Raw genomic sequence first — 57,671 nt, 5'->3', positions numbered from 1 at the left:
CGCCTGCTGCCGGTCGCCCGATGTTCAGGTGGACAGGTGCCAGGTGCCCGGCGGGCCGTCGAGGCGGAGATGGAGGTGAGAGACCTCCTCGGCCTCGTCGGGGTCGTGGGTGACCCAGACGGTGACGACGTCCTGGTCGGCGAGCAGGGCGATGAGGTCGGCCCGCAGCGCGGTGGCCAGGGGACGGTCGAGGGCGGAGAAGGGCTCGTCCACCAGCAGCAGGGTCGGTTGCGTGGACAGTGCCCGGGCGATGGCCACCCGCTGGCGCATGCCGCCGGAGAGGCGGGCCGGCGGGAGGTGACCCGCCGAGGCGAGTCCCACTCGCTCGAGCCACTGGACGGCCGTCAGGTCCGGCGTCGGGCCGCCGACCACCAGGGAGATGTTGCGGTGCGCCGAGTACCAGGGCATGAGCCTCGGCTCCTGAAAGACCTGGGACAGTCGCCCCGCGGGTCGGGAGACGGTGCCGGCGTCGGTGTCGGACAGTCCCGAGATCGCCCGCAGCAGCGTCGTCTTGCCCGCGCCGGAGGCGCCGGTGACTGCCAGGGTCTGCCCGGGGCGGACCGTCACGGACAGGTCCTCCACCAGGGTCAGGCCCCGGCGGATCATCGTCACGTGCTCGAGCCTGAGGTCGCCGCGGCCCTCATCGTGCTGAGCCGGCGGGCCCTCGAGGACCCGGGTTCCTGCCTCGGTGCCCGTCATGAGGCCGGAACCTCACGGTCGGTGGCGTCTCCGGCCTCCTCGGCCGCTTCGGAGCCCAGATCCGTCACGGTGTGCTCATCGTGGTTCCCATTGTGCTTGTCAGTGGGGGAGCCGGGCTTGCGCGCGACCATGCCGATGGCCCGCAGGGCCTCACCCTGAAGGCGGAAGCTCTGCCTCATGGCGTTGACCCTCTCGCGCGCGCCCGGGGTACTCCGCATGGCGCGCCAGAAGCGCAGGGCGCCCAGGACGCCCTCGTCCTCGACGATGCGTGAGGGCTCGAGCAGACTCATGGAGGCGGTTCCGTTCCAGGTCACCTCGAGCCCGGCCTCGCGCAGCAGCTCCTCCCAGGCCGGCTCGGTCAGGGGACGGGCCCCGACCTTGATCGTGCGGGAGATGCTTCTGCGGATCTCCTCGAGCTCCTCGGGGGAGCGGTCGGCGCGCAGGGCCAGCTCATGGATCGCGTAGCGGCCGCCCGGCGCCAGGATGCGGGCGACCTCCGCGATGATCTCGCGCTTGTGGTCGTCGGACTGGATCGTCAGCATCGCCTCGCCGACGACGAGGTCCGCGCTGGCGTCGGGCAGGCCGGTGTCGGCGGCGTCGGCCACGACGTACTCGGCCTCGGTCTGCCGGCCGTGGGCGGCGAGGACGTCGGCGACCTGCTCGCGACCCTCGGGGTTGGGGTCCACGCCCTTGTAGGAGGCGGGGCGGGCGGCCAGGAGGATCTCGGCGGTTCTGCCGACACCGGGGCCCAGCTCGACGACGCGATCGGCCGACGTCGGCTCGGCGGCCTCCAGCAGGCGCCGGGTCAGGCCGATTCCTCCCGGACGCAGGACCCTCTTACCGAGCGTGGCCAGCAGCCAGTGCCCCTGCATGCGCTGCGCCTCGGGACCTTGACGGGTTCCGCGCTCCGAGGAGGGGCCGGCGGGCGATGAGGCCGGTGCGTCCTGGGGCTTCGGGGGCTGGTTCGCGCTCACGGTTCGTCCTCCTCGGTCGCGCGCCGCCGAGGCGTGCGGACGGCGTTCACGCAAATACGTAACGAAACCCTATCGTATATGTTTGTTATAACAAGACTGTGTGAGGTGTGTCTACTCCGGGAGCGCTCTCCGTGTGGTTCTCGGTGGCATACGTCGGGTGATGGGCTGTGGGCGACGGCGGCGGAGGGCGGTTCTCGGGGCGGGGCTGGTGGCGTGGTGGCCGCGGGGTCGCAGTGAGTCGGTGGTGAGCCCGTGCCGGGGCTGCTGTGGATCGGTCGCTGGTTGCGTGACGGCTGCGTTCCTGCGCGGGTATCTCCACCTGCGCCGTGGGCGAAAAGGGCGCCATGGCGGGCATAGCGGATGGCTGGGCCGCGTTAGCGTTGGCGATACCGAACATGAGAGGACTGACGTGAGCGAGCTCTATACACCCGCTGCGGTCGCCCCGCCCCAGGCAGCCGACGCCAACGGTGCAGGCTTGGGGCTGACCGACTCCATCTACAACCGCCTCCTCAAGGAGCGCATCATCTGGCTCGGTTCCGAGGTGCGTGACGACAATGCCAATGCCATCTGCGCCCAGATGCTGCTGCTGGCCGCCGAGGATCCTGAGCGGGACATCTACCTCTACATCAACAGCCCCGGCGGTTCGGTCACCGCCGGTATGGCCATCTACGACACCATGCAGTACGTCCAGCCCGACGTCGCCACCGTGGCCACGGGGCTCGCCGCCTCCATGGGGCAGCACCTGCTGTCGGCCGGCGCCAAGGGCAAGCGCTACCTCACCCCCCACGCCCGGGTGCTCATGCACCAGCCCTCCGGCGGCGCCGGGGGGTCGGCCACGGACATCCGCATCAATGCCGACCTCATCATCAAGATGAAGCAGGAGCTCGCGGAGATCACGGCGGCCAACACCGGTCACACGGTGGAGGAGATCATCGCCGACTCCGACCGGGACCACTGGTTCTCGGCCCAGGAGGCCCTCGAGTACGGCTTCGTCGACCACATCGTGCGCTCCAGCCGGGAGATCGGCAAGCAGAACGGAGACAACTGACATGTCCTCGACCCGTCCCTACTTCGAGGCCGTCGCCCGCCAGGCCGGCGCCATGCCGCAGGCCCGCTACGTGCTGCCCCAGTTCGAGGAGCGCACCGCCTACGGCTTCAAGCGCCAGGACCCCTACGCCAAGCTCTTCGAGGACCGCATCGTCTTCATGGGCGTCCAGGTCGACGACGCCTCGGCCGACGACATCATGGCCCAGCTCCTGGTCCTGGAGTCCCAGGACCCCGACGGCCTCATCACCATGTACATCAACAGTCCCGGCGGCTCCTTCACGGCGCTGACGGCCATCTACGACACCATGCAGTACATCAAGCCGCAGGTGCAGACCGTCTGCCTGGGGCAGGCCGCCTCCGCCGCCGCCGTGCTGCTGGCCGCCGGCAGCCCGGGCAAGCGCCTGGCCCTGCCCAACGCACGTGTCCTCATCCACCAGCCCGCCATGGAGGGGATGCAGGGGCAGGCCAGCGACATCGAGATCGTCGCCGACGAGATCGACCGCATGCGCTCCTGGCTGGAGGACACACTGGCCTCACACACCGGTCAGGACCGCGAGAAGATCCACGCCGACCTCGAGCGGGACAAGATCCTCACGGCCGCGGCCGCCAAGGACTACGGGATCGTGGACCAGGTGCTCACCTCACGCAAGACGCCGGCCTCTCCCCACTCCTCCTGAGACTCGACCGGGGCAGTGTCACGGTGGTGACAACTGCATTGAGACTGCGCGCGGCGCTCCCGCCGGCTTCCGGCGGGAGCGCCGACCGTGCAGCCGGTGAAAATCGAATGCGCAAACGCTGGCAGCGCGGTGCTCAACATGGCATATTGCGGACTGGACACGCCGCCATGTCTTGGGGGCACCTGCCGGCTCAGCCCGTAGGCTGGCGCAGGGCCCGCCCGGGCACGGGGACCGATGACGAATCTGGAGGAAACTGTGGCACGTAACGCTGAGAGTGTGGATCTGCTCAAGTGCTCCTTCTGCGGGAAGAGCCAGAAGCAGGTCAAGAAGCTCATCGCCGGGCCCGGTGTCTATATCTGCGACGAGTGCATCGAGCTGTGCAACGAGATCGTCGATGAGGAGCTGGGCGAGTCCGGCGCCGGCGTGCCTCTCGAGCTGCCCAAGCCTCAGGAGATCTTCGACTTCCTCAACCAGTACGTCATCGGCCAGGAGGCCGCCAAGCGCGCCATGAGCGTGGCGGTCTACAACCACTACAAGCGCGTCCAGGTCAAGGAGCGCTCCGTGGCCGAGGGCGACGGCCTGGAGCTGGGCAAGTCCAACATCCTCCTGCTGGGGCCGACCGGAACCGGCAAGACCCACCTGGCCCGCACCCTGGCCCGCCTCCTCGACGTCCCCTTCGCCATCGTCGACGCCACCGCCCTGACCGAGGCCGGTTACGTGGGCGAGGACGTGGAGAACATCCTCCTCAAGCTCATTCAGGCCGCCGACGGCGACGTCAAGCGCGCCGAGAAGGGCATCATCTACATCGACGAGATCGACAAGATCGGTCGCAAGGCGGAGAACCCCTCCATCACCCGCGACGTCTCGGGCGAGGGGGTCCAGCAGGCGCTGCTCAAGATCATCGAGGGCACGACGGCCTCCGTGCCCCCGGGCGGCGGGCGCAAGCACCCGCACCAGGAGTTCCTGGAGATCGACACCACCAACATCCTCTTCATCGCCGCCGGCGCCTTCGCCGGGATCGAGGAGATCGTGCGCCAGCGTCAGCGCAAGGAGTCCGGTGCCCAGATGGTGGGCTTCGGCGCGCAGCTGGGCGGCAGCACGGGCTCGCAGGACGTCTTCACCTCGCCGGTGCGCCCCGAGGACCTGCACAAGTTCGGGCTCATTCCCGAGTTCATCGGGCGTCTGCCCGTCATCGCCACCGTCCAGGACCTGGGGGTGCGCGAGCTCGTGCGTGTCATGACCGAGCCCAAGAACGCCCTGGTGTCTCAGTACCAGTACCTCTTCAGCCTCGACGGCGTCGAGCTCGAGCTGACCGACGCCGCCATCGAGGCGGTGGCCTCTCTCGCCCTGGAGCGCAAGACCGGGGCCCGCGGACTGACCTCCATCGTGGAGGAGGTCCTGGGGCAGGCCATGTTCGAGGTGCCCTCGCTGCCCGAGGTCGGACGCGTCGTCGTCGACGCCGATGCGGTCAGGGGCACCGGGAAGCCGCGCTACCAGGCGGGCTCGGGCACGCTGCGCTCGACTGCCAAGGCGGGGGAGCGGAGCCGGACCGCATGAGCGCGGGGCAGGCCGGCGTCCCCCCGCAGCTGGCCCTCTACCGCGCCACCATCGACAACCTGGACGCTGCTCTCGTTCACCTGCTGGCCGAGCGCTTCCGCTGCACCCAGCAGGTGGGCCTGCTCAAGGCCCAGCTGGACCTGCCACCGGCCGATCCCGGGCGCGAGCGTCAGCAGGTGGCGCGCCTGCGGGCGCTGGCCGAGGAGTCCGGACTCGACCCGGTCTTCGCCGAGAAGTTCTTCGCCTTCATCGTCGCCGAGGTCATTCAGCACCACGAGGAGATCCGCGACGGGCACGAGGCGGAGCGCGCCCGGCGTGCGCAGCTGCCGGAACCGACGGACGCAGTTACCTAGGGTGTTCAGCCCTTCGACGGCGTGGCGGAGGCACTCGGCGTCAGCGGCGTGCGCGTGTAGAGCGCGTCGATCTCAGCCGCGAAGCGCTTCTCCGCCTCGGCGCGGCGCACCTTGAGCGAGGGCGTGAGCAGACCGTTGGCCACCGTGAAGTCCGTGGGCAGAACCTCGAAGGTGCGGATCGACTCGGCCCGCGAGACCGCCTCATTGGTCCTGGCCACCGCTCTTTCCAGGGCGGCGCGCACCCGCGGGTCCTGAGCGGCGTCGACGACGGTCATCTCCTCCAGGCCGTGGGAGCTGAGCCACAGCGGCAGCATCTCCGCGTCCAGGGTCACGAGTGCTCCGACGCAGGGGCGGTTCTCACCCACCACGAGCACCTGACTGACCAGCGGGTGCCCGCGCAACCGGTCCTCCAGGGGCGCCGGGGCGACGTTCTTGCCGCCGGCGGTGACGATGAGCTCCTTCTTGCGCCCGGTGATGCGCAGGAACCCCTCGGCGCCCTGGAAGGAGCCGATGTCACCGGTGCGAAGCCAGCCGTCGGCGGTGAAGGACTCGGCGGTGGCCTCGGGGTTGTTGTGGTAGCCGGCGAAGGTGCCGATGCCCCGAACCAGGATCTCCCCGTCATCGCCCAGGCGGACCGCGCAACCGGGAAGCGGCGTGCCGACGGTCCCGATCCGGGTGGCGCCGGGCAGGTTGACCGAGCACGGCCCCATGGTCTCGGTCAGGCCGTAGCCCTCCAGGACGGTCACTCCGGCACCGCGGTAGAAGTGGCCCAGGCGCTCGCCCAGCGGTCCGCCTCCGGAGATCACGTGGGTCACCTGCCCACCCAGGACGGAGCGCAGGGTGGAGAAGACGAGTCGGTCGAAGGCGGCGCGCTGGGCCCTCAGCCTGCGCGATGGTCCCTCGGGGGTGTCCAGGGCGCGCGAGTAGGCGATCGCGGTCTTGGCGGCCATACGGAAGACCTTCTGCTTGGCGCCGCTGGCCTTGGCGTCCGCGGCGTTGTAGATCTTCTCGAAGACGCGCGGCACGGCCAGGACCGCGGTGGGGCGGAAGGAGCCCAGGTCGTTCACAAGGTTGCGCACGTCGGGCACGTGCCCCAGCACGCCGGCGCGCGAGCACACGATCGCGATCTCCACGAATCGGCCCAGGACGTGGGCCAGCGGCAGGAACAGCAGGAAGCGGACCTCGGCCCCGCCCAGGACCTCGGGCACGTGCGGGCAGACGTTGACGCACAGGTGCACCAGGTTGCCGTGACTGAGTTCGACGCCCTTGGGGCGGCCCGTGGTGCCCGAGGTGTAGACGATCGTGGCCAGGGACTGCGAGGTCAGGGCCGCGGTGCGCCGGTCGAGCTCGCCGGCATCCACTTCCCGGCCGGCCTCGATGAGCCCCAGGACGTCCTCGCGCTCGACGCACAGGACCTGCAGATCCGCCAGCTCGGGCACGGCCGAGGCCAGCGCGCCGACCATCGAGGCCATGGCCTCGTTCTCCACGACGATGAGCCGCACCCCGGCGTCGGTGAGGATCCACTGGGCCTGCTCGGCCGAGGAGGTCTCGTAGACGGGGACCACCACCAGGCCCGCCTCCCAGGCGGCGAAGTCCAGCAGCGTCCACTCGTACGACGTGTGTGACATGATGCCGACGGCGTCGCCGGGTTCGAGCCCCCTGGCCACCAGTCCCGCGGCCACCTCACGGACCTGGGCGCGGAAGGCGCCGGCGCTCATCTCGCGCCAGCGTCGTCCCAGCGGGGACGTGCGGGCGATGAGTCCGCCGTCGGGATTGCGGCGCACGCGCTCGGCCAGTGCCCATGGCGTCGTCATGCCGTCATGAACCGGGACCAGGAGCTCGGTGGCGTGTTCCCCGGACGGGGCGGGGGAGGCGGCGTCGGCCGGGGTGGTGGGGGCGTCGGTCATGGCTGCAAGTATGCCCGCCCCGGCCGGTTGATGACGTCTACTCCTGCGGTCCCTTGCGCGTGGAGCCGTAGATGTCCGCGATGACGTCGGCGTGGGCCTCCATGACCGGACCGCGCTTGACCTTCAGCGACGGGGTGAGCAGGCCGTTGGCCTCGGTGAAGTCGGTGGTCAGCACCCGGAAGGTGCGGATCGACTCGGCCCGTGAGACCGCGCGGTTCGTGCGCGCCACGGCCCGGTCCAGGGCGGCGAGCACCTGCGGGTGGGTGGAGGCCTCGACGACGTCCATGGCCGGCAGCCCGTGGTTGCGCAGCCACTGGGGAAGCATCTCCTTGTCCAGCGTGATGAGCGCGGCGATGAAGGGCTCCCCGTCCCCGACGACGAGCACCTGGCTGATGAGCGGGTGGCCGCGCAGCCGGTCCTCGAGCTGGGTGGGGGCGACGTTCTTGCCGCCGGCGGTGACGATGAGCTCCTTCTTGCGTCCGGTGATGCGCAGGTAGCCGTCGTCGTCGAGGGCCCCGATGTCGCCGGTGCGGAACCAGCCGTCGGCGGTGAAGGACTCGGCGGTGGCCTCGGGGTTGTTGTGGTAGGTGGAGAACACGCCCAGGCCCCGGACCTGGATCTCGTCGTCCTCGCCGATGCGGATCTCGTTGCCGCACACGGGAGGGCCGACGGTGCCGATCTTGTTGAGCCAGTCGGCGTTGACGCTGACCGGGCCGATCGTCTCGGTCAGGCCGTACCCCTCCAGGATGACCAGCCCCAGGCCGCGGTAGAAGTGGCCCAGGCGCTGTCCCAGCGGGCCTCCGCCGGAGATGATGAACCGGGCGTTGGGTCCCATGAGGGCGCGGATCCTGCGGAAGACCAGACGATCGGCCACCGCGTGGGCCCGCCGCAGACGGCGGGACGGGCCCTCGGGGGTGTCCAGGGCGCGGGAGTAGGCGATGGCGACCTTGGCGGCCCAGCGGAACAGCTTGAGCCTCGCCCCGCCGCCGGCCTTGGCGTCGGCGGCGTTGTAGATCTTCTCCAGGACACGGGGCACGGCCAGGACGTAGGAGGGGGCGAAGGACTGCAGGTCCGGCAGGAGCGTCTTGACGTCGGGGGTGTGTCCCAGCACGCCCTCCCCGGCCAGGGACAGCAGCTGGAGGCAGCGGGCGTAGACGTGGGCCAGCGGCAGGAACAGCAGCAGGCGCACGTTGCCGCCCCACAGGACTCCGGGCAGGTAGCGCACCCCGTGGTAGGGGATGCCGACGGCGTTGCGGTGAGTGAGCTCCACGCCCTTGGGGCGGCCGGTCGTGCCGGAGGTGTAGATGATGGAGTAGACGTCGTCGATCCCCAGGGCGTTGGAGCGCTGGTCGACCTGGGAGGGGCTGACGCCCGAGCCGGCCTGGATGACTGTGGTGATGGCGTCGGAGTCCAGTGCGAGGACCTCCACCGCGTGCCCGACGCCGGCGACGGCGCCGCGCACGAGCTCGGCCAGCGTGCCGGACTCGGTGAAGACCAGGCGCACGTCGGAGTCGGTGACGATCCACTCGACCTGCTCGGCCGAGCTCGTCTCGTAGATGGGCACCGAGACCAGACCCGCACGGGCGATGGCCATGTCCAGCAGGAACCAGTCGTAGGAGGTGTGGGCCATGATGCCGACGGCGCTGCCGGCCTGAAGCCCCATGCCGATGAGACCCGCGGCCACGTGGGCCACCTCCTCGCCGAAGACTCGGGCGGAGACCTCCTGCCAGTCGCCTGAGACTGAGGACTTACGGGCCACGAGCGGCTTGTCTCCGCTGCGGGCGATGCGGTCGGCGAGCAGCCACGGAACCGACCAGTGCGCCTCCGGCTGGAAGGGGATCCCGGTGCCGGAGACCCCGTCGGTCATGTGGCCGGGGTAGCGCGGTGGCCTGGTGCTGGTGCCATGGGGCGAGGAGGGCTGAGAGGTCACGCCCTCATTGTGTCAGGCGGCTCGAGAGGGGGCGCTCCGTTGAGGTGAGAGAACGAGGGGGTGCCTGTGGAGGTTTTCACAGGCGGCGCCGGGTGGTCTCGTGGAGATCACAGGGAATCGGCGTCGGGCCCGCCGCGGCGAGGATGAGCCTGCTTCCCGGTGGACCGGAGAAAACGAATGCGAAACGGTTTGACCGTTCGGTTACGGATGTGTAACGTGGGTCTCATGCCCTAGTCGACGCGCGTCGACGATGTGGGTCCTTCCGGAACGGAGCCGTTGGGCTTCGACGCAGTTTCAAGGAGGAAACACGCATGACACCCCTACCCCGTCGTCAGTTCATCCAGGGCTCGGCCCTGGCGGCGGCGCTGGCCTCCATCGCGGCCTGCTCCACCTCCAGCGGGAACGACGACGGCCCCGTCACCTTTGAAGGCACCGGACCGATCACCTGGGTCCAGGGCAAGGACAACTCGGCCGGCAAGGTCCAGGCCAGGATCGATGAGTGGAACAAGGCGAACCCCGGTGAGGAGGTCAAGCTCATCGAGCTCTCCGCCGAGGCCGATCAGCAGCGCACCGCCTTCGTCAACGCCGCCCGAATCAACTCCAACGCCTACGACGTCATCTCACTGGACAACGTCTGGGTCTCCGAGTTCGCCGCCAACCGGTGGGTCGTCGAGCTGCCCGAGGACGAGCTGAGGAACGACGACATCCTCGAGCCCGTGTGGAAGACGGGCCTCTACAAGGACAAGCTCTTCGCGGTCCCCTTCGTCACCGACGCCCCGATGATGTTCTACCGCAAGGACTTCCTGGCCGAGGCCGGCGTTGAGGTTCCCACGACCTGGGACGGGGTCAAGGCCGCCATCGACGCGGTGCGGGCCCTGCCCGGTCACGAGAGCATCGGCGGCTTCGGCGGGCAGTTCGCCAAGTACGAGGGACTGACCTGCTGCGCCTCGGAGTTCATCCACACCGCCGGCGGCGGCTTCTACGACTCCGACAACCAGGTGATCGTGGACTCCGCCGAGTCGGTCGCCGGTCTGCAGTGGCTCATCGACGGCTTCTCCCAGGGCTACATCCCCAAGGAGTCCCTGGAGTGGAAGGAGGAGGACGGCCGTAACGCCTTCGAGAAGGGCGACCTGCTCTTCTACCGCCAGTGGCCCTACCAGTACGCCAACAACAAGGACTCCCTGGGCACGGAGAAGTTCGACGTCGCCGCCCTGCCGAGCATCGACGGCAAGGACTTCGTCCCCACCCTGGGCGGACACAACTGCGCCATCACCCAGGGATCGAAGAACAAGGCCACCGCGCTGAGGTTCGTCAAGTGGTGGATCAGCGAGGAGTCCCAGCGCTACCAGCTGCAGACCCAGACGCTCGCCCCGATTCTCGGGGCCCTCTACGACGACCCCGAGCTCCTCAAGGACTTCCCCTACCTGCCGATCCTCAAGCAGAGCCTTGAGCACGCCAAGAGCCGTCCCCAGGCCGTCTACTACGGCGACGTCACCGCGAAGATCCAGGACAACATCTACCCCGCGATCCAGCAGCCGGGAAGCCGCTCCTCCCAGGACGTCATCACAGCCCTGAGCAACGACCTGAAGAAGCTGGAGGGCTGACCCCAGCAACGGCTGCTGCCGCGGGCAGCGCCTCTGAGACAAACCGGTCATGTCAACAAGGACAGTCAAAAGGACGGTCAAAGGACACTCATGAGTACAACGACGCACTCCGAACAAGTCGTCAACCGCCAGTCCAAGAGCTCCAAGGCGCAGGCCCGTCTGGCCTGGCTGCTCATCTCGCCGACGGTGCTGGTGCTGACCATCGTCATTCTCATCCCCATCGCCCAGTCCCTCTATCAGTCGCTCTTCGGGCGGCCCCGCCTGCAGGACGACGGCTTCTTCTCCACCACCGAGCCCTTCGTGGGCCTGAAGAACTACACCGACATCTTCTCCAGCGCGGGGGAGAGGTTCTGGGTCGCCTTCTACAACACGACTCTCTTCGGCGTGGTCACCGTGGTCCTGGAGACGATCCTCGGCGTGGCCATGGCGCTCATCATGCACAAGGCCATGAAGGGGCGCGGCATCGTGCGCGCCTCCATCCTCGTGCCCTGGGCGATCCCCACCGCGGTCTCCGCGATCCTGTGGGGCTGGATCTTCAACCAGAACGGTGTCGCCAACGCGATCCTGGGCCAGCACGTCATGTGGGCCTCGGGGGACCTGAGCGCCAAGGCGGCCATCATCATCGCCGACGTGTGGAAGACGGCCCCCTACATCGGGCTGCTCACCCTGGCCGGGCTCCAGCTCATCCCCGACGAGGTCTACGAGGCGGCCAAGATCGACGGCGCGAGCGCCTGGAAGCGCTTCACCTCCATCACGCTGCCGCTGGTCAAGCCCGCGCTCGTGGTGGCCGTGGTCTTCCGCGCCCTGGACGCCCTGCGCATGTTCGATCTGCCCTACATCCTCATCGGCCCCAGGAAGGGCAGCGTGGAGACCCTCTCGATGCTCGTCCAGGACGAGAGCTCCAACTCCCGCTACGGCAGCGCCGCGGCCTACGCCCTCATCCTGTTCCTCTACGTCTTCGTCTTCGCCGTCGCCTTCCTGAAGATCACCAACACCGACCTCAGCGGCAACGATGAGGCTCGGCGCAAGCGCAATGAGCGCAAGCTGCCGGTCAGTGCCTTCTTCAAGCGCTCCGGCTCCTCCACCCCGGCCTCCCAGACGGCTACTGAAAGGAGCCAGCAGGCATGAGCACCTCCACCGCCGCACCGGTCAACAGGACCAAGAGGGACTGGGGAAGCGTCTTCTCCACCGTCGGTATCGTCCTCATCGTCATCTACTGCCTGGCGCCCTTCTACTGGATGCTGGTCTCCTCGCTGCGCCCCGACAGCGAGATCTTCGAGAACAGCTGGTGGCCCCGCAACCCCTCGCTGGAGAACTACAAGGCGGTCTTCTCCTCGAAGAACGACTTCGCCAACGGCCTCATCAACTCCCTCATCGTCTCCATCGTCGTGACGATCGTGGCGCTGGCCGTGGCCACCTTCACCGCCTATGCCCTGGCCCGCCTCGACTTCCGCGGCAAGGGCCTGCTGATGCTCCTCATCATCGCCACCTCGATGTTCCCGCTCGTGGCCATCATCGTGCCGCTGCTGAAGAACTTCGCCGCCTGGGGCTGGACGGACACCTACCAGGCGATGATCATCCCGGACCTGTCCTTCTCGCTGCCACTGGCCGTGTGGAACCTGACGAGCTTCTTCCGGCAGATGCCCCAGGAGCTCGAGCAGTCCGCCATGGTCGATGGGTGCACTCCCGGTCAGGCCTTCCGCAAGGTCATCCTCCCGCTGGCCGCGCCGGGCATCTTCACCACCGCCATCATCATCTTCATCGGCGCCTGGAACGAGTTCCTCGTGGCCGTCACGATGATCATCAACCCCTCGATGCAGCCCGCCACCGTGCTGCTGTCGAAGTTCACCGGTGACTCCCAGTTCAACACGCCCTTCGGCTCCCAGATGGCCGCCGGTGTCATCATGACGCTGCCGCTGGTCCTCATGGTGCTCTTCTTCCAGCGCCGCATCGTGGCGGGACTGGCCGCCGGTGGCCTCAAGCAGTAGTGCCAGGGCCTTCTGAACCCGGTTCGCTGTAGGGTTCGCAACGCACATCTCAGCGTCTCTCCGCGGGGCGGCAGCGCCGCGCCGCCGCCCCGCGGGGAACGTCTGAGGCGCGCCGCTCATCGCCTACCGTCCCCTCTGATTCTCCGTTCCGTAGCTCACACCCCGCCGCAGCGCCGCGGCCCGACCAGGACCACCCGCCCATGACCTCGACCAGCTCCCGCTCCCAGAGCCTTACGCCGCGTACAGACACCGACGCCTGGTGGCGCGACGCCGTCATCTACCAGATCTATCCTCGATCCTTCGCCGACGCCAACGGCGACGGGATCGGCGACATCCAGGGAGTGCGGGAGCACGTCGACCACCTGGCCGCACTCGGCGTCGACGCCGTGTGGCTCTCGCCCTTCTACCCCTCGCCCCAGGTCGACGCCGGCTACGACGTCTCCGACTACTTCGACCTGGCCCCCGAGTACGGGAGCCTGGAGGACCTCGACGCCCTCATCACCGACCTCCACGAGGCCGGCATCCGCGTGGTCATCGACCTGGTCCCCAACCACTCCTCCGACCAGCACGAGTGGTTCCGCGCCGCCCTGGACGCAGGTCCTGGTTCCCCCGAGCGCGACCGCTACATCTTCCGTCACAGCGACGATGGCGCCCCGAACAACTGGGGCTCGCTCTTCGGCGGCCCGGCCTGGCAACCGGTGGAGCCGATCACCGGCCGCAGTGAGGACCGCGACTGGTACTACCTCCACCTGTTCGCCGCCGAGCAGCCCGACTTCAACTGGTCCAACGAGGACGTCCACGAGCACTTCCGAGCCTTCCTGCGCTTCTGGGTGGAGCGCGGCATCGACGGGTTCCGCGTGGACGTCGCCCACGGCCTGGTCAAGGCCGAGGGGCTGCCCGACGACGATCTCGGCCCCGACCGGTGGAACGTCGTCGGCCTGGAGGGCGAGGACGGGGCCGCCTCTCGCGAGAAGCTGCCCGACGTCGGGCCCGCCTTCAACCAGCCCGGGGTCCACGACATCTACCGCGAGTGGCGCCGTGTCCTGGACGAGGTCGGGCAGGACATCCTCATGGTCGCCGAGGCCTGGGTGCCCACCGAGGCGGAGGCCGCCCTGTACGTGCGCGCCGACGAGATGAGCCAGGCCTTCAACTTCCCCTTCCTCATCGCCGGCTGGGACGCCGCCGAGCTTCGCCGCGTCATCGACGTCTCCCTGAAGGAGTACGGCGCCGTCGGGGCCCCGGCAACCTGGGTGCTGTCCAACCACGACGTCGTGCGTCACGCCTCCCGTCTGTCCTATCCCGCGGACATGGATACCGACTCCGGGATCGGCCCGAGGGACCCCCAACCCGATGCCGAGCTCGGCCTGGCCCGGGCGCGTGCCGCGACGCTGTTCATGCTGGGCCTGCCCGGCAGCGCCTACCTCTACCAGGGCGAGGAGCTGGGCCTGCCCGAGCACACCACCATGGAGGACGAGGCCCGCCAGGACCCCCTGTGGGAGCGCACCAACCACCTCGTGCCGGGCCGCGACGGCTGCAGGGTCCCCCTGCCGTGGAGCCGCGACGGGGCCTCGTACGGCTACAGCACCACCGGCCGCACCTGGCTGCCCCAGCCCGAGGGGTGGGGCGAGTACTCGCCCGAGGCCCAGGACGGACGTGAGGACTCCACCCTGGACCTGTACCGGCGGGCCATCGCCCTGCGCCGTGATCGCCGGCTCGGACGCGGGGCGGTGGAGTGGCTCGCCGCCGAGCCCGGCGTCCTGCTCCTGCGCAACGGGAGCACCGGCGTCGCCCTCAACACCACCGAGCACCCGGTGAGGCTTGAGGGCGTCGGAGCCTCCATCATCACCTCCTGGCACCCGGCGGACCAGGACGGGGCGGAGGCCGGAGACGCCGGGGGCGTCGTCGTACCGCCCAATGGAGCCTGCTGGCTGGAACTACCCGCAGGGGGACCCGATGGCGGCGACCCGCGCTGACGTGGCCAGAGCGGCCGGGGTGTCGCCCTCGACCGTCACCTACGTCCTGTCCGGTCAGCGCTCGACGCGCTCCAGCACCCGGGAGCGGGTCATGCGGGCCGTGCGGGACCTCGACTACCACCCCAACACCGCCGCCCGCTCACTGGCCTCGCCGGTGCTGCGCACCGTGGGGGTCCTGTTCCGGCGCCAGCGCCCCACCATCGACGCCAACGACCTCGACTACGTCGACGGCGTCCGTCGGGCCCTGGAGCCCAGCGGGATCCAGGTCGTCATCCCGGCCATGAAGTCCTCGGCGCCGCTGATCGAGCTGCGCTCGCTCGTGCGCTCCGGATCCCTGGGCGGGGTCGTCCTCATGGACGTGGCCCAGGGTGATGAGCGCGAGCAGATGCTCCTTCAGGAGAAGATCCCCACCGTCCTCATCGGTTCCTCGGGTCGCAGCGATGGGGCCCCGGGCATCGACACCGACTTCGCGCAGATGGCGCGCGCCGCCGTCGAGCACCTGGCCGGGCTCGGGCACCGGCGCGTCGTCGCGCTCATGCGGGAGACGGCTCATGACGACTCCCACGCGCGCCAGGATCAGGCCTGCGAGCTCCTGCGGGCGGCCGGCGACCTCGGGCTGGATGTCCTCGTGCGCCAGGTGCCGGAGCTGGCACTGGCCGGCGGCGACGTCGTGGGCGCTGATGGCCTCCTGGGCGGACGCACGGCCGTCGTCTCCAACAACCCGGCCGCCCTGGTGGGGCTCGCCTGCGCGGCGAAGGCCCACGGGCTGTCCATTCCCGCCGACCTGTCGGTGCTCACCCTCGGGGTCACGGAGTACCGCGGACGACAGGGGGAGGCCTTCAGTGAGATGAGCGTGGACCGTGAGGCGATGGGGGCCGCGGCGGGCTCCGCGCTGCTGGCTCGGCTGAGGGGCGAACCCGATCCGGGTGAGCACCGTACGCTCATGTCCGCGGTGCTGAGCGACCGCGGCTCCACGGCTCGGTGCCGGGACCGGCGGCTGCGACGGAACGGCCCGGCTGGGCCCGCAGTGTGCCAGACTCGGAGGCGAGCCGGTGCCGTTGAGGGGTGAGGTGTCATGGCGCCGAACACAGGCCGTGTTGTCAACACTCTCATTGGTCTCCTGACCGTGGCCGTGGTCGGCCTCAGCGTCGTCCCGTGGCTGGTACCCAGGATCCAGGAGGCGGTGCGGGACAAGCCCGACTCCGACCTCGTCCTGGCGGCGGTCAAGGAGCATCAGGCGGTGCTGGACGCCGAGTGGACCGATACCGAGGCCACCACCGGGGCCTCGCCACCCATGCGGACCGAGGAGACCATTCGTGACGGGCGCGAGCAGCTGACCCAGGACGGCATCCCGGTGACCTCCGCGATGAGCAGGGTCCGGCGTATCAGGGCCACCTTCCAGGATGACGGCAGCGTCCATGTGACAGCCGAGGTCTCCACGTCCAAGACCTACGCAGACGGTTCCGGCACGACCAGCGTGGAGACGGACCGTCACAGCCTCGTCCTCACCGGGAACGACGCCCGTGGGTACGCGGTGGTAAGCGATGAGGTCGTCGATCCGGCGCGTCCCAGTCCTCCCGATGACATCCGGCACCGCGCGGATCTCATGGCTCTGGGGGTGAGCATCGTGTTCGCCTTCATCGCCGTCGGCGGGATGGTGCTGTCCTGGCGGGGTCGAGCCCACTCGCCTCGTTCCCTGTCATGGTTCTCGTTCGGCGGCACCTTCGCACTGGCGGTGGGCCTCGTCTGGATGTACACGGTCGGCAACGCCCGCATCCAGGACGACTACAGGGACGGCACGCTGAGCTGCAACGGGGAGCGTCTCGCCTCGCTCGACTCCAGGCTCAGCCTCTTCTTCTCCCATGACTGCGTGGTGCAGAGCCGGATCGACGTGCTCGCCGCGCTGCTGACCGCCGTCATCATCGTCCTCATCGAGTACCGGATCCTCCTGGGCCTGCGCCTACGAGCGCTGCGATCCGTCGTCAGCCCCTCGATTTCAACAAAAAATTCATAGACGACACGGCTCCGTGTCGTCTATGAATTTTTTGTTGAAATACAGCCGATGCGGTCGCCGGAGTGCTTAGAGGTTCACTTCTTCCTGGCCGGCTTGGCCGGGGCCTCGCCGAGCTCGGCGGCGGTGACGCTCACCGGCGCCGCTCCCTCGGCGTCGGCGTCCGCGGCCTGGGCGGCCTGCTCCACGGTGAAGGGACCGGTGACCTTCGCGGCCTCGGTCAGGTCCGCGCGCACCGCTTCGACGGCCTCGGCGTACTCGGGGCGGTCGGCGGCAACGGCCAGCGTCACCGAGAGGATCGGCGTCTTCTGGCTCGTCTTGGCCTCCGACTTCACCTTGCGCAGCGCGGCCAGGGCGGTTCCGGCTCGGGCGACCAGCTCGGCGTCGGCCCCGGCGGCGGCCTCACGCAGGCCGGTGGACTGCGGCCAGGCGGCCCGGTGCACCGAGCCGGTGCGGTACCAGCTCCACACCTCCTCGGTGGCGAAGGGCAGGAAGGGGGCCAGCAGGCGCACGAAGGTGTCCACCGCGATCGCCAGCGTCGCCCGCGCCGAGCGCACGGCCGCTGCGTCGTGGGAGCCGTCGAAGTCGTTGGCCCGGTCCTTGACCAGCTCGATGTAGTCGTCGCAGAAGGTCCAGAAGAAGGACTCGGTGACCTCCAGGGCGCGGGCGTGCCCGAACTCCTCGAAGGCGGCCGTGGCGACATCGACGACGTCGGCCAGCGCGGCCAGGACCGCGCGGTCGATCGGCTCGCTGACCACCGAGGCGTCCAGGCAGGGCGCGGGCGCCGCGGCCACGGTGGCCTCGTCGGCATCCCACGGGATCCCCATGGACAGGGCGAACTTGGAGGCGTTGAGCACCTTGATGGCCAGGCGCCGACCGATCTTGATCTGGGTCTCCTCGAAGGCCGCGTCCAGGCCCAGGCGGGCCGAGCTGGCCCAGTAGCGCACGGCGTCGGAGCCGTACTGCTCCAGCAGCCCCATGGGGGTGACGACGTTGCCCTTCGACTTGGACATCTTCTTGTGGTCGGAGTCCAGGATCCAGCCCGACAGGCCGGCATTCGTCCACGGCAGCGCCGCGAACTCCAGGTCGGCGCGCACCACCGAGGTGAACAGCCAGGTGCGGATGATGTCCTGGCCCTGGGGGCGCAGGTCCATCGGGTAGACCCGGCCGAAGAGGTCCTCATCGGTCAGCCAGCCCGAGGCCAGCTGGGGAGAGAGGGAGGATGTGGCCCAGGTGTCCATGATGTCGAGCTCGCCGACGAAGCCGCCGGGCTCACCGCGCTGGTCCTCGGCGTAGCCGGCCGGGACGTCGGAGGAGGGGTCCACCGGCAGCTCGGACTCGGCCGGGGTCAGGACCGCGTCGTAATCGACCTCGCCGTCGGCCCCGACCTTGTACCACAGCGGGAAGGGGACGCCGAAGAAGCGCTGACGCGAGACCAGCCAGTCGTTGTTGAGGCCCCGCACCCAGTTCTCGTAGCGCACGCGCATGAAGTCGGGGTGGAAGTCCAGCTGGCGGCCGCGCTCCAGCAGCTCGTGGCGCAGGTCGGTGCCGGAGGCCGGGTTGATCCACTCCTTGCCGCCGTTGCGGATGTACCACTGGCGGGAGGTGACGATCTCCAGGGGCTTGTCGCCCTTCTCGAAGAAGTTCGTCTGACGCACCGTCTTGGTCGGCTCGCCGCGCATCTCGCCGGTCTGCGCCAGGCGGGCCACCAGGGCCTCGCGGGCGGAGAAGGCGGTCTTGCCGGCCATGGCCGCGTACATCTCGCGGCCGGCCTCGGAGGTGATCCACTCGGGCGTCTCGGTCTCGATGCGGCCGTCCTTGCGCAGGATCGCGCGCAGCGGCAGCTGCAGGTCGCGCCACCAGTCGATGTCGGTGGTGTCGCCGAAGGTGCAGCACATGGCGATGCCGGCGCCCTTGTCCTTCTCCGCGGCCGGGTGCGCCAGGACCGGAACCTCGACGCCGAAGACGGGGGAGGAGACCGTGGTGCCGAACAGGGGCTGGTAGCGCTCGTCATCGGGGTGGGCCACCAGGGCCACGCAGGCGGCCAGCAGCTCGGGGCGGGTGGTCTCGATGCACACGTCGACGCCGTTCTCCACCGGGGCGCCGGCGGCCTCGGCCTTCGCGGCGGCGGCCTCATCCACGATGTGGAAGGCCAGGCGGTGGTAGAAGCCGGGGTACTCGCGCGACTCCAGCTCGGCCTGGGCCACCGCTGTCTGGAAGGTGACGTCCCACAGGCCGGGGGCCGCCGCCTGGTAGGCCTCGCCTCGCTCGAGGTTGTGCAGGAAGGCGGTCTGTGCCACCTTGCGGGCCCGCTCACCGATCGTCTGGTAGGTGTGCGACCAGTCCACGCTCAGGCCCAGGCGGCGCCACAGCGCCTCGAACTGCTTCTCGTCCTCGACCGTGAGCCGCTCGCACAGCTCGACGAAGTTGCGACGCGAGACCGGAACCTGGTCGCGGGCCTTGATCGACTTGCCCTCGCCGCCGGTGTGCGGCGGGGTGAAGTCCGGGTCGTAGGGAAGGGAGGGGTCGCAGCGCACCCCGAAGTAGTTCTGGACTCGGCGCTCGGTGGGCAGGCCGTTGTCGTCCCAGCCCATGGGGTAGAACACCGCCTTGCCGCGCATGCGCTGGAAGCGGGCCACGGTGTCGGTGTGGGTGTAGGAGAAGACGTGCCCCACGTGCAGGGAGCCGGAGACCGTCGGCGGCGGGGTGTCGATGGAGAAGACCTCCGCGCGCTCGGCGCTGCGGTCGAAGGCGTAGGTCCCCTCGGCCTCCCAGCGCTCGCCCCAGGCGGTCTCCAGGCCGTCGGTCGACACCTTGGCAGGCACCCGCGGGCTGTGCGGCTCGGGGGGCAGCAGACGGCTGGACGATGACTGGGCAGAGGCGTGGCTCGTGGGGGTCTCAGACATGGGGCTGATTCTGTCACGGCGCGGCCGCGGGCCTCGACACGGCCCGGTGTGAGGTCCGTGGACGTCGTCGTGGACGTCCTCGTAGATGTTGTTGTAGATGTCGTTGCAGATGCTGTCGCGAATGCCGTCGGCGCCCTCCTGTGTCACAGGCGTGAATCCGGGTTACGAAACGAGAACGGATTGGTACGCTTGTACCAGTAGGGGTCGAGGAGGACCCGCACCGGTGCCGGCCGGAGGTGAACCGGAGTCGAGGAGGATGCGCATGGACGAGGAGCCGGTGGAGCACATGGAGCACAGGGACCCGGCAGGAGGGACGCCGTCGGACGTCACGGACCGTCTGCGTGAGCTCGCCGAGCAGGCGGGCGTGCTCAGCCGCAAGAACACCCACCTGGCCAACGCCCTGCGGGCGGCGCGCCAGGAGCTGGCCGCGCTGCACGAGGACGTCAAGGCCCTCCAGCTCCCGCCCCTGGCGCACGCCACCGTCCTGGCCGTGGACGCCACCGCGCGCACCGCCGACGTCTCCATCGCCGGGCGGCGCCACCGGGTGGGCGTGGGGCCCGCGGTGGTGGCCTCGTCCCTGCATCCGGGCGACGACGTCGTCCTCAACGAGCACCTCGTCATCACCGCCACCAGCCCCTCGCCGCGCTTCGGCGAGGTCGTCACCGTCAAGGAGACCTACGACGACGCCACCGTCCTGGTCCTGGCCCGCCACGACGAGGAGCAGGTCCTCAGCCTCTCGGAGACTCTGACCGACCGCCGCCCCCGGGTGGGCGACGCGCTTGTGGCCGACCTGTCCGTGCGCATGGCGCTGCGCCCGGTCGTGCGCTCCGAGGTCGAGGAGCTCGTCCTGGAGGAGGTGCCCGACGTCGGGTACGAGGACATCGGGGGACTGGGGGAGCAGATCGAGCTCATCCGCGACGCCGTCGAGCTGCCGTTCCTGCACCCCGACCTCTACCGGGAGCATCGCCTCACCCCGCCGCGCGGCGTGCTGCTCTACGGCCCGCCCGGCTGCGGCAAGACCCTCATCGCCAAGGCCGTCGCCGCCTCCCTGGGGGCGGGCGGGCGCGGCGAGGCCTACTTCCTCAACATCAAGGGGCCCCAGCTGCTGGACAAGTACGTCGGCGAGACCGAGCGGCGCATCCGCGTCATCTTCGCCCGCGCCCGGGAGAAGGCGGCCACCGGGGTGCCCGTCGTCGTCTTCTTCGACGAGATGGACTCCCTGTTCCGCACCCGCGGGTCCGGACGGTCCTCGGACGTGGAGACCACCGTGGTCCCGCAGATGCTCGCCGAGATCGACGGCGTCGACGAGCTGGACAACGTCGTGGTCATCGGGGCCACCAACCGCGAGGACATGATCGACCCGGCGATCCTGCGGCCGGGCCGCCTCGACGTCAAGATCCGCATCGGCCGGCCGGACAGGCGCGGGGCCGGTGAGATCCTGGCGACCTACCTGACGCCCGACCTCCCGATCAGCGAGGAGCTCCTGGACGCCCACGGCGGAGCGCAGGGGGCGGTGGATGCCCTCATCGGCCAGGTGGTCGAGGCCCTCTACACCCGCCGTCGCGCCACCGAGATGGTCGAGCTCACCCGCTCCGACGGGCAGGTCGAGATCCTCCACGTCGCCGACCTCGTCAGCGGCGCCATGCTCGCCAACATCGTCGACCGGGCCAAGAAGGCGGCGGTCAAGGACCTGGTCACCAGTGGGCGGCGCGGCCTGACGACTGAGCACCTGCACCGCGCCGTCATCGAGGAGATCGTCGAGAACGAGGGCCTGCCCGCCACCGTCCACCCCGACGACTGGGCCCGCGTCAGCGGGCGGCGCGGGGCCCCGGTCGTCTCCATGGCCGTGCTCCAGCGCTCCCGGGAGGAGTGAGAATGACTGCATCGGCGGCATCGACGATTCCCCAGCGCGCCCCCGGCCGCGAGATGACGGTCATGGGACTGGAGACCGAGTACGGGATCCTCGGCGCCGAGCCCGAGGACGTCGTGGCCGCCTGCCTGGAGGCCGAGCGCGAGCAGGGGCGCAGCGACGGCGTGCGCTGGGACTACTCGGGTGAGTACCCCCTGCGAGACGCCCGCGGCTTCGAGGTGGACCGCTCGGCGGTCGACCCCTCCATGCTCACCGACGTCCCCGGAGCCGGCTCCCTCGAGGGGCCCGTCCCCGGGCGCCTGCGCACCACCGCCGTAGTGCGCCTGACCGCTCAGGAGGAGGCCTGGCAGCGCGGCACCGCCACCTGCCTGCCCGCCGGTGGGCGCCTTTACGTGGACCACGGGCACCCCGAGTACGCGATCCCCGAGTGCACCGGGGCCGCGCAGGCCGTGCTGGCAGACCGGGCCGGGGACCTCCTGGTGGCCAGGGGAGCGGACCTGCTGCGCCGCCGCGGCGTGGCGGCCCGGCTGTTCAAGAACAACGTCGACGGCAAGGGAGCCACCTACGGCACGCACGAGAACTACCTCGTGCCCCGGTCCCTCGACTTCGACGACCTCGTCGGGGCTCTCGTGCCCCTGCTCGTGGCCCGCCCGCTCCTGGTGGGCTCCGGGCGCGTCGGCACCGGCGCCGTCGCCCAGAACGCCGACTTCCAGATCAGCCAGAGGGCCGACTACCTGGAGAAGATCGTGGGCCTGGGCACCACGGTGGACCGCCCCCTGGTCAACACCCGCGACGAGCCCCACGCCGACCCCGAGCGCTGGCGGCGCCTCCACCTGGTGGCCGGGGACGCCAACTGCTTCGACACCATGACCTGGCTCAAGCTCGGCATGACCTCCCTGGTCCTCCAGGTCCTGGCCGACGGCGTCCCCGACACCTGGCGCCGCCTGCGCCTGGCCGACCCGGTCGCCCAGGCCCGGGACGTCTCCCGCGACACCCGCCTGGAAGGAGCGCTCCAACTCTCCGACGGGCGGCGCATGAGCGCCCTGGAGATCCTGGAGCACTACCTCGATGCGGTGCGCACCCACCTGGGGGACCAGGGGCGCCGCGCGCCGGCGCCGGCGGGCGATCCGCTCCACCCGGATCTGCTCGCCCTGGCCGACGGCCGCGACACCGACGGAGCCGAGACCGGCGCGATCCTCGCCCTCTGGGAGGCCTCCCTGCGCGAGCTCGAGACCCTGCGCGCCGCAGGCGGCGAGAGCGGAGAGTCAGGAGGACCCGCCGGGCACCTGGAGTGGGTCGCCAAGAAGCAGCTCCTGGACGCCACCGCCCGCCGCCACCCCGGTGAACGCGGACGTGACGTCCTGCGCGCCGTCGACCTGGCCTGGTCCGAGCTGTCCCCGGCAGGGCGCGGCCTGGCCGAGCGGGTGCCGGCCGGTGCCGCGGCGAGAGGCGGGCTCGACGACCAGGCGGTTGCGGCGGCCCTCGGCGAGCCTCCCGCCACCACGCGGGCCTGGCTGCGCGGCAGGCTCGTGGGAGCCTTCCCCGGCCAGGTCGTCGCCGCCGGCTGGCACTCCATGGTCCTGGAGACCGGTGAGAAGGACCAGCGCCGCCTGCCCCTGACCGACCCCCTGGCCTTCACCCGCACCACCACGTCATCGGCCATCGAGGGCGCCGCCGACGTCGTCGAGGTCCTCGCCCGCCTCACGGGCGAGCACCCTGACCGCCCCGGGATAGCCGGTCGCCCCCGGACCGCACCATCACCCCGCAAGGAGAGCATCCATGAGTGAGTTCGCCCAGCCGTCCCGCAGCCGCCAGGACGACCCCGCCCCCGACGACGACCCGACCCCCGCCCCCGCCGGACCGGCCCGAGGCCAGGGCCTGGACTCCGTCCTGGACATGATCGACGACGTCCTGGCCGTCGACGCCCAGGAGTTCGTGCGCGGCTTCGTCCAGAAGGGCGGCCAGTGAGCACCTGTGCCCCCGGGCCGCGCGTCACCGGTCTGGAGACCGAGTTCGGCGTCCTGTGCGCCTCCGCGGGGCCGCAGGCCGCGACGGAAGACCTGCCGGACGTCGAGCAGGCGGCGGCGCTCATCTTCCGCCACCGGCCCGCCGGCTACCGCAGCACCAACCTCTTCCTGCCCAACGGCGGACGCCTCTACCTCGACATCGGTGCCCACCCCGAGTACGCCACCGCCGAGTGCGTGCGCGTGCGCGACCTCGTCGCCCAGGACCAGGCCGGCCGCGCTATCCTCGCCGCCATGGCCGAGCGCGCCGCCGCGAGCCTCGCCCGGCAGGAGGGGGAGGAGGACCGGGGCGGTGCGGCCCGCCTCCACCTCCTGGCCAACAACACCGACTCGGCCGGCCACACCTACGGCTGCCATGAGAGCTACTCCGTGCCCCGCCACCTGCTTGATCGCCCCGATGTCGCCAGTGGTGGGGACGGTGAGCTCACCATGGCGGTGCTCACCTCCTTCCTGGCCACCCGCCCGGTCCTGGTCGGCTCCGGGCGCCCGCTGGGAGCCGGTACCGCCGGCGCAGGCGCGGACGGCTCGGGAGCGCAGGACGAGGAGACCGCCTGGGGCCTGTCGCCGCGCGCCCCCCACCTTCAGGCCCTGACCTCGGCCGACACCACCGGCCAGCGCGCCCTGGTCAACACCCGCGACGAGCCCCACGCCGATCCCACCCGCCTGCGCCGACTGCACGTCACCTGCGCCGACACCACCATGGCCGAGCCGACCACGGGGCTGCGCAGCGCCGTGACCCTCCTGCTCCTGGACGCCCTCGAGGCCGGCCGGGACTTCAGCGACCTCGTCCTGACCGACCCACTGGCCACGCTGTCCGCGCTGGGGGAGAGCCCCTGGGGCGAGGTCTCCGCCGTCACCGCCGACGGCCGCCGGCTGAGCGCCGTCGACCTCCAGGAGTCCTTCCTGGAGCGGTTGATCTCCTACCTGGACGACGTCGGAGTGCCGGAGCCCCTCCGCGGCGCCGAGCACCTGCTGACCGACCTGGCGCCCCGAGTCATCGCCGCGCTGCGCGACCATGACGCCGGGTCCATCGACACCGAGATCGACTGGGCCATCAAACGCCGCCTCATGCGCGCCCAGCGCGAGCGCCACCCCGGGCTCACGGGGGAGGCGCTTCGGGTCCTGCGCTCGCGGATCGACCTGGCCTACCACGACCTCAACGCCGAGACCGGGCTCGCCCCGCGCCTGACCGCGCAGGGGGCCATGACGCGCCTGTGCGAACCGGAGGAGGTCGAGCGCGCCCGCCGCACGCCCCCGGCGACGCGCGCCGCCCTGCGCGGAGCCTTCGTGGAGGCCTGCCTGGAGGCGGGAGCCGACTTCTCGGTGACCTGGGAGAGTCTGCGCCTGGACTCGCCGCCCACCGCGCCGGTGGACCTGCCCGACCCCCTGGCGACGGTCCATGAGGCCGCCCAGCGCCTGACCGAGCGGGTGAAGCGCCTGCACCCCGAGGAGATGCACCGCATCGACCTCGTGGGACGAGGCGGCCTGGGAGCCCCGGGCTAGCTCCCGCCGGGCGCTGCCCCACCTTCGTCACTGCCAACCTACCACCAGGTTTCCCCGTCTTTTCAACGGATAGTTCTGAGCATCCGGCGACCGGTCCGTGCCCGTCAGGCCCTTGCGGGAACCACCGGGAAGGAGTAGACACTTAGGTGTGCCTCACCAAAGCCGATGAGGCGTTGACGGGAAGGAGCCGCTATGGCCAGCACAGCCAGTTCAGCCAGGACAGCAGCGACCGCCGCGGCGGGCCGCGGCGGCGCCCGGGCCGTGGGCATCACCGCTCCGCGTAACCTCATCAACGTGGGGGTCTTCACCGCCCTGTACTTCATCGCCCTGTTCGGCTCCGGGATCCTCGGGGCGATCCACCCGCTCATGATCTTCATCGGCGGGATCCTCGGCGTCGTCGTGGAGGCGATCATCTGCATGCTCTACGTGGCCCGCACCCGGGCCTTCGGCGCTTACACGATCCTGGGGCTCATCATCGGCATCCTCATGGTCGTCACCGGGCACGCCTGGGTGACGCCGCTGGTCGCCTCCGGCCTGGGCCTCGTCGCCGACGCCATCACCCGCGCCGGCGGATACACCAGGACCACCACCAACGCGCTGGGGTTCGCCGCCTTCTCCCTGTGGGTCATCAGTCCGATCCTGCCGGTGATCTGGGCCTCGGACGCCTACTTCGCCCACATCCGCGAGTCCATGGGGGACAAATACGCCACTGACCTCCAGTCACTGATCAGCCCGATGTTCCTGGTGGGGTGGATGCTCATCATCGCGCTCATCGCCTACGCCAGCGCCCTGCTGGGAATGAGGGTGCTGCGCAAGCACTTCGAGCGCGCGGGCGTCGCCTGAGCATGCGGCGCACGCAGGCCCAGGCAGCCGGCTCGGTGACGCCGGCGGAGCCCGCCCGGCAGCCGCGCACGCTCCTCGGTGCCCTGTTCGGAGGCAAGACCCGGCCGCGGGCTCATGCCGCCTGCCGTGTCCACGCCGATCCGCGCAGCAAGATCATCCTGCTGCTGGTGTGCAACGTGCTGGTCATGGGGGTGGCCTCAAGCCTGCTCGTCGGACTCATCGCGGTCCTGGTGGGCGTGCTCATCGCGCTGGATGAGCCGGTACGGGTCCTTGTCAGCTACGCCCTCATCACCGCGGTGTTCTGGGGGCTCACCCAGCTGCCGCAGTGGTGGCCCACCGGCCTCGCGGTGCTTCTCGGGGTGTCGGCCTACTGGCTGCTGCGCTTCGCCATCTCGCTGTCGCTGGGCGCCTGGTTCGTCACCACCACCCGCGTCAGCACCCTGCTGCCGGCCCTCAACCAGCTGCGCGCACCGCGGTTCCTCACCATCCCGCTGGCCGTCCTCTTCCGGTTCGTGCCGGCCGCCCTCGACGAGGCCAGGGGCGTCATCGAGGCCATGCGGCTGCGGGGCTACAGCGGCTCCTATGTGTGGCGCCACCCGCTGGACGGCATCGAGAAGCTCGTCGTCCCCGTCCTGGCCGCCTCGGCCCGCAGCGCCGACGATCTCTCGGCCGCTGCCCTCATCCGGGGCCTGGGCAGTGGCGGCCGCCCCACCGTCGTCGACCGCCTGCGCTTCGCTCCGGCCGACGCCGTGCTCCTGGTGCTCAGCGGCGGCCTGGTCGCCCTGGCGCTCCATCCCGCCTGGGGGAGGTGACAGTGTTCCCTCCGTCGCCTGCCAGTGGATCCCACCCGCGTCTGCGCGGCGTCTCCTACGCCTATCCCACCGGCCAGCAGGTACTCGACGACGTCGACCTCGACATCGCCCCCGGCGGCCTCACCCTCGTGTGCGGTGCCTCGGGATCGGGCAAGTCCACCGTCCTGCGGCTGCTCAACGGCCTCATCCCGCACTTCCATGACGGTGATCTCACCGGCCAGGTCCTCATCGGCGACGAGGAGGTCCGCGCCGTCCCGATCGAGCGGTCCGGCCTGCGCACCGCCACCGTCTTCCAGAACCCCGCCACCCAGTTCTTCACGACCACGGTGGCCGACGAGCTCGCCTTCGCCCCCCAGAACTATCAGGTTCCGGCGCAGGAGATCCGACGACGTCGAACCGATGCCCTGGAGGAGCTGGGCGTCGCCGACCTGGCCGACCGGGACCTGCGCGGCCTGTCCGGCGGGCAGGCCCAGAAGGTCGCCTGCGCCCAGGCCCTGGCCCAGCAGACCCCCGTCATCCTCCTGGACGAGCCCACCTCCAACCTGGACCCGCACGCGATCGACGACGTGCGCGCCGCCATCGAACGGCTCAAGCGGTCCGGTCGGACCCTTGTGGTGGCCGAGCACCGCATCTACTTCCTGCGCGGCCTCGTCGACCAGGCCGTCATCATGGGGCGGGGGCGCGTGCTGCACCGGATGTCGGGCGAGGAGCTGTGGCGGATCGGGGAGGATCGCCGCAAGGAACTGGGCCTGCGCACCCTGGAGCGGCCCCGTCTCGACACGACTCCTGCGCCCGTCGCCGCCCTGGCCGGGTATGCGGGTGCTCAGGCCGCCGACGACGCGGGCGACAGTGTCGTGCACCGCTCGCGAGCGGCCAGTCGCACCCTCCGGATCGAGTGCGACGAGAGCCCCGGAGGGGCGGGCAGGAGCGGGCTGCTCATTGAGAACCTCAGGGTCGAGCGAGGCGGCCACCTCATCCTGGACATCCCCGAGCTCTTCTTCCCGGCCGGCGCCGTCACCGGGGTCATGGGGTCCAACGGCATCGGCAAGACGACCCTGGCGCGGGCCGTCTGCCGCCTGCAACGCGCCCGGCGAGGCGCACGCGTCACCCTGGACGGCAGGGAGCTCGCCGCCGGCCAGGCCTTCCTCGTCATGCAGGACGTCCACCGCCAGCTCTTCACCGAGTCGGTCTCCCAGGAGGCCGGCCTCGCCCAGCTCGAGCGCCTCGACCTGGACGGCCTGGCCGAGCGCCACCCGCTCTCGCTCAGCGGTGGGCAGAAGCAGCGCCTCGTCATCGCCACCGCCATCGACCAGGACGCTCGGGTCCTCATCCTCGACGAGCCCACCTCCGGCGTCGATCACCGTCACCTCGTCGCCATCGCAGCCGAGCTGAGAGACCTGGCGCGCGAGGGCCGCGTCGTCATCGTCATCAGCCACGACATCGAGTTCCTCAACGAGTGCGCCGACCACGTCGTCGAGATCACGCATAATCTGAACACAAGTCAATAATGATAATGATTTGCAAAAATGGTGATATTGGAGTAGACGTGCGGTTGTCTCGAAGACGCGCCTGAGGCGACTCGCCCCAGGTGCTCCGGCACGACATCGGACACTCACTCATCACAATCCGCGAGTCCGCGACAACCCCCGAAGGAGAAACTATGGATACCGCCAGCCCCGCACCGGCAGCGACTGAGCCGGAAAGGCCCGCCGTGCGCACCTCATCGCGCTCGGGCCTGGCCGACTCCACCCTGGGAACCCGCAACCTCATGACGATCGCGGCGCTGGCAGTGGTCTCGATGATCCTCCTGGTGCCGTTGAACTACGTGGCGCCCGGAGCCGGCGCCGCCCCGAACGGCGTCCTCGTCGGCTGCTCCATGATGGGCCTGTGGGTCATCCCCTTCCTGCTGCCCGCCACTATCGTGCGCCGCCCCGGCGCCGTCGTCATCGGCGCTCTCCTCATGGGCATCATGAGTGTCTTCACCACTCCGACCGGCCCCGCGGCCATTGTCGGCACCCTCATCGGTGGGCTCTTCATCGAGGTGCCCCTGGCGCTCCTGCTGTACCGCAAGTGGACCTGGTGGTCCTTCCTGATCTCAGCGGCCGTCTTCGGTCTGCTCAACGGCTCGATGTACCTCTCCCTTCTCAAGGCGACGGTCGGTGCCTCCTTCACCGGGGCGGTCATCGTGGTCTCGCTCGTCTCAGCGCTGGCCGGTGGCGGGGTCGCCATCGTCCTGACCCGGTTGCTCAACCGCGCCGGCGTCGGCATCGACCACCGCACGAGCGGCCGTGCCTGAGGCCGTGCCCTCGGCGCCCCGGACGGAGGGGTGCCCGCAGGAGCGGGCGGAACCGGCGCTGGTGAGGGTCGAGAACCTCTCCGTCCACTACCTCGGGCGCGAGAGCTGGGTCCTGGAGTCGGTCGACCTGACCCATCTGCGCGGCCAGGTCACCGCCGTCATCGGCCCGTCGGGCTGCGGCAAGACCACGCTGGTGCGCGCCCTGTGCGGCCTCGTCCCGCACTGCCTGCCCTCGGAGTACGCCGGCAGCCTGAACCTGGCCGGCACCGAGGTCGCCGACGCCACCGTCCAGTCCCTCGCCGAGACCGTCGCCTACGTCGGCCAGAGCCCCGATGCCGCCGTCGTCACCCGCACCGTCCATGATGATGTCGCCTTCCCCCTGCAGAACATGTGCCTGCCCCGGACCGAGATCACCTCGCGGGTGGAGGAGGCCCTGCGCGCGGTGGGGCTCATCGAGCGCATCTGGGACGACCCGTGGACCCTCTCAGGCGGACAGCGTCAGCGCCTCGCCGTCGCCGTCGCCCTGGCCATGCGTCCGCAGCTCCTCGTCCTCGACGAGCCGACAAGCACCATCGACACCACCGGCCGTGAGGAGTTCTACGCACTCATCTCCTCGCTGACGGCCTCCGGGACGGCGGTCGTCGTCATCGACCACGACCTCGACCCGGTGCTGCCCATCGTCAACCAGGTCCTCGCCCTCGACGCCGCCGGAGGCACCATCGCCGTGGGCTCCCCGCGCGACGTCTTCACCGGGCACCGCAGCGAGCTGACCGACGCCGGAGTGTGGATGCCCCGGGCCCTGCGCGACCTCGACGATGCCCCCCTCGCCGGCTCCTCCGGGCCACAGGCACCACTGACCTGCGCCGACGCCGGCATCCGGGTGCCGCGACTCACCGATCTGTGTGCGGACGTCCAGGTGCGCTACCTGGAGAAGCAGAGGTGGGGCGCTGGTGAGAGGTGGGAGGAGGTCGAGGTCATCGACACCCGTGACGCGCTCGCGGGTTGCGCTCGGCCGGAGTCCGGAACCAGTGTCGAGCTGGTCGACCTCGAGGTTCCGGGACGCTCGCCCCGCGTCTCCATGCGGCTGGGCGGCGGAGAGCTCGTGGCGCTGGTCGGGCCCAACGGCGCGGGCAAGTCCTCGATCCTGTCCGCCCTGGCCGGACTCGTGCGCTCCACCGCGACCAGAGCGGTGGTCGGCGGCCGAGAGGTGGGAAAGGGCAGGCACCTGGTCGGCTACGTCTTCCAGAACCCCGAGCACCAGTTCGTGGCCACCACTGTGGGGGCCGAGCTCGCGGTCGGGGGGACGGCGCCGGCGAGGGTCGACCAGCTCCTCGAGCAGTTCCACCTCACCTCTCACCGTGACCACCACCCCCTGACCCTCTCGGGCGGTCAGGCCCGCAGGCTCTCCGTGGCCACCATGGTCAGCGAGGAGCGCGACGTCGTCGTGCTGGACGAGCCCACCTACGGGCAGGACTGGGACAACACTCGTGAGCTCATGGGCTTCATCGACCGGCTGAGAGACCAGGGGCGCACGGTCATCATGGCCACTCATGACCTGGAGCTCGCCCTGAGGCACTGCACCCACCTCATCGCTCTGCCGCAGCCGGCGCCGCTAGCCGGAAGAGGGTCGGCTCCCGCCGAGGAGGCCGCTGCTGCCGACGGCGCAGGCGAGACGGCGATGGCTGCGGCAACCGGGGTGGCGGCTCCATCCCCCGTACCTCTCGACCCGGTAGCGGTGCCGCCCCGACCCCGGCCGCGGCGAGGTCTGTTCACCTCACTCAATCCCTTCACCCTCTTCGTGTCGGTCCTGCCCGTCATGGTGATGGTCTTCGCTCTGCGCAACCATCACCTCAACCTCGGCGTCCTGTTGACCTCCTCGATCCTCGTCCTCGCCGCACGCGCCTCCCTGCGGCGCACCATCACCTCGGTGATCGCCCCCTGGGCGGTGAGCGCGCTCATGATCTGGATCTTCAGCGCAGGACACCGCCAGGAGACCGCGGCGCGCCTCTACGACCTGGGTGATGCGGTAACGGGAGGTACCGGTATCGGCGCACTCGTCGCTCTCGTCCTCGTCTCCGGAGTCTCCACCGACCCCGACGCCCTCATCCGGACCCTGACCACCACCTTCCGCATGCCCTATCGCCTCGGGGCGGCGGGTACCGCGGCCATCGCCTTCATCACCCGCTTCCACAACGACTTCGTGCTCCTGCGCACCGCCAGGGCGCTGCGTGGGGTCGGCAGCCGCTGGGGGCTGCTCGCACCCGTGGCCCGGTGGGTCGGGTCGATCCTGCCTCTGATGATCCTGGCCATCCAGCACGCCGAGCGCGTCGCCCTGTCCATGGACTCGCGCGCCTTCGGCGCCCACCGGCGGCGCACCGAGATGACCGATGAACCATGGAGGGTGCGCGACTGGGGCGTCGTCGTGCTCACCTGGGCGCTGGTCGCCATCACCTGGCACGCGGTCTCGTGACGGAAACGTCGTGACGCACGACGGGCGAGTCCACATTTTTACGACAGGGTGAAGTCAAAGCGGAGGATATCTCCGCCGTGGGTGGATGCGTCTGAGGTGGAGAGCCGTCCATCGCCGAAGGTGCGGTTCCATCGCACGAAAACCCTGTCATAGCAGCGATGAGAGCGATGAAGATGGCCGCTGCGCACCGCGGTGTCGAGTGTTGGCGAGAGGCCTCTTCTCGTCTGTGACGATCAGTGCTCCCTGTGTCCAAGGGGGCTTGTGGTCTATTGACACGGAACCGTAACTAAGGTAAAGTATACCTAACTAAAGAAACAGTATATTTGCAGGGTGCGTAGCCGGGACGTCCCTTCGGTGTCATGCGCATCCGTGAGCTCGGCTACCGATCTGTGGGGAGGCGTCTTGTCGCAAGCTGCTAGCGGGCACCGCATCGGGGTCATCGGCTCGCACGGAGCCGTTGGGCGGATGCTGGTCGAGCTCCTGCGCCGCTCGGGGTGCGAGGTCGTCTGCGCGAACAGGACCAGAAGGACTCCGGATGAGGGGTCCTTCCTCGTCGACGCCCGGAATGCGGCAGGCGTGCGCGAGTTCGCTCAAGGGTGCGGCGTGGTCGTGAACTGCGCGGGCCCCTCGTACATCATCAGGGACAGCGTCGCCGGCGCGTTGCCCTCGGGCACGATCTATGTCGATCCCTTCGGGGGCAGCGTCTTCAACGACTACGACGGGCAGTGCGCCTGCGTCATCAATGCGGGGTGCACTCCCGGGCTGAGCGGACTCCTGGCGCGCTACGTCGCGAGGCGGCTGGACAGATGCGTGTCGGTGACCGTGTGCAGCGGGGGCCGGGAGCAAGGGGGCGTGGCGGGATTCGCCGACGTCATCCTCAGTACGCGCGACGGGTACGGCTACCCCGGCCAGATGCTGGTCGACGGAGCCCCCTGCCCGTACGTCAAGCGCGACGGGGAGGAGGCGGACATGGACTCCTTCCCGTCGGACGCCGAGGCCGTCCATTCGCCCTTCGTGACCGACGAGCTGCGCAACGTGGCGTCCGCCCACGGCATCCCGATGCTGACCGGAATGCTGGTGATTCCCGATCGTGATTCGCTCCATCTGCTCCTCAAGGCCATGACAAGCAGCCACACGGACGATCCTGATGAGCTGATGAGGATGTTCTCCCGGATTGATGGCAGCAAGTCGAGGCTGGATGCAGGCAGGGAGAACTGGTTCGCCCTGCAGGTGAGCGCGCGAGGATACGTGGGGAACTCGTTTCGGCGAGTCGGAGTCACGGTGCGCGCTCAGGACAGTAGTGAGCTGTCGTCAATCATCCTGGCCGAGGTCGTATTTCGTTGTCTCGATATCGACCAGCTGCGAGGTGTGCACTGGGGGTGCGAGTTCCTGGACCCGAATTCGGTCATCGGATCCCTGGAATCGTCCGGGGTCACGATTGAGCACGCGACTGCGCACCACGCGACTGAGACTCGTCCCGATAACGAGCTCGTGGAGTCCGGATTCGTGTGACTTGGATCGTCGTCGTAGAAACAGCATGACGTCCAACGTGAGGACTGGGCCCCGGTCGCGATGCCGGGGGCGGTACTCCGAATCCATCAGGAAGGTGCTCGATATGGACAGGTTGCGGGCGGTCGTGTGCGGCGCCACCTTCGGTCGTCTCTACGTTGCGGGGCTTCGGCTCCGACCCCTGAGCTACGAGCTGGTCGGCATGCTCTCCCGGGGCAGCGAGCAGTCCCGCGATGTCGCCAGGAGTCAGGGAGTGCCCCTGTGCACGGACATCGAGGACCTCCCCGATCACGACGTGTCCTTCGTCGTGGTCAGATCGGGGGTCATGGGCGGGCAGGGGACGGGCTTGGCCCAACGGTTCCTGGCCGCAGGAAAGCACGTGGTCACGGAGCATCCCGTTCACAGGTCCGATGCGGTGAGCTGCTACCGAGAAGCGGCCAGAAGCGGGCGGGCGTTCATCGTCAACAGCTTCTACCGTCACAGCTCCACGATCAAGACCTTCCTCAAGATGGCGGAGGCGCTGCGTATCCGGTACGGAATCATTCATGTCCAGGCCGAGTGCAGCATTCACTTTCTTTACTCCATGATAGACATCGTCGGGCGAGTCGCCGGCGGGTTCACGCCGTGGAGCCTTGATCTCCGAGGGGCCGAGTCCGAGGTGTTCACGACCGTGCTCGCCTCGTTCAGGAACGTTCCCGTCAGTTTTCGCGTGGTCAACAGAATGAACCCCACGAGCCCCGACGACTTCGCTCACGCAGGTCACAGAGTCACTGTCTTCACCTCGGCCGGGACTCTTGTGCTTACTGAGACGGACGGGAGGATCCTCTGGCATCCGAACATCGTCAGCCCTCGTAGCGCGCAAGGCGTTCTGGATGTCGATGCCGACGAGCGGCTGAGCTCGGCGGTGCTCCACGAGGAGCTGACCGTCGAGGCGGACGTGACGCGTCGCAGCCTGTTCGAGTTGGTGTGGCCCAGCGCGGTGGCGGAGTTTCTCGATGACGCCCTGCGTCAGATCAACCACCCGACCGAGCGCGCTCATGAGGCCGAGTACACCTTGGCTCTTTGCTCCGTGTGGGCGCAGATGGGAGGCCTGCTGGGGTCCTCACAGGAGCTCGGCTCCCAGATGTCCCCCACCCACCTCTCCTTGGCCCGGCTCATGGAGTACGCCTCCGTCGGCGCCGGTGGGTAGCAGTGGCGGCAAATACGTCGTTCGCGGTCGCAAGTGTGTCAGGAGATTTTCTGTGGATACTGAGGAACTGATTGAGGGGCTCCGGCTTCGTGGCGTCGTCCTGTGGGACAACGGCGACAGGCTGGGTTACCGGGCACCCAGGGGCGTGCTGGACGAACAGGATCTCGCTGCTCTCAAGAGCCGTAAGCACGAGATCCTGGAGTATCTGCAATCGGTGGGAGCCGTCCGGCACGACGCCGAGTCGCGGTACGAACCGTTCCCCATGACGGATATCCAGCGCGCCTACAACACCGGGAGGAACGCCGGATACGAGCTCGGGGGAACCGGTTGCCACAGCTATGTCGAGCTGCGTACTCCGCGTCTGGACCGTGCACGTCTGGAGACCGCCTGGCACGCCTTGATCCAACGGCATGACCTGCTGTCGGCGGTGGTGGTTCCACCGGACATGCTCCGGGTCGTCCCCTTCGAGGAGGGTCCCCTCCTCAGGGAGCATGACCTGCGCGGGCACGACCCGCAGTCCCCCGATGAGGACTACCTGAGCCTGCGTCGCGAGATGGAGGACAGGACCTACTCCCCGGGTCAGTGGCCGCTTCACGAGTTCCGCCTGCTCCAGTTCGATGAGTGCAGCATCGTGCAGTTCTCCGTCGACATGACGATCGCCGACTTCGTCAGCGTTCAGGTCATGGTGGATGAGCTCCTGGCTCTCTACGCCGGCAGGCCGCTCGCCCCTCTGCCCGAGGTGTCCTTCAGGGACATCGTCGTCTCCCGCACCTCCCGGCGTGCTTCCCCAGCCGGCAGGGGGGAGTACGACACCGCCAGGCAGTACTGGCTGGAGGCCATCGACTCCCTGCCGGGCAGGCCGTCCCTGCCGATCGAGCACGGCGCCGGCGAGGTCAGCGGTCCGGTCCGCTTCACCCGCCGCACCTGGAGGTGCTCGCCGGAGTCATGGGCCTTGTTGGTGGCCCGGGCGAAGAAGTACGCCGTGACGCCGTCGAGCGTCCTGCTGACCGTCTACACCGACGTCCTTCGGCGGTGGTCGACCTCACCGGACTTCTGCGTCAACGTGACGTCCATGAGCCGTGACGACCGCGTCACCGGGATCGAGCGCGTCGTCGGGGACTTCACGGACGTCACCGTCCACGCCAGCCGGGCGCACCCCGGACCATTCATCGACAGGGTCCGGACCACCCAGCACCAGGTGGCCGAAGACCTCTCTCACGCGGCCTTCCCCGGGATGGAGGTCCTGCGCGAGATGAGCAGGGCCAGGGGCGAGAGCGTCGTCGTCCCCGTGGTCTTCACCGGTGCGCTGGGAACCGGTCGGCGGCGCCAGGAGGACGGGGCGGCTCAGCTCGTCTACGGCGTCAGCCGCACACCGCAGGTATGGATCGACTGCCAGGCGCTGGAGGACGGCGGGACCTGCAACGTCAACTGGGACGTGCGAGAGGGCACCATCCCGCCGGCGATTCTCCAGGACATGTGGGAGAGCCTCACGCAGGCCCTTGACCGGCTGGCCGATGACGAGTCCGTCTGGCAGTCCGACGACGTCGTACGCCTCGGGAGCCGGATGCAGGCCGTGCGCGCCCGCATCCGGCGAACGGACACCGAGCGGCCCGCCACGACGCTGCACGCCGGCTTCTGGGAGCAGGTACAGGACCGTCCCGACGACGTCGCCCTGGTGCACGGTGGCAGGAGCTACACGTACCGACAGCTGGCGGGACACGTCCAGGCCCTGGACCCGTTGCTGTCCGGTGTCGGGGAAGGAGACAGGGTCGCCGTCGTCCTGGGCAAGAGCGTCTGGCAGGTGGCCGCCGTGCTCGCCGTCCTGTCCAGAGGGGCGACCTACGTCCCGATCGACCACGACCAGCCGGCCGCTCGCCAGGAACGGATGATCTCGGCCTGCCGCCCGCGGCTGATCATCACCGATGCAGGCCACCGCGCGGCGAACGGTGCGCCGGACGTCATCGATGTCGACGGTCTGCACCCCACCACCTGGACCGGTCCGCTCCCACCCCCCGTGCCGGCCGACGCGCCCGCCTACATCATCTTCACCTCCGGCAGCACCGGAACCCCCAAGGGCGTCGTCATGACGCACGCCGCCGCCATGAACACGATCGCCGACGTCAATGAGCGCTTCGGGCGCTCCCGCCCCAGGACCGTGCTCGGAGTCTCACGCCTCTCCTTCGACCTGTCCGTCTACGACATCTTCGGGACGCTCTCAAGCGCCGGGACCCTCGTCCTGCCGACAGAGGCCGAGGTCAGGGACCCGAGCTCGTGGATCGAGCTGATCCGCGCCGCCGGTGTGGACACCTGGAACTCCGTGCCCGCCCTGTTCGAGATGCTCCTCGAGGAACGTCGGGCCCAGCACCTGCCGCCCGACCTGAACCTGGAGCTCATCCTGCTGTCGGGCGACGTCATCCCCCGCACGTTGCCGGCGCGCGCCGTGCCGGTCTTCCCGCGCGCCGAGCTCATCAGCCTGGGAGGCGCCACCGAGGCGGGTATCTGGTCGATCTACCACGTGATGACCGATCACACCGGTGAGGAGAACATCCCCTACGGAGTGCCGCTGTCGCGTCAGGGGGTCTACGTGCTCGACGAGCTCCTGGGCGAGTGCCCCGACGGCGTCAAGGGCAGGATCCATATCTGTGGAGACAGCCTGGCGGTGGAGTACCTCAATGACCCACAGACCACGGAGCAGAAGTTCTTCGTCTCCGCCCGGCAGAACCGCCGTCTCTACGACACCGGCGACATCGGCAGCCACCGTTCCGACGGGGTCATCGAGTTCCACGGCAGGGCTGACAACCAGGTCAAGATCAACGGCTACCGGGTCGAGACGGGCGAGATCGAATCCGTTCTGCGCGGGCACCAGGACGTGGAGCAGGCCGTCGTCATCGCCGAGGGCGGCAACGGTCGCAAGACGCTGAGGGCCTTCGTGACCCCCGTCCGGAAGGAGGCCTCCTCGGCCGCCGAAGCGGCTCATGCGGCCTCAGGGGACTCCAGTCCACTGGTGGAGGCCCTCACCCGTCAGTGGGCCGTGAGCCCCTCTCCGGCCGGCCCTGACGCCGCAACCTACGCGGCATGGATTCAGGCCGCCAACGAGGCTTCCCTGGCCGCCCTGCTGGCGGCGTTCACCGAGGCGGGACTCTTCACTGAACCGGGTACCCACCATCAAGGTGGTGACGACGGCGATATCGTTGCCCGCCTCCATCCCGCTCCCGAGCTCAGGGGGCTGGTGGACCGCTGGCTGGACATCCTCGTCTTCGAGGGCGTCCTGCTGCGCGACGAACGTGGACTCGGCGTCACCCGGGACAGCCTTGAGCGCTATCGCATGAAGGACAGCTGGGACCGATTCGCCGCGCTCGATGGCCAGGTGGGCAACAGCCCCGAGTCATTCGACTATCAGCGTCACGCGGCGAGCACCCTGCTGAGCCAGCTGCGCGGCGAGGTGAATCCGATAGAGATACTGTTCCCCGGAGGCGGGACAGGCACAGCCCGTGCGATCTACGGGGGAAATCGTGCGAGCGTCTCGATCAACGCGGCGGTGTCTGATGCGCTGGTGAGCGCCGTCGAGGCGCGCGGGGACCGCCCAACCAGGATCCTCGAGGTCGGCGCCGGTGTGGGGGCCACGACTGAGCACATTCTTCCGCGACTCCCCGACACTGTCACCGAGTACAGGTTCACCGACATATCTGAATTCTTCCTGCGTCGCGCGAAAAAGACTTATCGTCAGTATGATTTCATGACCTACGGACTTTTCGATATCAACGCCGATTGCGGGCCTCAGGATGTCGAGGAGGGCTCCTACGACGTCATTGTGTGCGCCAACGTCCTGCACAACGCGATCAACATCGATGACGCCTTCGCCCGGTTGAACCGGCTGCGGAGTCCGGGCGGGATCATCGTCATGATGGAACCGGTGACCGAGCTGTACATAGCGCTGATCTCGATATTCATCAAACTGAGTCTGACTGAATTCACCGACGTTCGCGCCGGCGGCCACAAGGTGTTCATCACGGATGAGCAGTGGAGGGATGTCTTCGCCCGGGCGGGCCTGAAACGGATCGCCGAGTACCCGGCTGCAGGAGACCCCCTTCGCGAGTGCGGTCAACGGCTCCTTGTCGTCGGGGAGGGCGGTGCGCGCCCGATCGTCGAGGAGGAGCTGCTGGACTTCCTGCGTGACAATCTTCCCGGCTACATGGTCCCCGTCTCCGTCAAGGCCGTGGACGCCATGCCGCTGAGCCCTCAGGGGAAGATCGACAGGCGGGCGCTGGCCGGGACGCATTCCGCCGACCCCGCCCCCAGCACGTCCGCAACCATCGTACCCCGAGGCGAGCTGGAGGAGAGGATCGCCGCGGTGTGGCGTGACGTGCTCGACCTCGAGGAAGTCGGTCGGGATCAGGACTTCTACGCCCTGGGCGGGGACTCGCTCCTCATGGCCCAGACCGTCACGAGGATGCGCCAGGAGGTCGACGCCCTGAGCGGGCAGAGCTGGGACTTCATCATGCGGGAGATGCTCAAGCGCCCCACGGTGGCCGACATCGCCTCAGCGACCAGGGATGCCGCTCCTGCTCAGGGTGACGCACCCAGCGAGCCGGCCCGCAGCGAGCGCGTGCACGTCTACGCGATCCCTGACGGCAGCAAGCGGTGCCGAGCCGTGTTCCACACGGGAACCGGCCGGCTCAAGGACTACGAGCGCCTCGTGCCGGCCCTCATGGATCTGGACCCCCATACCGCCCACGTCGGGTTCACCGGAGCAGACTCGGACGAGTACCTGGACAGCCCCACGGACTCGCTCATGACCGAGCGGGCGCGGCTGTACGCCCAGGACCTCGTGGATCTCGACATGGACAGCTATGAGCTGGTCGGGTACTGCATCGGAGGATTCCTCGCCATCGAGACGGCCAAGATCCTCACCGAGCTGGGAAAGCACGTTGAAAGAGTCGTCACCATCAGCACCCACCTGTGCCCGCACCGCATCGCCAATGAGCTCCTGTGCGAGCTCGCCTACGGATGCATTCTCGAAATGGATCCCCGCAACATCGGAGCGTCCTTCAGCCTCAGTCAGCTGCACGACGCGCTCAGCCATATTCTCGACGGCGTCAACCGTGACATCGCCGACGACGAGCTCTGCGCCCTCGATGGGGACTACACCGCCATCGGTGCATTCTTCACCGATCTGTCGCGAATGTCCCCACGACGTCGTCGACGGCTCATCTACGAGGCCATCGAGGGAATCGATGCCGACTCCGACAGCGCCCGGACCATGCTGGAGATTCTGTACGACGTCTTCAGACACTCCCTGCGGGCGACAATCGGCTACGTCCCGGACGTGTATCTGGGCAAGGTCCTCGTCCTGGAGCCGGAGCACGGTGTGGAGGGCTTCTACCCCTCACTGGGAGGCGACGTCGACTGGCCCGGTACCGTCCTGGGGGAGCTGGAGACGGCAACCGTGAGCGGTTCGCACGCAACCTGTCTGCTCGAGGGCAACGTCGAGTCCATCGTCCGCTACTTCGACGCCAGGAGGTGACGGGCGGTGACCAGAGTCGGACACGTCATCTACAAGGCCGATGATCTTGCGCAGGCCGTCTCGCGTTTCCGACAGGAGGGCTTCGATGTCGAGTACGGACAGGCGAGGAGTCCCAGGAACGCGGTGATCTACTTCTCCACGGGACCGTACCTGGAGATCATCTCCGGTGTGCGCATGCCCCGTCTTGCCCGCGCGTACCTCAGGATGCTCGGTCACCACCGCATGGTGGCGGACTCGGACTCCGTTGCGCAGCAGCGCGAGGGATACAGCCGAATCGTCTTGGAGGTGGAACGGGAGGAGTTCACCGGGCTGGCGAGCATCTGCCGCGATCACGGTCTGAGAACGCTCACCCCGACGATCTCCCGAAAGGATGTGCACGGCCGACGGCTGTCGTGCCTCTGCCTCGTGCCGGACGACTGGAGCGTGCCGATGTTCGTCACGCCATTCGCCGTCGACACGCACCGAGACTCGGCCCACCCCAACGGGATCACGCGGATCGAGCGGATCGTCTTCGAGGGGAGCGCCGCCGCCGTGGACATCTGCCGCCGATCCGGGGCCGAGGACCGCCTCAGCTACCGCCTCGGCGCAGGAGACATCTCGGTGAGGTTCGCGTGATGGGAGGACGGATGGCACGCGACCGGGTTCTCGCCGAGTACGAGTCGGAGGGCTACCTCGCCAGGAAGACCCTTGACGAGGAGCTGCGCGAGGTGTGCCTGCGCCGGCCGGGCGCGCGGGCCGTCGTCGCCGCGGACGCCACGCTCACCTACGGCCAGCTCGACCGGGCCATCGAGGCCTATGGGCGGGGCTTCTCGGCCAGGGGACTGGCGAAGGGCGATCAGGTGCTGATGCAGCTGCCCAACAGCGCGGCCTACGTGGTGACGCTGTTCGCGCTCATGCGCATCGGCGTCGTGCCCACGCTGCTGCTGCCCTCGCACCGTCGCAGCGAGGTGGCCTCGCTGGCCCACGAGCTCCATCCCGTCGCCTACATCGGTGGACGGGACCAGCTCGGTTTCGACTGCGTCGAGATGGTGGAGCAGATGGGTCCCGGGCCCCTGGGAATCGGGATGATCTACGCCGACTCCGGGCCCGAGCGCCACGACGACGTACCTCGGTACCGTCTGCCCGACCCACTGCAGTGCGAGTCCGCTGACTGCGCTCAGTCCGCCGGGGACACGACGCCCCCGTCGAACCCTCCGCACTACCGGGACGTGGCGCTCAACCTGCTCTCCGGCGGCACCACGAACAACCCGAAGATCATCCCGCGAGTGCATGAGGCCTATGCCTACAACGCGAGGGCCGCCGCACGGCGATGCGGCGTCGGCCCCCACAGCGTCTATATGGCGGTGCTCTCCACCTCGCACGACTTCCCGCTGGCCAACCCCGGCATCCTGGGAACCCTCCTTCACGGTGGAACAGTCGTCATGTGCCACACCGCGGCATTCGACGAGGCCTTCGCCGCCGTGGAGGCCAACGCAGTAACCATGACGGCCATCGTTCCGGCGATTGCCGAGGTATGGAACGAGGCGTGGGACTGGTACCCGGCCGATACCTCCTCCCTGCGACAGATCCTTGTGGGCGCGGCCAGGTTCGACGAGTCTGTGGGGCAGGAGATCATCGCGAAGACGGGCGTGACGATCCAGCAGGGCTACGGGCTGGGTGAGGGCATCACGACATTCACGTCGCTCGATGACCCCTTACCGGTGGCACTGAACACGCAGGGAACACCGATCTCCTCGGGGGACGAGCTGCGGATCGTCGACCCGCAGGGGCACTGCCTCCCCGCGGGAGCCGCCGGCGAGATCATCGAGAAGGGCCCCTACACCTTCCTGGGCTACCAGGGCTCGCACGCCTCGGACGACTGCTTCACCGAGGACGGCTTCTTCAGGACCGGTGACTGGGGATACCTCGATGAGAAGGGCAACCTCGTCATCTGCGGGCGCGTCGTCGAACAGATCAACCGGCTGGGGGAGAACGTCTCGCCCCAGGAGGTCGAGCAGCTGCTGGAGCAGCTCGAGGAGATCCGGGAGGCGGTCGTCTTCGGCGTACCGGATGCGGAGCTGGGGGAGAGGACGGTGGCGGCAGTCGTGACCGACACGGTCGGCCTCGAGCGCAGGACCGTCCTGGAGAGGCTCCTCCAGCGGGGAGTCGCCCGCTACAAGGCGCCCGACGAGGTGGTCGTCGTCGAGTCGATTCCCCGAACCAATATCGGTAAGGCCGACAAGAAGGCCCTTCGCGAGCTGATCTCGACGCGCTGCGCCGATCACACAGACTGAGAAAGGACAGAGCAGGTGCTCACCAAGGACGAGATCCGTGAACAGCTTCTGACGGCGCTCTCGACGATCATCGGCCCCGAGGCCGTGCTGAAGGACACCGACAACCTCCTGGCGCTGGGGCTGGAGTCCCTGCCGACCATGCGTCTGCTCGCAGGGTGGATCAAGCGGGGATACCGTGTGTCCTTCGGCTCCTTCATGCGCCGCCCGACCGTTGCTCAGTGGGCCGACATGCTCTTCGACGCCGCTCCCACTTCCCCCGCCGATCCCAATGATCCCAGCGCTCCCTCATCGACCGGTGCGCTGTCAGAACCGTCGGGCGCTCGGACCGACCCGGCATCGCAGGATGCGCCCACCCGGGGCCGAGACGCCGAGCCATTCGATATGACGGACGTCCAGTACGCCTACTGGATCGGCCGCGGCCGGCGCCAGCAGCTGGGCGGCGTCGGTTGCCACGGGTACGTCGAGATCAAGGCCGGGTCCCTCGACGTCTCGCGGCTGGAGGCCAGCTGGGAGACGGTACTCCGGGCCCACCCCATGCTCCGGGCCTGCTACACCAGCGACGGCAAGCAGTACGTGCTCCCGGAGCCCCGAGAGGCCGCGGTCACCGTCCACGACCTGAGCGGTCTGGACGAGCCGGCCAGGCAGGCAGCGCTCCTGGAGCTGCGCGACAACCTGTCCCACCGACTGCTGGACATCGACAACGGCCAGGTGTGCTGCCTCCAGGTGAGTCTCCTGGAACAGGGCAGGGCGATCATCCACTTCGACATCGACCTCCTCGTCTGCGACGTGCAGAGCTTCCAGATCATCCTGCGCGACCTCGCCCACCACTACCTCACCGGTGAGCCTCCCCGCGTCGATCCCGCCTGGAGCTTCGCGGCCTACATCGAGGACAGGGCTCGCAGTGACGCCGACGACGTCGAGCACGACCGGCGCTACTGGCGCTCGCGACTGCAGGAGCTCACCGGCGCCCCCCGGCTCCCCATGCGCCAGAGCCCCGAGATGGTGGTCGACCCTCGATTCACCCGCCGTCGGCACACCTTCGACCGGCAGTCCTGGCAGGACCTGCGGACCCTGTGCGAGAACCACGCGACGACACCGGCGATGGTCCTGCTGACGGCCTACGCGCGCACGATCGCCGCATGGAGCGAGGACAGGAGGTTCCTCATCAGCGTCCCACTGTTCAACCGGGACTCCGATCCTGCGATCGAGAACGTCGTAGCCGACTTCACCACGCTCACCCTCACCCAGGTCGATCACTCCCGACGGCGTCGTTTCGCGGACGACCTGCGCGCCATCCAGGACTCCTTCTACGAGGACGTCTCCCACTCGGCATACTCCGCGGTCAAGGTGCTGCGCGACCTGCGCACGCAGCGAGGGGAGCAGGTCCTCGCACCCGTGGTGTTCTCGTGCAACCTCGGCAGTCCCCTGGTCGACGAGGAGTTCGTCGAGGCCTTCGGCGAGATCGGGTACATGATCTCCCAGACCCCGCAGGTCTGGATCGACATGCAGGTCTTCAACACCATCGACGGATTCACCCTCATCTGGGACGCCGTCGAGCAGATCTTCCCCACCGGACTGCTCGACGAGATGTTCGACCGCCTCGTTCGCGAGGTCGAGCGGGTCATCTCCGCCGGCCTGGACCTGACCGACGCCGTCGAGAGCCGATCCGTGGCCGAGCGTCGCCGAGCGCTCGCCGACGTCGCCCAGTGGCGCCCGCCGCGAACGACGCTGGTTGAACGCGTCTTCAGCACGGCGGCGCGTCTGCCCGACGCCCCCGCCATCAGCACCTGTGACGGTCAGGTGACAACGTACCGGGACCTGGCTGATCGTGCGCGAGCAGTCGCCCGGTCCCTGATGGTCGCTGGAGCGGGCCCAGGAGACCTGGCAGCGGTGGCGCTGCCCAGAGGACCGCAGCAGATCATCGCCGCACTCGGCGTCATGACGGCCGGCATGGCCTACGTCCCGATCAGCCCGAACCAGCCTCGGCAACGGGTCGCCTCCATCCTGGCCTCCCCTCGGGTGCGCTTCGTCCTGACGGACGGGGCCTCGCCCGAGCAGTGGAGGCGGGCAGGCGTCGTCGCCATCCCCGTCGATGAGGCCCTGAGGTGTCGTGCGGAGATCGGCCTTCCCGATGTGAGGCCGCAGGACTCCGCCTACGTCATCTACACATCAGGAACGACGGGTGCGCCCAAGGGCGTTGAGATCAGCCACGGGGCCGTCTGGAACACGATCGAGGCGGTGAGCAGGAGAATCGGACTGGGCCCCGGGGACGCGGTCCTGGGCGTGTCGGCCTTCGACTTCGACCTGTCGGTCTACGACGCCTTCGGCGTCCTCTCGGCCGGCGGGACACTGGTGACGATTCCCGAGCGGGCACGCCGTGACGCCGACTTCTGGCTGAAGGCCGTGCAGTCGCACCGCATCACCGTGTGGAACTCGGTCCCCACCCTGTTCGAGATGCTCCTGGCCAGCGCCGGCGCGGACCCGCTCGCACTGGCCGGCCTGCGCCATGTCCTGCTGTCCGGGGACTGGATCGACCTCACCGTGCCCGCACGCATGAAGACGCTCGCCCCCGGCTGCCGCCTGCTGGCCATGGGAGGGGCGACGGAGGCCGCCATCTGGTCCAACGCCCTCGACGTCGAAGACGTTCCCGACGACTGGGCCTCCATCCCCTACGGGCGCGCACTGGATCGGCAGATGTACCGGGTGGTCGACGACGCCGGACGGGACTGCCCGGACTACGTCGTCGGAGAGCTGTGGATCGGCGGACTCGGCGTGGCCGAGGGATACGTTGACGACCCCCGGCTCACTGCGGAGAAGTTCGTCGCCCACGAGGGCGCCCGCTGGTACCGCACCGGTGACCTGGGACGGTTCTGGAACGACGGCACCCTGGAGTTCCTCGGCCGCTCCGATACCCAGGTCAAGCTGCGCGGTCACCGCATCGAGCTCGGTGAGATCGAGGCGGCCTGCGAGACCCTGCTCGGAGCGCAACGCGCCGTATGCATCCTCCACGGGGGACCGGCCTCGCAGCGCCTGGTGGCCTTCGTGCAGATCGGACCGGAGCCGGCCCCCCAGCGCGTCCGGCCCGAGCCGGTACAGGTGGAGGCCGCAGACGTGCTGGCGCCCCTGCTCCTCGACGAGACGACGCGTCAGGCCGTCGCGCGTGACGAGGCGCTCCAGGACGCGTACGCCCTGGAGACCATGCGGCAGTGGCTGCGCCGCCTCGCCGATCGCCGCGCGGCCACCGGGCCGGACGATGCGCCCAGCCGGCTCGACGTGCTGAGCAGACGATGGGAGCAGTGGCTCGCCCAGGACACGGGGACGGCTGTGCCTCCGACCGCGGCCGAGCTGGCTGATCTGGAGCGCTTCACCGCTGCCTTCTACCGGGCATTCATCGACGGCGTCGACGACGAGGCACCGCCCTCGGCAGCCGAGCTCGTCCAGTCCTCCGACTTCGTGCCCGTCGAGGAGTTCGTGTCCGATCGGCCCGTGGGCCGCCTCGCGCACCGGGCGATACGGGACCTTCTCCGCGAGATCAGCATCAAGTCCGCGGGAGGGCTGCGGATACTCGAGATCGGTGCCCGACGGCTGAGCCAGACCGAGGACTACCGCCGGGCGGCCGAGCCCCGTGCATACGTCATCGCGGACTACTCCCGCTACTACCTGGACAGGGTGGAGCAGTTCGCAGCCGGGCGCTTCGAGCAGATGCTGCTCCACCACCAGGACGGACCCGTCAGCGGCGCCGCAGCCTCCTCCCGCGCCCATCAGGTCGACGTGGTGATCTGCAACCAGACCCTTCACCAGTCCACCGACATCGATGCGACCCTTCGGCAGGTGCGGGAGCTGCTCGCCCCCCAGGGGCTGCTGATACTCGTCGAACCGACGGCGTCCTCACCACTGGCCGACATCACTGCGGCCTTCCTCAGCCCGGAGTACCGAGACGCCCGTCGAGGCAGTGGAGACATGCTGCTCACGGCGGAGGGCTGGGACACGGCCCTCGACCGCGCGGGCTACACCCGGATCTCGAAGGTTCCTCTGACCGACTCCCTCGTGCTGGTGGTCGCCTCCAGGAACGGCGAGGACCCGGCGACCCCCCTGCCCCGGCAGGACTACGAGCAGGCCATCGCCTCCCTGTCCACCCGGTTACCGGACTACATGCTTCCCAGGACGATCATGAGACTCTCCCGTCTCCCGCTGACCCCCAACGGCAAGGTGGACAGGAAGGCGCTCGCGGACCTGGTACGGCCGGAGCCGTCGGGCGACGACCGGAGTACTCCGACGGCGCCGGTGACGGAGACCGAGAGCGGCCTGATCGACATCTGGAACGCCCTGCTGGAGGCGGATGCGAGGACCGACAGCGACTACTTCCGCCTCGGTGGCGACTCGTTGACGGCTACCAGGCTCAGACGCCGGATCGAGGAGCGCTTCGAGATCGAGTTCAGCCTGGACACCGTCTTCGAGGTGCCGGTGCTCGGCGACATGGCCGCCCGGATCGATGAGCTGGCGGCCCAGGCCCGCCCCAGGAGCGAGCTGCCGCCGATCGTGCACGGTGAGGACCAGTACGCGCCCTTCCCCCTCACCGACGTGCAGCAGTCCTACCTCATCGGAGGGTCGGGAGCCATCGAGCTGGGTGAGGTCTCGAGCCACTGCTACCTCGAGATGGACGCGCCCGTCCTCGATCCGGAGCGGCTGGAGGACTCCTGGAACGCCCTCATCCATCGGCACCCCATGCTGCGCGCCGTCGTCTGCGACGACGGCCTGACCCAGCGCTTCCTGCGTGAGGTACCGCGTTACCGGATAGCCGAGGTCCCGCAGGAGGGCCTGACCGGGGTGAGAGGCGAGATGTCGCGTCAACGGTTCGATCCCCGACGCTGGCCGTGCTTCGACGTGCGGTACGCGAAGGTGGGGAGCACAGCCGTACGGCTCTTCCTGAGCTTCGACAACACCTTCATCGACGGCTGGAGCATGTTCCAGGTGCTGAGTGAGTGGAAGGAGCTGTACGAGCAGGCGGGCAGCCGGTCCACCGCGGCCGCGCCTCCGGCCTACTCCTTCAAGGACTACGTGGAGGCGGCACTGCGCCTCAGGGACAGCGACGTCTACCGTCGGGACCTGCAGTACTGGGAGCAGCTGCTGGAGCAGATCCACCCGGCGCCGCAGCTGCCCGTTCTGCCCGGAGGGGCCGCCTCGGAGTTCGTCAGGCACCATGCACTCATCGAGGCCCCCGTCTGGCGGGCCGCCCAGGAGCGGATGCGCGCCGAAGGCCTGACGGAGGCTGCGTTCCTGGCCGAGGTCTATGCCGAGATGCTCGCCCTCTACAGCCAGAGCCCGGCGCTCAGCATCAACCTGACGCAGTTCGACCGAGTCCGGTTCGCGCCCGAGGTCGACTCCATCGTGGGGGACTTCACGAACCTGTCGATTCTGAGCGTGGACACCCGCAGCGCACGGTCCTTCCGTGACCGCGCCCGCGCCCTGCAACAGCGGATGTGGGGCGGTCTCGAGCACGGCCATGTCTCCGGTGTCACGGTCGAACGCATGCTCAACCGGCAGCGCAGGTCCCGGATCACCATGCCCGTCGTCTTCACCTGTGGCCTGGGCGTCGTCGAGCACTCCCCGCAGGAGGACGGCCCGTACCTGGGGACCATCGGTTACGGCCTGTCCCAGACACCTCAGGTGTGGATGGACCTGCAGGTCTATGACGACGACGGGGGGCTCGTCCTCAACCTCGACGCCGTCGAAGGGCTCTTCCCCGACGCGATGGTGGCCGAGATGTTCCAATCGCTGACCCAGGCCGTGCGCACGCTGGCGACCACGCCCTCCACCTGGGGTGATGCGGAGGATGAGAGGGTGACGGTCTGCCCGACCTTCAACGCTGAGGCGATCGCCGAGCTCAACGCCACCGAGGTTCTGGAGGACGACGGCCTCGATCAGCGGTGCACGGACCCGGCTCTGCTCGGCCTGTTCCTTAACAGCCTGCGGGCCGACGGTGATCGTCCAGCGGTCATCGATCCCCGACGCACGGTGACATATGCCGAGCTGGACGCGGAATCCGATGAGTGGGCCCGACTCATCGCCGCCACGACTCCAGCGGATGGTGTCGTCGCGATACTCATGGAGAAGTCGGCCTATCAGGTCAGCGCCGTCCTCGGTGTCCTCAAGGCGGGCTGCACCTATCTTCCTCTGAGCACTTCTCAGCCACCTGCGCGCAACAGCAGGATCATCGCCGATGCCGGAGCGCGCATCGTCCTGTCTGATGATGACCGTGTGCCGGAGGACATCGCTCGGCGGTGCCGCGTCATCACCGTTACCGACGTGCGCGGCGGCGGCCGTGCGGGCACGGACCTCGAGGAGAAGAGCGAGGCAGGCGCCGCAGATCCTTTCGGCGTCGTGGCCTCCGGGCCCCGGGCCTGCGACTGCGAGGGCCCGGCCTACATCATCTACACCTCAGGAACCACAGGGACGCCCAAGGGCGTGGCTATCGCCCACCGATCCGCGGTCAACACCATTCGAGACGTCAACCGCCGGCTAGCAGCAGGACCTCGCGACCGGATCCTCGCCCTGTCCCAGCTGAACTTCGATCTGTCCGTCTACGACATCTTCGGCATGCTCGCCTGCGGCGGAGCGATCATCATGCCCTCCCCGGAGGAACAGCGCGAGCCGTCGCACTGGTGGGATCTGGTGCAGCGTCATCGCGTCACGCTGTGGAACTCGGTTCCCTCACTCTTCACGATGTACACCAGCCACCTGACGGATAACGGGTTCACCGACACCTCCACCCGGGCGGCGCTTCTGAGCGGAGACTGGATTCCGGTCGACGTCGCGCTGCGTATCGAACGGTGCTTCCGGGACTGCCGCGCCTACGGACTCGGCGGCGCGACCGAGGCGTCGATCTGGTCCAACTGGTACGAGATCGACGCTGAGGACGCAGGACGTCCGAGCATTCCCTATGGCCGGCCGTTGGCGAACCAGAGGATGTATGTCCTGAGCTCCTCCCTGGAGAACCGACCGGACCTGGTGCCCGGTGATCTCTATATCGCCGGCCGCGGACTGGCTCTGGGGTACTGGAACGACCCGGAGAGGACCGAGCAGTCATTCATCCGGCATCCCGTCACCGGTGAGCGGCTCTACCGCACGGGTGACCATGCCATGTATGGTCGCGATGGGAACATCGTCTTCCTCGGGCGGAGCGATGGCCAGATCAAAGTCAACGGCTACCGAATAGAGCTGGGCGAGATCGAGTCCGTCGCCCGATCCACTCCGGGAGTCCGAGACTGCGTCGCCACCGCGGCGCACGGTATCAGCCTGTACGCCGTGGTGGACGACGACCTCGGGGAGTCCTCAATAAGGCACCATCTGGAGGAGCATCTACCGGACTATATGCTGCCGCGTAGAATCATCGTGCGCAGCGAGATTCCACGAACCTGGAACGGGAAGATCGACAGGGACCGTCTCGACTCGGAGAGGACCGAGCAGCACCGGGCTCCGGCGGAACCGCGTCATGAAAGAGACCGACGGCTCATAGTGATCTGGATGAAGGTCTTGAACACAGAAGGGATCGGAATCGACGATGACTTCTTCCAGCTCGGAGGTGATTCTCTCGCCGCCGTTCATCTTGTCAACTCGGTCAAGCGGGAGATGTCGGTGGAGATATCCATACAAGACGTCTTCACGGCCCCGACGATTCGTTCTCTGGCGGAGCGCATTGAGAAGAGCGTGGGGGGAGACGTGGATGAAGGAGAACTATAGGTGAGTCCCACGGGCGGCCTCATCGAAAGGGGTGGTGACACGTAAGCGGTTGATGTTGAGGTCTCACGCCGGCAAGACCGGCATGAGCCTGTCGGTGAGACATGAAGAAGTACAGTCAGTAGCTACTGAAGCGGAGATGAAATGGAAAACAAGGTGGACGACCGCAGTCAGGCGTCGAGGTATCAAAAACTCAATATTACGGACTTCATGACGATAGGTATCTTCTTCGTCATCATCACGCTGGTAGGAACCGTTGTGGCGTTCGTGGGGATCACTCCAGTGACGTTCGTGATGGTCAGTCCCCTCCAGGGCCTGGTTCTCGGCATCCCCACCATGCTGTTCTACTCCAAGGTCAAAAAGCCTGGGATGCTACTGATCACGGCGATACTCTCAGGTGCATTCAGTCTTCTCATGGCGCTCGGTCCGTACCACTTGATCGTTGGCGTGCTACTGGCTGTGGTTGCCGAGCTCGTCCTGTGGTCCGGTCAGTACAAGAGCGTGCGGAACAGCATCATCGCATATATGCTCACCTCAATTGCCATCACAGCCAACTACATTCCGCTCTTCTTCGCCACACGAAGCTACATCCTGAATAGCGATATGGCGGGAAAATACAGTGAGGGGATGGCCAGGGGGATGACCGAGATCGGCGAACGAGGCTTTGTGATGTACGCCGTCATCGTCGGTGCGACTGCCGTGACGTCCCTTCTCGGTGGCATCCTCGGGAAAAAAGTGTTCGACAAGCACTTCCGGCGCGCGGGAATCGTGTGATGCGTGCGGCGTCCCCGGGGCGGGGTGGACTCACCGGTGGGCTGGTCCTGGATCCGCGGACGAAGCTTCTCGTCGTCGTGGTCGTCTCCTGGGTACTCCTGTCCACCTCCGGTGGCGAGTCCGGGTCCGTCATGGTGGTGAGATGGCTTCTTATCGCCCTGCCCTTCCTCCTGCTCGTCCTCTCGAGGATCTATGGACTGGCCCTGCGCTATGCGATAACGTACGCAGCTCTTGCCGGCCTGCCTCTGCTCATATGGAGGGTCATACCTGCGAGCAATGCCCTGATCGATATCACTCTTACCTGGCTGGGGGCGTTATCCATCATTGTTCCAGGTATGACTTGCGGGCTTTACGCATTGCGCACCACGACCGCTAGCGAGTTTCTTGTGGCGATGCAACGTATTCACTGCCCGGACGCGCTCACCATCCCCACCGCCATCATCTTCCGCTTCTTCCCGACCGTGGGGGAGGAGTACCGAGACATCAAGACCGCCATGCGTATGCGAGGCGTCGGAGGCATCCGGCAACCGATCAGGATGCTGGAGTACCGGCTTGTTCCGCTGATGGTCTCGGTGGTCAGCATCGGCAACGAGCTGTCGCGGTCCGCGGTCACAAGGGCGCTGGGGGCCAAGCGGAAGAGAACCAGCGTCTGTGAGATCAAGTTCCGGATCATTGACGGTGCAGTAATAGTGTTGCTTGTGGCCTGTGCCTGGATCGTACTTATCGGAAAGGTGTGGTAATGCATGCTTGAGCTGAAGAACGTGACGATGGCATATGGTGAGAATGATGGACCTCCGGTGCTTGATGACATCAGCCTGCGTGTTGAGCGGGGTGAAGTCGTCCTGCTTTGCGGAGAGTCCGGCTGCGGCAAAACGAGCATACTGTGGATGATTAACGGGGTGGCGCGCTACTTCTTCCAGGCCCAGGTGTCCGGTGATGTTCTGCTGAACGGTGAGAGCATCGCCCATCAGGAGGCGAGCGACATCGCCCAGACGGTTGGCTCGGTGTTCCAGAACCCGAAGTCTCAGTTCTTCACACTTGACGTGAGAAGTGAGCTCGCATTCGGCTGCGAGAACCTCGGGATCCAACCTGAGGAGATTATGAGGCGCCTGGCGGACGTTGAGCGTGACTTCGGTATGGGGCACCTGGTGGAAAGGAGTCTCATTCAGCTCTCCGGGGGTGAGAAGCAGAAAATTGCTTGCGCATCCGTAGCGGCGATGGAGCCTCAAGTTCTCCTGCTCGATGAGCCGTCCGCCAATCTCGACGTCGGTGCCATCGAGGAGCTGAGGCGGACTGTATCGACCTGGAAGGAGCAAGGGAAAACTATACTGATCGCCGAGCATCGTCTCTACTATCTTGCCGACGTCGTCGATCGGGTGATCTATCTGAAGGACGGACGCATCGCTGCCGAGCTCACGGGGGAGGAGTTCCGGTCGCTCGGGGACGACTACCTGCATGATCTGGGGCTCAGGTCCATTCGTCCAGTCCCGGAGGCGATGGATGCGCGCGGCTCGAGTGACAGGGAGCTGCTTCTGGAGTCTTTCAGCTTCCGCTACCGGGGGATGTCTCGCCCGGCCCTGAGTATTGAGCGCCTGACGCTGCCCGAGGGACGAGTCATCGGTGTTGTCGGTAAGAACGGGGCTGGTAAGACGACCTTTGTCCGGTCACTGGCGGGACTTGACTCCAAGGCCAAAGGGGTTCTCCGTCACGGGGAGCGCTCCTACAGCAGACCGAAAGAGCGCCTGAGGCATGTGTACCTCGTCATGCAGGACGTCAATCACCAGCTCTTCGGGGAGAGCATCGACAGTGATCTGGTCATTGACTCGGAGAGCTTTCTTAGCGATCGAGAGTCTGAGATCACTGAGGTCCTGACGTCGCTGAACCTGGTGGACAAACGGGATCGGCATCCGATGTCACTGTCCGGCGGCGAGCGTCAGCGGGTCGCCATAGCAGGTGCCCTGGTATGCGGCAGAGAGATCCTCGTTTTCGATGAGCCTACCAGTGGGCTGGACTACAGGCATATGAAACAGGTGGCCAGGGAGCTCGGCGACCTCACTCAGCAGGGTAGACCGTTTTCGTTGTCACCCATGATGTCGAGCTCCTCGCGGAGTGCTGCGACTTCCTTCTGTTCATCGAGCGGGGGGAGGTCGGGATCGCGAAGCACTGCGACACCGACGTGCTCCGTGAAATCATGGGACTCCTGAAGGAGGGGAACTGAAGGGGCTCCTCTGTGAATGGGGTCGAGGCGCCCAGGCCGTGACGTGGCCGGCTTGATTCACGGCTGATCTTCTAGCGTGTCATATTGTGTCATGGTCCGTCATCGGCGAACCGTCTCATATGTCAGGAACTATCTGGCGCTGCTGGTAAGAGTCGGTTAAGGTGAACTTCGTTCATACTTAACTCTATGATCCTACGGCTTCGTGGATGACGAGGTGGATGACGAGTTCCTCGTTGACGGCCGCGTCGTGGAGGGAGAGCACTCATGTCCCAGCTACGGACAGCAGAACATGATCAGGCAGCACTGCGTGTGTGTGACCTGTGCAAGACGTTCGGACGAGGCAACAAGGCGACGGATGTGCTCAAGGGGCTCACGTTCGAGGTTCCGCGAGGGCATGTCGTGTCTCTGCTCGGCGCTAACGGCGCCGGTAAGACGACACTGGTGAACATAGCCTCCACGCTCATGCTCCCGACCTCGGGTGAGATCTCCGTGTGCGGTGCGGATGTGGTGGCGGACCCTTCGGCGGTGAGACGCTGCATCTCCCTGACGGGGCAGTTCGCCGCGGTGGACGGGGAGCTGACCGGCCGGGAGAACCTGGTGTTCTTCGGTCGCCTGCACGGACTGAGCGCGGCCGGGGCCCGTGAACGCGCTGACGAGCTCTTGGAGACCTTTCGGCTGGCCGACGTCGGTGATCGACGAGTAGCGAACTACTCGGGCGGAATGCGTCGCCGTCTTGACATCGCCGCCTCGTTGATCGTCGAGCCCTCCCTGCTCTTCCTCGATGAGCCGACGACCGGCCTGGACCCGTTGTCCCGCCACGAACTGTGGGACGTGATCGACGGCCTGCGCGATCGCGGGGTGTCGGTGCTGCTGACCACTCAGTACCTCGATGAGGCCGAGAGGCTCTCAGACGACATCGTGGTGCTGCGCGAGGGACGGGTGGTCTCCCAGGGCACTGCCAGCGAGCTCCGCCGGCGTTTCGGCGCACCGATGTGCCGGCTGGGCTTCGATGAGGCCGATACGGCCAGACGGTGCGCCGAGTCCCTTCTTCCGGAGGTGCTCGATCGTCCAGCCGGTGACTTCCAGGTCGATGCCATGGAGGTCCTGTTCACCTCGCACGACGGGATTCACGATCTGTCCCGAGGGGCGGAGGGACTGGCGGCCCTCGGGATCGACGTGGTGTCAGCCTCGCTCAGCCCTCCGTCCCTCGATGAGGTCTTCATGGGCACGGCCTTCGAAGCCGTCACGGAGGACTGAGGCATGAGCCGCTCCTCGACGCCGGAGGCCGAGGCCCTGCCGAGCAATCTCACCGCGTTATGGGGCGCCACCTGGCGCAACTCGGTGCGTTTATCGCGAAACTCGGCCTCATTGGTCTCGGCGCTGGTGATCCCCGGCATGTTCATGCTGGCGTTCTGGGCCGTTTTCGGTCACGCCGCCAACCGCTCCGGATTCGACTACGCCCTGTTCCTCATGGCGGCATCCATGTTCCAGGCGGCGATGTTCGCCGCCGGAGGATCGGCGATGGCGCTGGCCGTTGACGTGGAGTCCGGACTCCTGGGACGGATGCGGGCGATGCCGATTCACGCCATGGTGGTCATCGGTGGCCGCATGCTCGCGGACCTGGTGCGTTCGATCGTCTCGTTGTGCGCTGTGATCGGAGTGGGGCTCGTGTGCGGTGCAAGACCGGCGAGCTGGGCGAGGCTCGGCCTGACCTTCCTCGTGGCGTTGGTGATGGGAGAGGTGCTGGTACTGGTTTTCCTGGGCATCGCCCTGCGCTCAAGACATCCGGTCCAGACGGCGGGACTCATACAGGCTCTGGAGATGCCGCTGCTCATGCTGTCAACGGCGTTCATTCCGCTGAGCACGCTGCCGGACTGGCTCGAGCCGATCATCGCCCATATGCCCTTCTCTCCGATGATCGATACCAACCGTGCCCTGCTGACGGGCGTCTCTCCCGGTGGCTCCGGCTGGGAGACGCTGGCATGGCTGGCCGGTGGACTCATCCTGGGCTCATGGTGGGTGTCTCGAGAGTTTCGGAGGCAGAATGACTGACACCGAGGAGCTGCGCGTCAGCTGGCTGCGGGCTGTCGAGGTGCACGCAGGCAGACTGCTGACGCGCTGGATGCGATCACCGGCCGCAATCGTCTATACCGTGGGCGTGCCGGTAGCCATGGTCGCCATCATCAGGTTGATGTTCTCCGGGATGGTCCAGCAGTTCAGCGGGACACCGATGGACATGACCGATGTCGCCGTCATGGTCGCGGTATCCCAGGCCTTCACCGGAGGGCTGTCCGCGGCGGGCGCGATCGTTCAGGAACGCCATGAGGGACTGCCTCAGCGCCTGGCCACCTTGCCGGGGCCCCGTGGCACAGCAATTTCCGGACGCATTCTCGCCGAGTCGATACGCGCTTTCGCCTCGATGCTGGTGGCCTTGGCCGTCGGGGCACTGTGCGGTGCGTCCTTCGGAGGGGTAATGCACCTCCTGGGGGTCATTGCAAGCCTGACTGTTGTTGCCTTGGCCGCTGGTGCTTTTGGAGTCATGCTCGGCTACGTCGTGGAGACCCCGCAAGGCGCTTTCAGCTTCACTCCTCTTGTCATGGCCTTCACGGTCTTCAATACAGCCATGATGCCGCGGGACATGTACGCCGCTGCGCTTCGTCCTTTTGTCGACGTCTCCCCGGTCACGGCGGTCTCGCGTCTTGTCGACGCCATCGTCGTTGAGCGGGTCCAAGCATGGCATATTCTGGTTTTTATATCCTGGTTCATCGGACTGCTCCTGCTCAGTGTGCTGGTCCTCAGTCGTAGGATGAACGGTCTGCAGCGCTAGGGCGGCCACCGGGATTCTTGACGGTGAAATGAATAGAGGAGAAGGAAATGGGATTCGATATGAAGTCGTTTCCATTCTTTATGGAGTCCACCGGTGATCGCTTGCTGTTCTGCTTCCACCATGCTGGAGGGAGCGCTTCGGTGTATCGTCATTGGGTGGCGCGTGATCCTCGGGTCGACGTGGTTCCGGTTGAGCTTCCGGGTAAGGCCACTCGAATGAGTGAGCAGTGGATTGATGATTTCTCACTTCTGGCTGGAAACCTGGCTGATGATATTCGTCGACTAGCGCGCGGTGCTCCGGTGGTGCTCTATGGGCACAGCATGGGGGCGGCCCTGGCATATCAGTGCGCCGCCCATCTTCAGGAGATCCACCGCCATGTTCCACTAGCTGTCGTCGTCGCCGCGCGCCAGGCTCCCGGGGAGGTGATCGAGGGGGAGTACCGCAGCTGCATGGGGCTGGCCGCGCTGCGCGAGGAGCTGGTGAGAGCTGGTGGCACTCCTCCCGACATCCTTGCGGACGACGCGCTCATGGAGGCCCTGCTCCCCGGCGTGCGCCGCGACTACGCGCTGCATGAGTCCTTCCGTCACACTTCGACGGTTCTGACGTGCCCCATCCTCGCTCTTGCTGGTTCTGAGGATCTGACAGTGGCGCCGCAGATGATGGAGCAGTGGTCTCGGTTCACCTCCTCCTCCTTCATGCTCAAGATTGTTCCCGGAGGTCATTTTTTTCCTGTGGACTGCGGACCCCGCTTTCTTGAGGTGCTGGTGGATGGTGTCGATCAGATTGTTTCAGGAGATGAGTGAAACTCTTTCCTGGAGCCTGTGAAAGAGTGATGGGCACACTATTTTTTCGAGGTCGTGCTCACCTGGTGATTTCGAGGGTGCTGTATCTGTGGGACGAATGGTTGTTGCTTACGGTGAGGCGCTAGGGCAATGGCGCTCCGCTGACGGGTGCACGGAGGCTCGCTGGTGGGCTGTGAGTCCTGCTGGAGTGCCTCTCAGTGCGTGGTTCTCAGAATCGGAATCCGATCGTATCGCGCAGTTGAGGCGGATGGAGGATCGTCGCAGTCATTTCTTGGCCCACTGTCTTGCCAAGACTATGCTGGCGGACCATGTTGGGGGAATCGATGGCCCGTGCTCTGTTATCAGTCATGAGTCGTCGGGTCGTCCCGTGACTGCGTGCGGAATTGAGCTGAGTATTTCTCATTCGGTGTCGAGCGTTGCGGTCGCGGTGGCTCGTTCCGGGGGCGTGGGCGTAGATGTTGAGGATCTGTCCAGAGCCGAGGATATGGCGGCGGTCCGCGATATTCTGTGCAGTCATAATGAGTTGAGAATCATTCGTGAAGAAGGCTGCGATGAGATCGACCTGCTGCGGCTGTGGGTGGCCAAGGAGGCCTTGGTCAAGATCGGTGCGGCTACTCTGGACGGGTTTCGTCGAGTGGACCTGTCGATGCTGTTGTTGAGCCATGCGGACGGCACTCAGGCGACCGGGTGCCGGTGGGGCGTGTCCTGCGGAGACGTTGATCTGACTGTCTGGAGGGACAGTCGGTGCGTCGGCGCTGTGGCGCGCACCGTACGAAGGATCGCTCGCGAGCGTCAACGACTGAGCGGGTGCGGGGCTGATGAGGTGGACGCGATCGCTTGATGGGCGCCAGAGGCGTTGAGCAGCCGGCCGCTTCCCTTCGTGCCGGAGACTGAATATTAAAACGTATGCGCCGATGTCGAGACGGCTGTCACCAAAGGATCTGACACCGATACACCTAAACCGTGGAAAATCTCACTGATAGCCCGATTATGCCCGTGATCTGCTAGATTTAGAGACGTGCTTATTGCGCTGCTGCGTAGGTGTCTGCGCCCGTATGTGGGTTTGTTGGTGTGTGTTCTGGTGCTTCAGTTTGTTCAGGTGATGGCGTCGTTGTATCTGCCGACTCTTAATGCGGATGTTATTGATAGGGGTGTGGCTGCTGGGGATGCCGGTTATATCTGGCGTATGGGTGGGTTGATGCTGGTGGTGAGTGCTGGTCAGGGTGTGTGTGCGGTGGTGGCGACGTATCTGGCGGCGCGGGCGGCGATGAGCATGGGCCGTGACCTGCGCGGGGAGGTCTTCGGGCGGGTCAGTGGTTTCTGTGAGCGGGAGATCACTGAGTTCGGGGCGGGCTCGCTCATCACCCGCAACA

Annotated in this window: 39 protein-coding genes; 34 read left to right on the top strand and 5 right to left on the bottom strand. The window is 67.8% G+C overall.

The window, feature by feature from the left end:
• Nucleotides 1-24 precede the first annotated feature (24 nt).
• Nucleotides 25-606: an ATP-binding cassette domain-containing protein gene (locus HCR68_RS05825; protein ID WP_167147609.1), complete on the bottom strand. Its 582-nt coding sequence runs from the start codon at nucleotides 604-606 to the stop codon at nucleotides 25-27.
• An 89-nt stretch (nucleotides 607-695) separates the two neighbouring features.
• Nucleotides 696-1,673, bottom strand: coding sequence for a class I SAM-dependent methyltransferase (locus HCR68_RS05820; RefSeq protein ID WP_243858960.1), 978 nt, complete (start codon nucleotides 1,671-1,673; stop codon nucleotides 696-698).
• A gap of 409 nt (nucleotides 1,674-2,082) precedes the next feature.
• Between HCR68_RS05820 and HCR68_RS05815 the strand changes: the two genes are divergently transcribed.
• From HCR68_RS05815 to HCR68_RS05800, 4 genes are all read left to right on the top strand, one after another.
• A complete protein-coding gene (locus tag HCR68_RS05815) occupies nucleotides 2,083-2,721 on the top strand; it encodes an ATP-dependent Clp protease proteolytic subunit (RefSeq protein ID WP_009404125.1) in 639 nt (212 codons plus the stop codon).
• A gap of 1 nt (nucleotide 2,722) precedes the next feature.
• Complete coding sequence (locus HCR68_RS05810; protein WP_126413880.1) at nucleotides 2,723-3,397, top strand: ATP-dependent Clp protease proteolytic subunit; 675 nt, start codon at nucleotides 2,723-2,725, stop codon at nucleotides 3,395-3,397.
• Between the two features lie 255 nt (nucleotides 3,398-3,652).
• Nucleotides 3,653-4,954 (top strand): ATP-dependent Clp protease ATP-binding subunit ClpX, encoded by a 1,302-nt coding sequence (clpX, locus tag HCR68_RS05805; RefSeq protein WP_167147431.1) that lies wholly within the window; start codon nucleotides 3,653-3,655, stop codon nucleotides 4,952-4,954.
• On the top strand, nucleotides 4,951-5,307 hold the full coding sequence (locus tag HCR68_RS05800; protein ID WP_167147429.1) for a chorismate mutase: 357 nt from the start codon (nucleotides 4,951-4,953) through the stop codon (nucleotides 5,305-5,307). The genes clpX and HCR68_RS05800 overlap by 4 nt, the downstream gene beginning before the upstream one ends.
• Before the next feature lie 5 nt (nucleotides 5,308-5,312).
• On the opposite strand, the gene HCR68_RS05795 is transcribed toward HCR68_RS05800, so the two are convergent.
• Nucleotides 5,313-7,214 carry a long-chain fatty acid--CoA ligase gene (locus HCR68_RS05795; protein ID WP_167147427.1) on the bottom strand — a complete coding sequence of 634 codons (1,902 nt, stop codon included), beginning with the start codon at nucleotides 7,212-7,214 and terminating at the stop codon, nucleotides 5,313-5,315.
• Nucleotides 7,215-7,251: 37 nt separating this feature from the next.
• Complete coding sequence (locus HCR68_RS05790; RefSeq protein WP_167147424.1) at nucleotides 7,252-9,144, bottom strand: AMP-dependent synthetase/ligase; 1,893 nt, start codon at nucleotides 9,142-9,144, stop codon at nucleotides 7,252-7,254.
• 311 nt (nucleotides 9,145-9,455) lie between these two features.
• On the opposite strand from HCR68_RS05790, the gene HCR68_RS05785 reads away from it, so the two are divergent.
• From HCR68_RS05785 to HCR68_RS05760, 6 genes are all read left to right on the top strand, one after another.
• Nucleotides 9,456-10,748, top strand: a complete 1,293-nt coding sequence (locus tag HCR68_RS05785) for an ABC transporter substrate-binding protein (RefSeq protein ID WP_167147421.1) — start codon at nucleotides 9,456-9,458, stop codon at nucleotides 10,746-10,748.
• A 90-nt stretch (nucleotides 10,749-10,838) separates the two neighbouring features.
• Nucleotides 10,839-11,876: a sugar ABC transporter permease gene (locus HCR68_RS05780; RefSeq protein ID WP_167147418.1), complete on the top strand. Its 1,038-nt coding sequence runs from the start codon at nucleotides 10,839-10,841 to the stop codon at nucleotides 11,874-11,876.
• Nucleotides 11,873-12,736: a carbohydrate ABC transporter permease gene (locus tag HCR68_RS05775; RefSeq protein WP_167147415.1), complete on the top strand. Its 864-nt coding sequence runs from the start codon at nucleotides 11,873-11,875 to the stop codon at nucleotides 12,734-12,736. The genes HCR68_RS05780 and HCR68_RS05775 overlap by 4 nt, the downstream gene beginning before the upstream one ends.
• Before the next feature lie 200 nt (nucleotides 12,737-12,936).
• Nucleotides 12,937-14,709, top strand: coding sequence for a glycoside hydrolase family 13 protein (locus tag HCR68_RS05770; protein ID WP_167147412.1), 1,773 nt, complete (start codon nucleotides 12,937-12,939; stop codon nucleotides 14,707-14,709).
• Nucleotides 14,690-15,778 (top strand): LacI family DNA-binding transcriptional regulator, encoded by a 1,089-nt coding sequence (locus tag HCR68_RS05765; protein WP_167147409.1) that lies wholly within the window; start codon nucleotides 14,690-14,692, stop codon nucleotides 15,776-15,778. The genes HCR68_RS05770 and HCR68_RS05765 overlap by 20 nt, the downstream gene beginning before the upstream one ends.
• A gap of 6 nt (nucleotides 15,779-15,784) precedes the next feature.
• Nucleotides 15,785-16,723, top strand: a complete 939-nt coding sequence (locus HCR68_RS05760) for a hypothetical protein (RefSeq protein ID WP_167147406.1) — start codon at nucleotides 15,785-15,787, stop codon at nucleotides 16,721-16,723.
• A 74-nt stretch (nucleotides 16,724-16,797) separates the two neighbouring features.
• On the opposite strand, the gene valS is transcribed toward HCR68_RS05760, so the two are convergent.
• Nucleotides 16,798-19,626: a valine--tRNA ligase gene (gene valS / locus HCR68_RS05755; RefSeq protein ID WP_167147403.1), complete on the bottom strand. Its 2,829-nt coding sequence runs from the start codon at nucleotides 19,624-19,626 to the stop codon at nucleotides 16,798-16,800.
• Nucleotides 19,627-19,888: 262 nt separating this feature from the next.
• Here valS and arc point away from each other — a divergent pair, with 262 nt between their 5' ends.
• From arc to HCR68_RS05635, 24 genes are all read left to right on the top strand, one after another.
• Nucleotides 19,889-21,499 carry a proteasome ATPase gene (arc, locus tag HCR68_RS05750; protein ID WP_167147400.1) on the top strand — a complete coding sequence of 537 codons (1,611 nt, stop codon included), beginning with the start codon at nucleotides 19,889-19,891 and terminating at the stop codon, nucleotides 21,497-21,499.
• A 2-nt stretch (nucleotides 21,500-21,501) separates the two neighbouring features.
• Nucleotides 21,502-23,283 (top strand): proteasome accessory factor PafA2 family protein, encoded by a 1,782-nt coding sequence (locus HCR68_RS05745; protein WP_167147397.1) that lies wholly within the window; start codon nucleotides 21,502-21,504, stop codon nucleotides 23,281-23,283.
• On the top strand, nucleotides 23,276-23,464 hold the full coding sequence (locus HCR68_RS05740) for a ubiquitin-like protein Pup (protein ID WP_003786115.1): 189 nt from the start codon (nucleotides 23,276-23,278) through the stop codon (nucleotides 23,462-23,464). Before HCR68_RS05745 ends, HCR68_RS05740 begins: the two co-directional genes overlap by 8 nt.
• A complete protein-coding gene (locus tag HCR68_RS05735; RefSeq protein ID WP_167147394.1) occupies nucleotides 23,461-25,023 on the top strand; it encodes a proteasome accessory factor PafA2 family protein in 1,563 nt (520 codons plus the stop codon). The genes HCR68_RS05740 and HCR68_RS05735 overlap by 4 nt, the downstream gene beginning before the upstream one ends.
• Nucleotides 25,024-25,215: 192 nt before the next feature.
• Nucleotides 25,216-25,866, top strand: coding sequence for an MptD family putative ECF transporter S component (locus tag HCR68_RS05730; RefSeq protein WP_167147392.1), 651 nt, complete (start codon nucleotides 25,216-25,218; stop codon nucleotides 25,864-25,866).
• Between the two features lie 2 nt (nucleotides 25,867-25,868).
• Complete coding sequence (locus HCR68_RS05725) at nucleotides 25,869-26,678, top strand: energy-coupling factor transporter transmembrane component T (RefSeq protein WP_167147389.1); 810 nt, start codon at nucleotides 25,869-25,871, stop codon at nucleotides 26,676-26,678.
• A complete protein-coding gene (locus HCR68_RS05720) occupies nucleotides 26,675-28,186 on the top strand; it encodes an ABC transporter ATP-binding protein (protein ID WP_243858959.1) in 1,512 nt (503 codons plus the stop codon). The genes HCR68_RS05725 and HCR68_RS05720 overlap by 4 nt, the downstream gene beginning before the upstream one ends.
• Nucleotides 28,187-28,338: 152 nt before the next feature.
• The gene (locus HCR68_RS05715; protein ID WP_167147386.1) at nucleotides 28,339-28,974 is read left to right on the top strand and encodes an ECF transporter S component; all 636 of its coding nucleotides are present in this window, start codon (nucleotides 28,339-28,341) and stop codon (nucleotides 28,972-28,974) included.
• A 61-nt stretch (nucleotides 28,975-29,035) separates the two neighbouring features.
• Nucleotides 29,036-31,444 carry an ATP-binding cassette domain-containing protein gene (locus tag HCR68_RS05710; protein ID WP_167147603.1) on the top strand — a complete coding sequence of 803 codons (2,409 nt, stop codon included), beginning with the start codon at nucleotides 29,036-29,038 and terminating at the stop codon, nucleotides 31,442-31,444.
• 402 nt (nucleotides 31,445-31,846) lie between these two features.
• A complete protein-coding gene (locus tag HCR68_RS05705; protein WP_243858958.1) occupies nucleotides 31,847-32,956 on the top strand; it encodes an NAD-dependent epimerase/dehydratase family protein in 1,110 nt (369 codons plus the stop codon).
• A gap of 25 nt (nucleotides 32,957-32,981) precedes the next feature.
• Entirely contained in the window at nucleotides 32,982-34,142 is a 1,161-nt protein-coding gene (locus tag HCR68_RS05700; protein WP_243858957.1) for a Gfo/Idh/MocA family oxidoreductase, read from the top strand.
• A gap of 52 nt (nucleotides 34,143-34,194) precedes the next feature.
• Nucleotides 34,195-39,666 (top strand): non-ribosomal peptide synthetase, encoded by a 5,472-nt coding sequence (locus HCR68_RS05695; RefSeq protein ID WP_167147385.1) that lies wholly within the window; start codon nucleotides 34,195-34,197, stop codon nucleotides 39,664-39,666.
• A gap of 6 nt (nucleotides 39,667-39,672) precedes the next feature.
• Nucleotides 39,673-40,281, top strand: coding sequence for a VOC family protein (locus tag HCR68_RS05690; protein WP_167147382.1), 609 nt, complete (start codon nucleotides 39,673-39,675; stop codon nucleotides 40,279-40,281).
• An 11-nt stretch (nucleotides 40,282-40,292) separates the two neighbouring features.
• Nucleotides 40,293-41,939 (top strand): AMP-binding protein, encoded by a 1,647-nt coding sequence (locus tag HCR68_RS05685; protein ID WP_243858956.1) that lies wholly within the window; start codon nucleotides 40,293-40,295, stop codon nucleotides 41,937-41,939.
• Between the two features lie 15 nt (nucleotides 41,940-41,954).
• The gene (locus HCR68_RS05680) at nucleotides 41,955-49,679 is read left to right on the top strand and encodes a non-ribosomal peptide synthetase (protein WP_167147376.1); all 7,725 of its coding nucleotides are present in this window, start codon (nucleotides 41,955-41,957) and stop codon (nucleotides 49,677-49,679) included.
• Nucleotides 49,680-49,820: 141 nt separating this feature from the next.
• Nucleotides 49,821-50,450 (top strand): MptD family putative ECF transporter S component, encoded by a 630-nt coding sequence (locus HCR68_RS05675; RefSeq protein WP_167147373.1) that lies wholly within the window; start codon nucleotides 49,821-49,823, stop codon nucleotides 50,448-50,450.
• Complete coding sequence (locus HCR68_RS05670; RefSeq protein WP_167147371.1) at nucleotides 50,450-51,190, top strand: energy-coupling factor transporter transmembrane component T; 741 nt, start codon at nucleotides 50,450-50,452, stop codon at nucleotides 51,188-51,190. Before HCR68_RS05675 ends, HCR68_RS05670 begins: the two co-directional genes overlap by 1 nt.
• A gap of 3 nt (nucleotides 51,191-51,193) precedes the next feature.
• Nucleotides 51,194-52,654, top strand: coding sequence for an ABC transporter ATP-binding protein (locus HCR68_RS05665; RefSeq protein ID WP_243858955.1), 1,461 nt, complete (start codon nucleotides 51,194-51,196; stop codon nucleotides 52,652-52,654).
• A 278-nt stretch (nucleotides 52,655-52,932) separates the two neighbouring features.
• Nucleotides 52,933-53,925 carry an ATP-binding cassette domain-containing protein gene (locus tag HCR68_RS05660; protein ID WP_167147368.1) on the top strand — a complete coding sequence of 331 codons (993 nt, stop codon included), beginning with the start codon at nucleotides 52,933-52,935 and terminating at the stop codon, nucleotides 53,923-53,925.
• A 3-nt stretch (nucleotides 53,926-53,928) separates the two neighbouring features.
• Entirely contained in the window at nucleotides 53,929-54,720 is a 792-nt protein-coding gene (locus HCR68_RS05655; protein WP_167147365.1) for an ABC transporter permease, read from the top strand.
• Nucleotides 54,713-55,495, top strand: a complete 783-nt coding sequence (locus tag HCR68_RS05650) for an ABC transporter permease (RefSeq protein ID WP_167147362.1) — start codon at nucleotides 54,713-54,715, stop codon at nucleotides 55,493-55,495. Before HCR68_RS05655 ends, HCR68_RS05650 begins: the two co-directional genes overlap by 8 nt.
• 47 nt (nucleotides 55,496-55,542) lie before the next feature.
• Nucleotides 55,543-56,298 (top strand): alpha/beta fold hydrolase, encoded by a 756-nt coding sequence (locus tag HCR68_RS05645; protein ID WP_167147359.1) that lies wholly within the window; start codon nucleotides 55,543-55,545, stop codon nucleotides 56,296-56,298.
• A 247-nt stretch (nucleotides 56,299-56,545) separates the two neighbouring features.
• Nucleotides 56,546-57,139, top strand: coding sequence for a 4'-phosphopantetheinyl transferase superfamily protein (locus HCR68_RS05640; RefSeq protein WP_167147356.1), 594 nt, complete (start codon nucleotides 56,546-56,548; stop codon nucleotides 57,137-57,139).
• Between the two features lie 177 nt (nucleotides 57,140-57,316).
• A partial coding sequence (locus HCR68_RS05635) for an ABC transporter ATP-binding protein (protein ID WP_167147353.1) occupies nucleotides 57,317-57,671 on the top strand: 355 nt, incomplete at its 3' end.

The organism is Actinomyces sp. ZJ308 (assembly GCF_011752065.1).
Lineage (GTDB): Bacteria > Actinomycetota > Actinomycetes > Actinomycetales > Actinomycetaceae > Actinomyces.
The sequence above is the reverse complement of the archived record's forward strand: the minus strand, read 5'-3'. Positions and strand labels throughout refer to the sequence as shown.

Bases quoted from the DNA above. Each gene is read 5' to 3' on its own strand.
- HCR68_RS05655 (WP_167147365.1), top strand. From the start codon at position 53,929: ATGAGCCGCTCCTCGACGCCGGAGGCCGAGGCCCTGCCGAGCAATCTC.
- HCR68_RS05660 (WP_167147368.1), top strand. From the start codon at position 52,933: ATGTCCCAGCTACGGACAGCAGAACATGATCAGGCAGCACTGCGTGTG.
- HCR68_RS05640 (WP_167147356.1), top strand. From the start codon at position 56,546: ATGGAGGATCGTCGCAGTCATTTCTTGGCCCACTGTCTTGCCAAGACT.
- HCR68_RS05770 (WP_167147412.1), top strand. From the start codon at position 12,937: ATGACCTCGACCAGCTCCCGCTCCCAGAGCCTTACGCCGCGTACAGAC.
- HCR68_RS05650 (WP_167147362.1), top strand. From the start codon at position 54,713: ATGACTGACACCGAGGAGCTGCGCGTCAGCTGGCTGCGGGCTGTCGAG.
- HCR68_RS05670 (WP_167147371.1), top strand. From the start codon at position 50,450: ATGCGTGCGGCGTCCCCGGGGCGGGGTGGACTCACCGGTGGGCTGGTC.
- HCR68_RS05795 (WP_167147427.1), bottom strand. From the start codon at position 7,214: ATGACCGACGCCCCCACCACCCCGGCCGACGCCGCCTCCCCCGCCCCG.
- HCR68_RS05760 (WP_167147406.1), top strand. From the start codon at position 15,785: ATGGCGCCGAACACAGGCCGTGTTGTCAACACTCTCATTGGTCTCCTG.
- HCR68_RS05810 (WP_126413880.1), top strand. From the start codon at position 2,723: ATGTCCTCGACCCGTCCCTACTTCGAGGCCGTCGCCCGCCAGGCCGGC.
- HCR68_RS05825 (WP_167147609.1), bottom strand. From the start codon at position 606: ATGATCCGCCGGGGCCTGACCCTGGTGGAGGACCTGTCCGTGACGGTC.
- HCR68_RS05685 (WP_243858956.1), top strand. From the start codon at position 40,293: ATGGCACGCGACCGGGTTCTCGCCGAGTACGAGTCGGAGGGCTACCTC.
- HCR68_RS05675 (WP_167147373.1), top strand. From the start codon at position 49,821: ATGGAAAACAAGGTGGACGACCGCAGTCAGGCGTCGAGGTATCAAAAA.
- HCR68_RS05740 (WP_003786115.1), top strand. From the start codon at position 23,276: ATGAGTGAGTTCGCCCAGCCGTCCCGCAGCCGCCAGGACGACCCCGCC.
- HCR68_RS05715 (WP_167147386.1), top strand. From the start codon at position 28,339: ATGGATACCGCCAGCCCCGCACCGGCAGCGACTGAGCCGGAAAGGCCC.
- HCR68_RS05645 (WP_167147359.1), top strand. From the start codon at position 55,543: ATGGGATTCGATATGAAGTCGTTTCCATTCTTTATGGAGTCCACCGGT.
- HCR68_RS05800 (WP_167147429.1), top strand. From the start codon at position 4,951: ATGAGCGCGGGGCAGGCCGGCGTCCCCCCGCAGCTGGCCCTCTACCGC.
- HCR68_RS05730 (WP_167147392.1), top strand. From the start codon at position 25,216: ATGGCCAGCACAGCCAGTTCAGCCAGGACAGCAGCGACCGCCGCGGCG.
- arc (WP_167147400.1), top strand. From the start codon at position 19,889: ATGGACGAGGAGCCGGTGGAGCACATGGAGCACAGGGACCCGGCAGGA.
- HCR68_RS05775 (WP_167147415.1), top strand. From the start codon at position 11,873: ATGAGCACCTCCACCGCCGCACCGGTCAACAGGACCAAGAGGGACTGG.
- HCR68_RS05765 (WP_167147409.1), top strand. From the start codon at position 14,690: ATGGCGGCGACCCGCGCTGACGTGGCCAGAGCGGCCGGGGTGTCGCCC.
- HCR68_RS05780 (WP_167147418.1), top strand. From the start codon at position 10,839: ATGAGTACAACGACGCACTCCGAACAAGTCGTCAACCGCCAGTCCAAG.
- HCR68_RS05725 (WP_167147389.1), top strand. From the start codon at position 25,869: ATGCGGCGCACGCAGGCCCAGGCAGCCGGCTCGGTGACGCCGGCGGAG.
- HCR68_RS05700 (WP_243858957.1), top strand. From the start codon at position 32,982: ATGACGTCCAACGTGAGGACTGGGCCCCGGTCGCGATGCCGGGGGCGG.
- valS (WP_167147403.1), bottom strand. From the start codon at position 19,626: ATGTCTGAGACCCCCACGAGCCACGCCTCTGCCCAGTCATCGTCCAGC.
- HCR68_RS05665 (WP_243858955.1), top strand. From the start codon at position 51,194: ATGCTTGAGCTGAAGAACGTGACGATGGCATATGGTGAGAATGATGGA.
- HCR68_RS05785 (WP_167147421.1), top strand. From the start codon at position 9,456: ATGACACCCCTACCCCGTCGTCAGTTCATCCAGGGCTCGGCCCTGGCG.
- HCR68_RS05745 (WP_167147397.1), top strand. From the start codon at position 21,502: ATGACTGCATCGGCGGCATCGACGATTCCCCAGCGCGCCCCCGGCCGC.